We start from the raw sequence: 57,671 nt of genomic DNA, 5'->3' as shown, positions 1-57,671 counted from the left end.
CCGCGGAAGTAGTTCTGGCGAAAATCGCCTTCCGGGAAAACCGTAGCGGCACGGATCTGGCCGGTCAGGCCGCCCTCGTCGAGCGCGACGCGGACAATAACGCCGACTTTGTGGCGCTCACAGGCTGGGAACAGCTGCTCTTCGGGCGCCTGCTCGAAGATGTTGTAGATCACCTGAACAGTGTCGACCACGCCGCTATCGATCAGCTTCAGGGCATTGTGCGGTTCGTAGTCGTTGATCGAGACGCCGAAAAAGCGGATCTTGCCGTCGCGCTTCAGCCGCTCGACCGCCGCCAGCCAGTCGCCGCGGCCGACCCACTCGTCCGACCAGACATGGAACTGCTGCACGTCGATCGTCTCGATGCCGAGATTGCGCAGGCTCGTCTCGGTCGAGGCGATGACGTGATCGGCCGGAAAGCCGTCCTCGACCGGCGTGCCCGCGCGAGCCGGCCATATCCGGTTCTTCGGCGGGATCTTTGTCGCGACGTGGATGGTCTCCGACCGTGCGCGCAGCAGCTTGCCGACCAGTCTCTCGCTGTGGCCGTCGCCGTAGCCGAGCGCGGTGTCGATGAAGTTCAGACCTAGGTCGATCGCGCGGTTGAGGGCTCGCGCCGACTCCTCGTCCTTGGCGCCCTGCCAGCCGCTATTGCCGATGCCCCAGGCGCCGTAGCCGATTTCGGAGATGCGCAGGCCGGTGCGGCCAAGTGTTCGGTAGTGCATGGCGTTCTCGCTGGGTGTTGGATCGAGATGAGGAGGAACGCCGTTACCTAGGCCTCGACCTTGCGAAGTCAAATCTCCGGCTTCTCGGCCGCAACATGCAGCCAGCGTGTCGGCTTGCCGTCATAGCCGCCGCCGTCGGCTTCGGTGATTTCGACCGCCCTCCAGCCCGTCTCTTCGAACTGCCGCAGAAGCCACTCGTGCGAGGGATAGTTGTAGTAGCGGCCGAAGTCATCGCGACCCGGCCACCGCCGGCCTTGAAGCTTGCATGCAGCACGCCACCGAACTTGAGAGCCCGGAGGAGGCGGGTGAGCACGTCCGGAAGGGCCGTACGCGGCACATGCAGCAGGCAGGCCTCCGCCCAGATGCCATCGAACCGCTCCCGCCAGGAAAGCTCTTCGAAGCGGACCACGCCGACGGGCCGACCGAGCAGGCGTTCGGCCTCGGCCGCCAGTTCGGGCGAGCCATCCGTCGGTGTGACGTCGAAGCCGCGGGCGATCATATAGGCGCTGACCACCGCCGCAGCCGATCTCCAGCACGGCGGCGCCGGGGTTCAGCCGCGCCAGGAACTTATCGAGCCGCCTCGCGGGCGTCCGGCGGGCACGGCGCGCATAGGCGGCGGCGCTGTCGCGGTAAAACCGGGCGGTGCCGTCATCGATGGTCGTCATATCGTCCTCCTGCGGGCCGGGCCTTCAGCATCGTTCCGGGCATGTCGGAGGATAATGCCACGCGTTGGCGCCTTTGCGCATCCGGTGTCCTGCGGAGTCGCCGGAACAGCCTGCACTCTGTATGCTGGAGGCGAGCTGGATTCGAGTGGCGAATCGTGCAACGGGTCTACAATCTACGGGTTGTGCCTTGGCGCTGTGACCGAGCGAGGATCAAGGGCCATGTCCGAAACGCGTCGCAAGCTGACAACCATCTTCTGTGCCGACGTCCAGGACTATTCGCGCCTGATGGGGGCGGATGAAGAGGGGACGCTGGCCACCCTCAAGCAATACCGCGATGCCATGGCGCGTCTTATCGCCTCGCATGGGGGCCGGGTCGTCAACACCTGGGGCGACGGGCTTATTGCCGAGTTCCCGAGCGTGGTGGAGGCGGTGAGGTCGGCCGTCGATGTCCAGAGCGAACTGGCCGGGCTGAACGCCGGGCTGCCAAGCGCGGCGCGGATGTTCTTTCGCATCGGCATCAACCTCGGCGACGTGATTGCCGAAGGCAACGACATCTACGGCGACGGCGTCAACATCGCCGCCCGGCTTCAGGCATCCGCACCCGCCGGTGGAGTCGTCATTTCCAACACCGTCTATGATCAGGTGCGCAACAAGGTAGCGGTCGGATTCGACTTTCTCGGGCAGCTCGAGGTCAAGAACATCGAGGGCGGCGTTCCGAGCTATGCGGTTCGGATCGGCGCCGGGGAAGATCGGGCCGCGCCGACGGCCGACCCCGTCTTCGGGCGGCAGGCGCAGCCGCTGCAGCCGGCCGCGGCTGCACCCATCCGCCGACATTCTCGGGCTTATATGGTGCTCGCCATGGTTGCCGCCGGTGTCGTCGCCATAAACCTTCTTTCGTGGCGAGGCGAATTCTGGGCGGTATGGCCGCTCTTCGGGATCGGGCTCGCCGCAGCATTGCTCTGGATCAGGACCTCACGGGTGGACCGCGGATTTGCCACGCTCGCCGTGGCCGGGCTCGCCATCGTCACGATCAACCTTCTTAGCTGGAGCGGAGAATTTTGGGCGCGCTGGCCGCTGCTCGGCCTGGCGATCGCCGCCGCCATTCGATGGGTCATGCGCGGACGAGGCAGCGTCGGTCGTTGACCGATGCCAGATCGCTTTCGCGAAGCGCCGATTGGGCCCGCCGGAACACAACCTCACCTTGGTCCAGCTGGCATTTCGCGCTTCTCCGGATTTCGTATTTAAGCTACCCTTGAAACATCCTGGCCAAGTGCCGCAGGAGCGGCTCTTCTCGTGGAACGCAAGCTCGCAGTGATCCTTGCCGCTGACGTGGCCGGCTACAGCCGGCTCGTCGCTGCGAACGAGGAAGGCGTCCTCGAGCAGCTGCGGACTTATGGGTCCATCGTCGCCGACCTTGTGGGCGAGCACGGCGGGCGCATATTCGCATCCGCCGGCGACAGCGTCGTGGCAGAGTTCCAGAGCGCCGTGCAAGGGGCGCGCGCCGCCGTTGCGATCCAGCGGATATTGAGGCGCCGCAATGCCGATCTTGCGCCGGATCGGCGAATGGAGTTCCGCATCGGCCTCCATCTCGGCGACGTCGTCGTGGAAGGCACCAATCTGCTCGGCGACGGCGTCAACGTTGCGGCGCGGCTGCAGGAGGTTGCACAGCCCGGCGGTATCTGCGTTTCGGGCGCATTGCGCGATCAGATCGAGGGCAAGCTCGGCTCTCCAATGGTCCGGCTGGGCGACCGCAAGCTCAAGAACATCCCCCGGCCGATGGCGGTCTTCGGACTCGATTGGCGTCCGGAGGACTCGGCCGAGGCGGCCGTACTGGGCGGCCCGCTTACGCTACCGGACAAGCCGTCGATTGCGGTACTTCCCTTCGTCAACATGTCGGGCGACCCGGAGCAGGAATATTTCGCCGACGGTCTGACAGAAGACATCATCACGGCGCTTTCACTTTATCGCTGGTTCTTCGTGGTCGCTCGAAACTCCTCGTTCGCCTATAAGGGGCGCGCCATCGACGCAAAGCAGATCGGTCGTGAGCTCGGCGTGCGCTACATTGTGGAGGGGAGCGTGCGCAAAGCGGGTACCCGCTTGCGCGTCTCCGGCCAACTTGTCGAGACGAACACCGGCGTACACCTCTGGGCACAGCGCTATGACCGCGAGATCGGCGACATTTTTGCCATTCAGGACGAGCTCGCCCAGAGCATCGTCGGCGCCATCGAGCCCGAAATCCTAATTGGCGAAAGCCGCCGCGCGCTGTCGTGCGGAACGGACAATCTCGACGCCTACGAATGCCACATGCGCGGCACGTGGCTGCATAACGCGCAGGACACCGCCGAGCACTTCAAGGAAGCGATCGCCTGGCATCGTCGGGCGATTGCTCTCGATCCAGACTTCGGTCGAGCGCACATGATGCTTGCCCGCGCGCTATATGCACAATGTTTCCATGGTTTCAGCGCCGCCGTCGATCGCGATGGTGCCGAGCTCCGAGCCGCGGCCGAGCGCGCTGTCGCCCTGGATGATCGCGATCCCTATTCCCACTATGCAATGTGTCTTGCCCATTTTGTCGGGCAGCGGGCACACGCGGCGGTCGCCGAGGCGCAGCGCGCGGTCGACCTCAATCCGAATCTCGCGCTCGCTCATTTGGGCTTGGGATGGGCCCGGATCTACACTGGTCAATGCGCAGAAGCGCTCGATTCCCTTCACACGGCACTAAGGCTCAGCCCGCACGATCCGCTGACGTATCTGTTTCTCGATCGGCTCGCGCTCGCGCATTACCATCTCGCCAATTACGACGAGGCGTTGCGGTCTTCGGAACGAGGGGTTTCGCTCCGCCGGGGATACTTTAGCCGGGTCGTGCTGCTGGCCATCCTAGGCCAGCTTGGCCGCAACCAGGAAGCACGTGCCCTGATTCCGGACATCATGGCGAACGTGACGACCAACCTCGCACACTACTGGCGGATGCTGACTCCGTATGCAGAACCAGCCCAGTACGAGCACTTCCTCGATGGATTGCATAAGGCAGGGCTGGCCGTCGTTCGTTGAGCCAGCGGGCGGAGGTGCGGTTTTTCGCGGTCCGCGCAGGTTTGGTAAGACTGGGTGCAATGGTGCCCGAACCGTGGAGGGCGCGGCGATGAAATGGGAGTGGAGAGCGAGAAACCTGGTGGCGCCGGCTGCGGCGCTCGCGGTCCTGACATGCGCGGCAGTGGCTTCCGCAGGCTCGATGGACGAACTGGTTACCGCCGCCAGGGAGGAAGGACAGCTCAACGTCATTGCCTTGCCCCGCGACTGGTGCGGCTACGGCGGCATCATCGATGGTTTCAAGGCGAAATACGGTTTGGCGGTCAACGAACTGAAGCCTCAGGCGGGATCGGAAGAACAGATCGAGGCGATTAAGGCGGGGATCGGGGCCGGCCGAGAGAGACCGGATGTGATCGATGTCGGCATCTCCTTCGGCCCACCCGCAAAAAAAGACGGCTTGCTGCAGCCCTACAAGGTTTCCACCTGGGACACGATCCCGGACGCCGTCAAGGATGCGGACGGTCATTGGTATGGCGACTACTACGGGGCGCTCGTTTTCGAGATCAATGCGGACCGGGTCTCGACGATGCCGCGGGATTGGGCCGATCTCGCTTCGCCTGACTACAGGAACGCAGTCGCGCTTGCCGGCGACCTCGCTTCGAACCAGGCCATCCTCGGTGTTTACGCCGCGGGCCTCTCCATAACGGACCGAAACGTCGAAGAAGCTGCGAGGCTGGGGCTGAGGTTCTTCGCCGATCTCAACAGCAAAGGCAACTTCGTTCCGCTCGTCGGTAGCACCGACACACTCGTAGACGGCCGCACACCGATCCTCATCCGCTGGGAGTATCTCGCGCTCGGTGATCGCGACCGCCTCAAGGGGAAAACCAGGATCGAGGTCGTCAGACCCAAGACGGGCAACATTGCCGGTGTCTATGTCCAGGCGATCAGTGCCTCTGCTCCGCATCCGAACGCCGCCCGGCTGTGGATGGAGCACCTCTACTCCGACGAGGCGCAACTTGCCTGGCTGGCGGGCCATTGTGAGCCGATCCGCCGCGCGGACCTGATGCGCAAAGGTGCGATACCTGTTGATTGGCGCGAGAGGCTGCGGCAAATCGAGCGTGATCGCGGCGCCTCGGACCCGGCCTTTCCGAGCATCCAGGAACAGGAAAGGGCGCGAGACGTCATCATAAAAGGATGGGACGACATCGTCGGCGTGAAGATTGAGTGTGAGCCTCCGCAGCCTGATCCCGGCCCGATCGCCTTGAATACCAACCGAACCTGCCAGGCTCCCGTTCCGCAATAGTCGCCATGCCGCGGCGGCGATTTGCCCTCTTCCTCACGACGGCGGGGATCGCAATATAGGTCAGCAATATTGACATAAATCGCGCGCTGTGATCATCTCCGGCCCACGCCAAGAGGAGGGCCGCATGTTCAATTGGGAAAGTATTTTCGCAACGCGCTCCAGCCGGATGAAGGCTTCGGAAATACGCGAGCTCTTGAAACTGCTCGACCGTCCGGACATCATCTCCTTCGCCGGCGGCATTCCCGATCCCGAGCTCTTTCCGCAAGCGGAGTTCGCCCAGGCCTATGCGGAGATCTTCGGCGGGCCGGCGGTCAGTGCCGCCCTGCAATATTCCGTCAGCGAGGGATACCGGCCGCTGCGCGAATGGCTTGCCAAGCAGATGACGGCGCTCGGCATTCCCGCGACCGTCGATAACATCTTCATCACCTCCGGCTCGCAGCAGGGGCTCGACTATCTCGGCAAGCTGTTTCTCTCGCCCAAGGATACGGCGCTCGTCACCTGGCCGACCTATCTTGGCGCGCTGCAGGCCTTCAACGCCTATGAGCCGAACTACGACCAGCTGAACCCCGGCGGCAACCGCACGCCGCAAGCCTATATCCAGGCGGCAGCCGAGGCGGGCGGCCGGGTGAAGTTCGCCTATCTCTCGGCCGATTTCGCCAATCCGACCGGCGAAACGGTCGACCGCGCCGGCCGTGAGCGGGTGCTGGACCTTGCCGAGGAGCTCGATATCCCGGTGATCGAGGATGCCGCCTACCAGTCGCTGCGCTATGACAGCGAGGCGATCCCGCCGATCCTGGCGCTGGAGATCGCCCGCAGGGGCGACATCAACAATGCCCGGACGATCTATTGCGGCAGCTTTTCGAAGACGCTGGCGCCGGGGCTGCGCGTCGGCTGGGTCTGCGCGGCAGAGCCGGTGATCCGCAAGCTGGTGCTCCTGAAGCAGGCGGCCGACCTTCATTCCTCGACCATCAACCAGATGGCGATCTGCACCGTCGCCGAACGCGGCTTCGACGAGCAGGTGGCGAAGGTCCACAAGGTCTACAAGCACCGCCGCGACACGATGCTCGCGGCGCTCGAAAGATACATGCCGGCCGGCGTCACCTGGACCAAGCCGGAGGGTGGCATGTTCGTCTGGGTCACGCTGCCGAACGGCACGGACGGCGCCGAACTCCTGGCCAAGTCGATCCAGAGCGCGAAAGTGGCCTTCGTTCCCGGCCGCGCCTTCTTCGCCGACGGCTCCGGTGTGAACACTCTGCGCCTGAGCTTCTCCTGCGCCAACGACAGCATGATCGACGAAGGCATCCGCCGGCTGGGCGAGTTGATTCGCGGCGGGATGGCGAAAGCCGCCTGATCGGCAGTTTTCAACAAATCATGAAGGCCTTGGCCGGGCGTGCCACTCGTTTAGCTGCTACTTCAGTCGAGGGTTTCAGCTGAAGTCCTTGCCGAAACTCGATATTCTATGAGCGTGGCGGCCCTTGCGGCCTTCGGAATCGAAGCGCCGCGTCGCCTCTCCGAGGCCCCGCGTCAGCCGTTGCGCGAGCCTTTCAACCGCCGGCCCCTTATTGAGGCCATATTCTGAACCAGTATCTCGCCCCGTTCCGCCGCGCTGCAGCAAGATTGTTGCGGCGCATCAGGGAGCTTTGTTTTCCGGTTTGCTGATACCCTTCGGCCGGCCGGAACCGGAGCGGGATGCGTTTGCGACGCCGCTCCATCTGTTCATTGCCGCATTTGCGCGACGTCGGGTGACATGACCCGACTGCAAGTGCTCTAGGACGGGGCGTTGTGCGTATGAGTACACCAGCGACTTCAGGAAATTTTCGTCCGGATATCGAAGGCCTGCGCGCCTTGGCAGTTTCGGGTGTCATCGCCTTCCACTTCGGAATGACCAGCTTGCCGGGCGGATTCGTCGGCGTCGACATCTTCTTCGTCATTTCCGGCTTTCTGATCACCAGGCACCTGCAACAGGAGATTGCGAGAAGCGGCACTGTCGATCTCTGGCGCTTCTACGCCCGCCGCGCCCGCCGGCTGCTTCCGGCCTCGCTCTTCGCCATCCTGACCACGCTGCTCGTCGGTTATTTCATCCTCGCGCCGTCCGAGCAGCAGTTCTATTCCAAGGGATCGCTGTTCGCCTCGGCCTATATGATCAACCTCTGGCTGATTAGGTGGACGGTCGACTACTTTGCCTCGGACGCCTCGAACAATCCCTTCATCCACTTCTGGTCGCTCTCGGTCGAGGAACAGTTCTATCTCGTCTGGCCCGCGCTGCTGCTGATCCTCGCGCGGCTGCGGCCGGGGAAGGGCGGTCTTTTCTTTCTTCTCGCCCTAGTCGCCGCCGTCTCCTTCGCACTCTGCTGGCACATGACGGCCGTGTCGCAGCCTTGGGCCTTCTATTTCTCGCCCCTGCGCGCCTGGGAATTTGCCTGCGGGGGGCTTGCTTCGATGGCGCTGCCGCAGCAATGGGCGCGGCGCTCTCGCTTTGCGCCTGCCCTCGGCTGGCTCGGGCTCTTTCTGATCGTCACCGCCTATCTGGCCGTGACGGAGGAAATACCTTTTCCGGGCTCGATCGCGCTCGTGCCGGTTCTCGGCACGGTGCTTCTGCTCCTGAGCGGCGCCCATGAGGGAGCGGCAGGCCCGAAGTCCGTCCTCGCGCTTAGGCCGCTGCAGGAGATCGGAAAGCTCTCCTATTCGCTCTATCTTTGGCACTGGCCGGTCATCGTCTATGCGGGCATCATCGAACCGGAGCTTTCGCTCGTCGACCGGCTTCTGTGCCTGGCGGTTACGCTCGCCCTGTCGCTCTTCAGCTATCACTTCATCGAAAATCCGATCCGCCACAACGGCTGGCTGGCAGCGAGGACCGGACGCTCGCTGGGGCTCGCCGCGTTGCTTACAGGGGCGGGCACGACGCTCGCCTATGGCAGCGCCGCCCTGGCCGGCTACAGCCTCGATGGGGAGCAGCGACAGATCCAGCAAAGCGCCGAACGCAAATCGGCGGCGCGTGAATTCGATTCGGCCTGCGTGCTCGAAAGGGAAGCGGTGCAGCCGAAGTCATGCGAATTCGGCGCCGCCAAGCCGAAGAAGACCGTCGTCCTCCTCGGCGACTCCCATGCCGACCATTGGTCGACGCCGCTGAAGAAGATCGCCGAAAGGAACGGCTGGCGGCTCGTCACCTATCTGAAGTCGTCCTGCCCGGCGGCGGATGTGCCGACCTGGAACGGCGTGCTCATGCGGAACTATGACGAATGCGACGCCTGGAAGCGCCGGGCGTTCGGCGAGATCGCGGCGCTGAAGCCGGATGTGGTGATCCTTTCGCAATATTCGTCGAGTTATGTGAAGAACGACATCAACTTCGTATCCAGCCACCAGATGGATGTGCGGGATTGGGAGAAAGGCATCAGGCGCTCGGTCGAGACGCTAGAACGCGCCGGCAGCGACGTCGTGCTCCTGCGCGACGTGCCGGTGCACAAATCCTATCTCGACAAATGCGTGGCGCGCGCCCTGTGGCAGCAGAAGAGCCCGACCGTCTGCGACACGCCGCGCCGCGAGGCGGTGGAGGAAACCATCCCCGCCGCGGAAAGAAAGGCCGCCGTGGAGACGCATGCGTCTTATGTCGATGTGGTTGATCTGTTCTGCAACAGGACAACATGCCCCGCGGTCGTCGACGGCAAGCTCACCTTCCGCGACCGCCACCATATCGCGACGCCCTACGCTGAGTCGCTCGCGCCTCGCCTGGAGCGAGCGGTGTTCGGGGGACGCTGACAATATGGCTCGGAGGCGCACCCCCCTCTGCCCTGCCGGGCATCTCCCCCACAAGGGGGGAGATCGGCCAGAAGCGAAGACCTGCCCGAGAGTGAGCGCAATGATGCTAGGTCGGCGAATGCACCGTCAGAATTTCAGCTCTGAAAGTTGAGCGACACATTGCCGCTTGCCGATCTCCCCCTAGTGGGGGAGATGCCCGGCAGGGCAGAGGGGGGTAATCCAACACTGCTGCAGTCGAGAAGCAATCACCGCTCCCCCTCAAACATGCGGCCCGAGCAGCGACAGATCGGCGGCGCCGAGCCGGTCCTTGGCGGTCCAGAGCTGGTGCCAATAGGGATAGATGACCGGCGGCAGGCTGACGGCGTCGAGCAGTTCGCGTTCCTCGTCGGTGAGCTTGAGGCTGGCGGCGGCGAGATTGTCGCGGAACTGCGCCTCGGTGCGGCCGCCGATGATGACCGAGGTGACCGCCTTGCGGCCGATCAGCCAGGCGAGCGCCACCTGCGCAGGCGAGACGTTGCGCTCGGCGGCGATCGCCACCAGCATGTCGACGATCTTCCAGAGCCGTTCCTCGTCGCGGATCGGCGGCTCGTTCCAGCCGGCAAACTGGCGGGTGCCTTCCGGTGACTGGCCGCGGCGGTGCTTTCCGGAAAGGAGGCCGCCGGCGAGCGGGCTCCAGACGAGGATGCCGAGGCCCTGGTCGATCGAGATTGGAACCAGCTCGTATTCGGCCTCGCGGGCCTCCAGCGTATAGTGGATCTGCTGGCTGACGAAGCGCTGGCGGTGTTCCAGCGCGCTGATGCCGAGCGCCTTCATGATGTGCCAGCCGGAATAGTTGGAGCAGCCGATGTAGCGCACCTTGCCCTGGCGCACGAGCGTGTCGAGCGCTTCCATCGTTTCCTCGAGCGGCGTCTGGCCATCCCATTCGTGGACCTGGTAAAGGTCGATGACGTCGGTCTTCAGCCGCTTGAGGCTTGCCTCGCAGGCGCTGATCAGGTGCTGGCGCGACAGGCCGCCGTCATTCGGACCCGGGCCCATGGAGAAGCGCGCCTTGGTGGCGAGAAGCACGCCGTTCTTGCGCTTGCCGCCCAGTACCTCGCCTAGGATTTCCTCGCAGGTGCCGGTCGAATAGATATCGGCGGTGTCGATCAGGTTGACGCCGGCATCGAGGCAGAGGTCGACATAGCGGCGCGCCTCCTCGACCCCGACACTGCCGACCTGTGCGAATTTGCCGCCGCCGCCGATGGTCATCGTTCCCATCGTGACGGTCGAGACTTTCAGACCGGAGCGGCCGAGCAGACGATATTCCATTGTCTCGCTCCCTTGCGTGGTTGTCGCCGGAGAGGGTAGCGGGCATGGCCGCGAACGCAAGCGGCGTCCCGCCGAAAGGGTCAAAGAAAGCGTGCCGGCATCGCGTCCTTGTAGGGGAACATGTGGAAATAGGGTCTCGCCTCGGCGAGCGTGCGCTTAAAGGAGGGGCGCTCGAGCAGCCGCTCGAAATAGGCCGAAAGGTTCGGATGGGTGTCGCCGAAGGGCTGCACGATGCCAGCATAGAAGAGCGCGGGGGCGGCGGCGCAATCGGCGATGGTGAAGGCCTCCCCAATGGCGAAGCGCCGGTCCTTGAGTTGGCGCTCGGCCAGATCATAGGCGGTTGCGAGCGACCCGCGGGCGTCGGCGACACCGCGGCGGTCGTTCTCGCCGGAAGCGCGTAGCGTGTCGGTGACGATCTTCTGCATCGGCACGTGGATGTAGAGATCGAAGAAGCGGTCCCACAGCCGTGCCTCGAGCGCCAGCGCATCGTCGCGCGGGATCAGGGGTTCTTGGCCGGCATAGTGGCGATCGAGATATTCGATGATGACCGAGGTTTCCGGCACGATCCGGTTCTCAGCGCCATCGTGCAGCACCGGGATCTTGCCGACCGGCCAGACCTCGAGGTAGCGGGCATTCTCCTGCGGGTCCATGAGATCGACGATCCGCGCCTCGAAGGGCGTTCCGGCCTCATAGAGCGCGATCAGCACCTTGTGGCAGAAGGAGGCGAGCGGGTGGAGATAGAGAGTGAGAGCCATGGGCGTGCCTATAATGATTGGTTGCGTTTCGCAATCAGTATAGCGCGCCAGCGCGAAGAGAAAAGGGGAGTCTTCGCGATTCATCCGCCGTGAAGGCCATCGTCAGCTCAATGCGTTTCCCGCCCCACCGTGAAAGCCGCGACGAAGTGCTCGAGGCTTTGCTTGACGAAATCGGTGACCGGCATGCGCGGATCGAAGCTCCACCAGAGGAGCGCGCCCTGCCATTGGGCGGCCATCATCAGGCCGATGCCGGTGGGGGCGGCCGGAACACGCGCGAAACGCTCGTCGAGCGCCGCGGAGAGCACGTCGCGCCAAGCCGCGCCGCGGGCGCGCAGCAGCGGGTCGCGCAGGTCCTCGCGGAGAATCAGGAGATCGTCCGCGTAGCTTTCGATGCCGCCGTAGTCGCCGGAGAGCCCAATGAGCAGGGCGACGGCGCCCGCCGGGGTCTTCGGCGCGGCGGCTACCAGCTCCGCCGTCAGCCGGTCAAGCCGGTCCCAGGCCTGCAGCAAGGCCGCCTGGATGAGGCCCGATTTGGTTACGAAACGCTGCACCAGGGTCGAGGGGGAAAGGCCGCAGGCGGCCGAGAGGGCCGCGAAGGTGAGGGCATCCGGCCCCTCCTTGCGCATGAGGTTGAGGGCCGCGTCGAGCACCTCTTCGTTTGGCAGAGTTTTGGGGCGTGGCATTTTTGACCTTTATTTATAACCGAATAAGCGTTTATATATGTGTGTGCCGATCAAGGCCAGAGGGATTTCTCAGGGAGGATGCCATGACGCTTGAAGGCAAGGTGGCGCTGGTCGCGGGCGCAACGCGCGGTGCCGGCCGCGGCATTGCGGTGGAACTCGGCGCCGCGGGCGCGACGGTCTATGTCACGGGGCGGACGACGCGGGCGCAGCCGTCGGAATACCAGCGACCCGAGACGATCGAGGAAACGGCGGAGCTCGCGACGGCCGCGGGCGGCAAGGGGATCGCCGTCCAGGTGGACCACCTGCAGCCGACGGCGGTGCAGGCGCTCGTCGATCGCATCCGTCGCAAGGAGGGAAGGCTCGACATCCTCGTCAACGACATCTGGGGCGGCGAGAAGCTCTTCGAATGGAATAAGCCGGTCTGGGATCACAATCTCGAGAACGGCCTGAGGATCCTGCGGCTGGCGATCGACACGCATCTGATCACCGCCCATTACGCGCTGCCGCTCCTGATCGAGCGACCGGGCGGGCTGCTGGTCGAGGTGACCGACGGCACGGCGCAATACAATGCCGATCACTACCGGCTCTCGCCCTTCTACGACCTCGCCAAGATCTCGGCGAACCGCATGGCCTGGGCGCATGCCAAGGACCTCGAGCCCCACGGCGCCACGGCGGTCTCGGTCACCCCCGGCTGGCTGCGCTCGGAAATGATGCTCGAGGCCTTCAAGGTGACGGAGGAGAACTGGCACGACGCCACGGCCTATCAGCCGCATTTCGTCATTTCCGAAAGCCCGCGCTTCGTCGGCCGGGCTGTCGCGGCGCTTGCCGCCGATCCGGAGAAGTCCCGCTTCAACGGCCAGTCGCTATCAAGCGGCGGGCTCGCCCAGATCTACGGCTTCACCGACCTCGACGGCTCCCGGCCGGATTGCTGGCGCTACATGGACGAGGTGATGGAGGCCGGCAAGCCGGCCGATCCGACGGGGTATCGGTGAGGCAGCTTCCTCCTGACGCGGGGTGAGGCAATCTGTCGGACGATCGCAAGTGCTCGCAAGAGGCGGTAATCATGTTGCTATTCACCGTCTCGTTCGCACCGCTTCGGAAATGCGGCGCAAGGTTGTATCTTGCTCTTGCGAAAGCGGCGTCATCGGAGGGCGCCACTCACCGACGCGGGAGGGGAGCATGGCGGAAGCGGACAAGGTCTTTGCGGGAGCGATACCCGAGCTTTACGAGCGGCTAATGGTGCCGCTGATCTTCGAGCCCTATGCGAAAGACTTGGCCGAGCGGGTAGCGCAGCTCAAGCCCCTTGATGTACTTGAAATCGCCGCCGGCACCGGCGTTGTGACCCGGATGCTGGCGCCCAAGCTCGATGTCGAAGCGCAGTTCGTCGTGACCGATCTCAACCAGCCGATGCTGGATGTCGCGCATGCCAGGCTGGGCGATGACGAACGGATCGTCTGGCAGCAGGCGGACGCCATGGCGCTGCCCTTCGACGACGAAAGCTTCGATGTCGTGCTCTGCCAGTTCGGCGTGATGTTCTTCCCGGACCGGGTGAAAGCCTACCGAGAGGCGCGGCGCGTGCTGAAACCCGGCGGGCGCTTCCTCTTCAACGTCTGGGACAGGGTGGAGGCAAACGAGCTTGCGCATGCGGCCGTGGAGGCGCTGGCAGCGCAGTTCCAGGAGAACCCGCCGAGCTTCATGCGCCGCGTGCCGCACGGCTATGCGGACCCGAAAATCATCCGCGCCGATCTGGTGGCCGCCGGCTTTCACGACATCACGCTCGAAACGCTCGAGAAGAGGAACGGCCCCATATCCGCTTCCGATGCCGCGACCGGCTTCTGCCAGGGCACGCCCGTCCGCAGCGAGATCGAGGAACGCGACGCTTCGGCGCTGGCCGCGGTCACGGAGGAGGTGGCGGAGGCGCTGAGGAAGCGCTTCGGGAGCGGGATGATCGAACGGCGCATCCAGGCTCATGTGGTGGGCGCCGTCCGTTGAGTTGCTGCTGCAAGTTTCCTTCGTATAGGGAATGAAAACATGCAGCAATTCAAAGTGTTATTGCGGCCCCTGCGCGTCTGACTACGGTGCACGACAGCAGCCTAATGGGCTGGTCGGTTACCTTGCAAAAAGTCCATCTGCAGTCCTCATTTCCTGTGACAAGCGCAGGGATGACGGCGAGAAGCATCCAACAAGGCCCACTGGCGCTACTGTCGTGTACTATGGCGCCTGACAAGACCCGCGGCACTGTGGGGCGAAGGCGCTGTTCGACTTCGAAAGACCGTCGAGGAAGCTGTAGCCGGTGACGCTGGTGACGTCCTGCACGCCCTCGGTGCTGCTGAGGAAGGTCTCGACCTGGCGGAGCGCCGCGTCCGTGCGGTTATAGGAGGCGCCCTCCGGCAGGCGGACCTCGGTGAAGAACATGCCCTGGTCTTCGCTCGGCAGGAAGCCGGTCGGCACGACGCGGAACAGCCAGCCGCTGGCGCCGATCGCGACGACGAGCAGGACGAGGCCCATGACGGCGCGCCGGGCGATTTCTCGGCCACATAGACATAGCCGTCACGGCCATTGTCGATGCGGCGCGACAGCCAGCCGAGAATGCCGCGCTTCTCGCCGTGATGCGGCTTGAGGAGGACGGCGCAGAGGGCCGGACTGAGCGTCAGCGCATTGATCGCGGAGATCACCATCGACACGGAGACGGCGACCGCGAATTGCTGGAACAGTTGCCCGCTCAGGCCCGGGATGAAGGCGACCGGCACGAAGACCGAGAGCAGCACCAGGGTGCGAGACGCGGTTCTGCACGTCGACCGTGGCGATGTCCGGATCGGTGCCCACGGCAAAGGTCACCGTCAGCGTATAGGAGCCGTCGGCGCCGCTTGTCGACTTCATGTAGAGCATGTCGTCGACGCCGACGATCTGGCTTTCAATCGGCTGGGCGACGGTCGCCTCGACCACCTCGGCGCCGGCACCCGGGTAGCTTGCCGTGACGCTCACCTGCGTCTGCACGATATCCGGGAACTGGGCGAAGGGCAGCGCGGTGAGCGCGATCAGCCCGGTGTCAGGACGATGGAAATGACCGCGGCGAAGCGGGGCCGATCGATGAAGATCTCGGAGATCATGGCTCAGCCGCCCGCTGCCGGTGCGGCATCGACCGTCATGCCGGGACGCACCCTGCCGACGCCGTCGGTGATCACCTGCTCGCCCTCTTTCAGCCCCTTGGTGACCGCCTGGCCGCGGGTGGAGCGCTGGACGTCGACGCGGCGAAGCTCGACCTTCGAGCCCGCCCCGACCACCATCACGAAGGCGCCCTGCTGGTCGCGCTGGATCGCCTGCTGCGGCACCGCCAGAACCTCGTGCTTGTCGGTCTGCTCGAGCGTAACCCGAACAAGCGTGCCGTCGAGCAGGAGATAGTCGGGGTTTTCGAACTCGGCCCGGACGGTGATCGTGTCGGTGCGTGCCGAGACGTCGCTGGAGACGAAATTGATGGTCCCCTTCTTCGGATAGGTCGTGCCGTCCGGCAGCAGCAGCTCCACATTGGCGTCGCGGCCGATTTCGCCGCGCAGCGCCCGCTGGCGATATTCGAGGAAGAGCGCGGTCGAGACCGGGAAGGGCCGCAAAATTGGAGTGCTGACCTGAGGGACGCTCGGCGATGATATTTCACGGCTGGCATTGGAAATAGTCGAAGAGATGGCTGCTTCCGGCCGATACTGTTGAAAAACTCGTCGTTGCAGGCACTTGGGACGCGTGATTCAATCCTCTGAGTGATTTGGCAGGGGATCAGGCGATGATGGGAACGCAGGCGGCTCCGGCGCAGCTCTTTTACGATTTCAGTCTCGATGAGCACGTGCCAGCCGACCATCTTCTGCGCCGGATCGATCAACATCTGGACCTCGATGGCGTCCGCGCGCAGTTGAAGCCCTATTATAGCAGTACGGGTCGACCCTCGATCGATCCGGAGCTGATGATGCGCATGCTGATCATTGGCTACAGCATGGGCATCCGGTCGGAGCGCCGGCTGTGCGAGGAGGTTCATCTCAATCTCGCTTACCGTTTGTTTTGCCGGCTTGGACTGGATGGCAAGGTGCCGGACCATTCCAGCTTCTCGAAGAACCGCCATGGACGTTTCCGCCAGAGCGATATCCTGCGGCATCTCTTCGAGACGGTGGTTGAGCGCTGCCTGGCACAGGGTCTTGTCGGTGCTGAAGGCTTTGCCGTCGACGCCAGCTTGATTTCCGCGGATGCCAACAAGCAGCGCTCGGTATCTGGCGCAGAATGGAGCGCGCAAGCGGCGAAGGAGAATGCAGGCCGCTCCGTTCAGGAATATCTGGCGGTGCTTGATGACGCTGCTTTTGGTGCGGCTTCGCCGGTAACGCCGAAGTTTGTTTCCCCGTCAGACCCGGCAGCCCAGTGGACGGGTGCCCATAAAGGCCATGCCTTCTTCGCTTACGCCACCAACTATCTGATCGACACCGATCATGGCGTCATTCTTGACGTGGAAGCGACCCGTGCCATTCGACAGGCGGAAGTTGGCGCTTCACGCACCATGATCGACAGAACAGAGAACCGCTTTGGCCTGAAGCCGGGTTATCTGGTCGCCGACAGTGCCTACGGCTCCGCTGACAATCTGGCCTGGCTTGTGAAGGAAAAGGAGATCGCTCCGCACATTCCTGTGTTCGACAAGTCCAATCGGACAGACGGGACTTTCTCGCGTGCCGACTTCCATTGGGATGGCGAGGGAGATCGCTACATCTGCCCGGCGGGCAAGGAATTGGTTCAGTTCCGCCGCACCTACGCGACGCCCCGATCGGGCATCACCAGTGAAGGCACCCGGCTTTATCGGGCCAGCAAGAAGGACTGTGATGTGTGCGATCTGAAGCAGCGCTGCTGCCCGAATGCAGTTGCTCGCAAAGTCCCTCGTGATCTCAATGAGGATGCCCGTGACGTCGCCAGAGCCATTGCCGGCACGCCCGATTACGAGCGTTCACGGCATCGTCGCAAGAAGGTCGAGATGCTCTTCGCTCACCTCAAGCGCATCCTGCGGATGGCCAGGTTGAGACTGCGCGGTCCCTGTGGTGCACGCGATGAATTCCTGCTCGCAGCAACGGCACAAAACCTCAGAAGGCTGGCAAAGCTTAGGCCTTCACGCCTCCCATCCGCCGCCATCGCCGCATAATGGTCGGTTGCCTGGCGCCATCCCACCGCATCAGAGCGGGAGACACCTTGCCGACCCTTTGAAAAACCGCGTGCAGAGCGTCGCGGTTGCTCAAACTGCGAGTTTTTCAACGATATCGGCGCAAAGCTGACCCACGCTCGTCTACCCACTCCCCTGTCACACCCCTGTAAAACACTCGCTCTATCCCTCGGCGCCATCTTTCTCCCACCGAGGGCAATTCCCTATGAAAACGCTTGTCTCCGCCGTTGCCGCCACGCTTCTTGCCGGCCTTTTTTCTACCGCGGCCTATGCCGAAAACCTTATCCTCTACACCAGCCAGCCGAACGAGGATGCGCAGGCGACGGTGGATGCGTTCAAGGCGGTAAATCCCGGCGTCGAGGTCGAGTGGGTGCGTGAGGGGACGACGAAGATCATGGCCAAGCTGATGGCCGAGATCGAGGCGGGCAATCCGGTGGCGGACGTGCTTTTGATCGCCGATACGGTGACGATGCAGCGGCTGAAGGAGGGGGGGCATCTGCTGCCGCATAAGTCGCCGGAGGCGGCGGGCTACAATGCGGCGCTCTATGATGCGGACGGCGCCTATTATTCGACCAAGATGATCACCACCGGTATCGTCTACAACAGCTCGGCCGGGATGAAGCCGGAAGGTTGGCAGGATCTGACCAAGCCTGAAGCGAAGGGCCTCGTCACCATGCCGAGCCCGCTCACCTCTGGCGCGGCGCTGATCCATGCCGAGACGCTCGCCGCCATTCCCGGCCTCGGCTGGGACTATTACAAGGCGCTGGCCGAAAACGGCGCGACGGCCGCCGGCGGCAATGGCAGCGTGTTGAAGGCGGTCGCGACGGGCGAGAAGGCCTATGGCATGCTCGTCGATTTCATGGCGATCCGCGAGAAGGCCAAGGGGGCGCCGGTGGAATTCGTCTTCCCGGTCGAGGGCGTTTCCGCCGTCACCGAGCCGGTCGGTATTTTGAAGACCGCGAAAAACGTCGAAGCCGCGAGGAAATTCGTCGACTTCCTACTTTCCGAGGAAGGTCAGAAGGTGGCGGCGAAGATGGGCTATATCCCGGCCCGCAACGGCGCGGCGCTGCCGGAAGGCTATCCGGCCCGCGAGACGATCAAGGTGCTGCCGCTCGATGCCGCCGCGGCGGTCAAGAATTCCGAAGCGGACCTCAAAACCTTCTCCGGCATTTTCGGGACGAACTGATCGCCCGATGACGCGAGCGGACGAGACCGCCCGCGGCCGGAGCGCGCGCGCTCCGGCCGCAGCGCCGGACGCGGAAAGAGGCTCCGGGTCCAACACGCCGGATCCGTCGCGTCTTCTGTCGAAGGCGCGGCGCTTCGGCCGGTTGCGGTTTCTCTTTGGCGGCAAGGAGGCGGCGGAAAGCCGGCCTCCCCAGATGACGTCCGGCAAACTGCCGGCCGCTCTGACGCGGACCTTGCGCGGCGTCGAACTGCCCCCGATGCCTCACGCTACGGAAGACGGCATCCTCAAGGCGCGGCCGCCGCGCGGCCGGGAAGGGCTCGGCTTCCGCCCGCGAAAGCGGCGGGCGCCGTCTGGCGAGCCGGCCTGGCTGCTGCCTTTCATACTTGGTGCGGTGCTCTTGCTTTCCGTGCTGCCGCTCGCCCGCCTGGCCGGGGCGGGGGTGAGCGGACTTGTCGACGGCGAGGCGGCGCGGCTGGTCTTCGAGGCGGCGACCTTTGCGGCACTCCGCAACACGCTTCTCACCGCCGCCGGCGGCATGGTCGTCTCGCTCCTCTTCGGTTCGCTCTTCGCCTTCGCGCTGGCGCTCACCGACATTCGCGGCAAGCTGGCGTTAAGCTTCGCTTTCATGCTGCCGATGATGATCCCGCCGCAGGTGACGGCGCTCGCCTGGGTGGAGATGTCGGGGCCGGCGAGCCCGCTCCTGAAGACGCTCGGGCTGGCGCCGCCGCTCGGCAGCCCGCAGCCGCTCTATTCGCTTTCCGGCATCGCGCTGCTCTTGGGTGTTCAGCATGCGCCGCTCGTCTTCCTGGCGCTGAAGGCCGGGCTTGCGGCGAGCCCGCGCGACGGCATCGAGGCAGCGCGCCTTTCAGGTGCCGGGCCGTTCCGGGTGTTTCGCGATATCGTGGTGCCGCTAAGCGCTCCAGGGCTGATCGCCGGCGGTGCGATCGCCTTCGTCTCCGGCATCGGCAATTTCGGCATTCCGGCGATCCTCGGCATACCTGCCGGCATCGAGACCTTGCCGACGCTGATCTTCAGCCGCTTGGCGAGTTTCGGCGCCGCCACCTTCGGCGAGATCGCGCTGATCTCGACCTTAATCGCGGCGATCTCCGCCGCCGGGCTTCTCGTACAGCAGCGGGCGCTCGCCGGCCGCGACTATCGCCTGATCGGCCATTCCGGCGCCCGCGCCGCCTTTTCGCTGGGGCGCTTCCGCATCGCTGTCGAGGCGCTGCTCCTCATTGTGCTGGCGCTGGTGCTGGTCGCGCCGCTGCTGGCGCTCGTCGCAAGTTCGCTGGTGCCGGCCTATGGCGTGCCGCTCAGTTTCAACACCATGTCGCTCAGCGCCTATGCGGAAATCCTCTTCCGCCAGTCGATCACGCTGACGGCGCTCAAGAATTCGCTGTTCCTCGCCTCTGCCGCCGCCCTCGGGCTACTCCTCGTCACCGTCCCGGCCGCCTATCTCTTGACGCGGCGGAAGGGGGCGCTCGCCAATCTCGTCGCCATCCTGATCGAGATCCCTTACGCGCTGCCCGGCATCGTGCTTGCCGTCGCCTTCATCCTTACCTTCGCCGCCCCGCTGCCGGTCGTCGGCGTCTCGCTCTACGGCACGATCTGGATCATTCTCGCCGCCTATTTCTCCTCCTTCCTCGCCGTCAGCCTGAAGCCGGTCATGAGCGCGTTTGCGCAGATGGACCCGGCGCTTGAGGAGGCGGCACGGCTTGCAGGCGCCGGCTTCTTCCGCCGCATGCGCGACGTGCTGCTGCCGCTGATCGCCCCGGCCGCCGGCGCCTCGGTGATCCTCGTCTTCCTGATCGCGGCGAACGAGCTCACCGTTTCGGCGCTGCTCTGGTCGGCGGGCACGCAGACGCTCGGCGTCGCGATCTTCAATCTCGACGACAGCGGCTCCTCCGACCTCGCCTCGGCGCTCTCGGTGCTCATCGTGCTCTTGGTAATCGCGCTGATGGCGGCGCTCGAGTTTTTCGCAAAATACCTGCCGGAGGGCGTGCTGCCGTGGCGCAACTGATCCTCAACCACTTGAGCAAGGATTTCGGCAGCGGCAAGTCTCCTGGGAATGACAGGCCGGCGGTCGCCGATGTCTCGCTGACGCTGCGCCGGCAGGCCTTCCTGGCGCTCCTCGGTCCGTCGGGCTGCGGCAAGACGACGGTGCTGCGGATGATCGCCGGCTTCGAGCAGCCGAGCGACGGCTCGATCTCCTATGGCGAGCGGCGGCTTTCGGACGCCGGGGGCGCGCTGCCGCCGGAAAAGCGCAACATGGCGATGGTGTTCCAGTCCTATGCCCTCTGGCCCCATATGACGGTCGCGCAGAATGTCGGCTATCCCTTGAAGGTGCGCGGCATTTCCGGGGTTCAATGGCAGAAGCGGGTCGGCGAGGCGCTGTCGCTGGTGAAACTCACCGAGCTTGCCGAGCGGCGGCCGGCAGCACTTTCCGGCGGCCAGCGCCAGCGGGTGGCGCTCGCCCGCTGCCTCGTCACCCAGCCGGATGTCGTGCTGCTCGACGAGCCGCTCGCCAATCTCGACCAGCATCTGAGGAAGGCGATGGAGGAGACCTTCCGCACCTTTCACAAGCGCTCCGGCGCCACCATGGTCTATGTCACCCACGACCAGGCTGAGGCGATGGCGCTCGCGACCGACGTCGCGGTGATGTCGGAAGGCCGGCTTTTGCAGGTGGCGCCGCCGGCAGAGATCTATGCCCGGCCGGAGGGCCGGGTGGTCGGCGGGCTGATCGGCCGCGGCAGCATCCTGCGGCTGCCGATGGCGGAAAACGGCGAAAGGCAGCTCGGCTGGCCGGTGCTGCGGGCGGCGCTCGGGTCGCGGGATGGCGTCGCGGACGGGCCGCTTGCCGACGTGCTGGTACGGCCGGAGCATGTCCACCGCGGCACCGACGGCGTGCTGATGCGGGTGCTTTCGTCCGTCTTCGAAGGCGAGCGCTTCGCCCTCGATTTGGCGCTTCCCGACGGCCAGCGGCTGAAGGCCTTCAGCAGCGCGGCGATTGCGGAGGGTACGCTCGCGGCCTTTGTCATCGGCAGTGGCTGGCGGCTTTGAGTTGGGGTCGGATACCGCCGCGGCTTTGCCGCGCATCGGCTGCCTCGAATACCCTCATCCCTGTGCTCGTCACAGGGATCCAGCCAGGGCGCGTCGGCGCCGTGAATGACATCGCGATTGCCGCGAAACAAAGTGTCGCCGCTCTGCCTGTGGCTCACAGTATGTAGTCATCGTTTCACACGCACTAAGAGTTTCTCGCGCCGCAGACGCGGCGCTACTGGATTCCTGTGACGAGCACAGGAATGAGGGCGGGTGGTGCGGCGGCCTTACGACGCGTTGGCGCGGCTGGGGCGTGATGCGTTCCGCTAACCGACGACGTTTCGGGACGCACGGCCTCCGTCCGCTACTCGTCATCCTCGGCCTTGACCCGAGGATCCATCAATAAGCGAGTTTTTCGAAGCGTTTTGAACGGCTTTGCGCTTGGACCCTCGGGTCAAGCCCGAGGATGACGAAAGGGTGGGTGGGCCACCGAAACTTGACCGGCATGACGGAGGTCGCGGCCGGCGTTGATGAAATCAGCCCACGATGTTGGATGCGTTCCAAGAACCGGATCAATAGTATGACTGGTTGCAACATGCAATCAACTGCCTCATACTACCTCCTTGACCATACCAGGGAGACGACGATGAAACTCTATCAGGGCATAGGGCCGAACTCCTATCGGGTGCGCATCTTCCTCAAGGAGAAGCGCATCGAGGTCCCAATGGTGGAGATCGACTTTGCCAAGGGCGACCACAGGGCGCCGGAATTCCTGACACTCAATTCGCTTGGGCAGATCCCGGTGCTTGAGCTCGACGATGGCACGATCATCACCGAAAGCGTCGCGATCTGCCGCTATTTCGAGGAAGTCCACCCGGAGCCGCCGCTCTTCGGATCGGATGCCGTCAGCCGCGCCAAGGTGGAGATGTGGAATCGGCGGGCGGAATTGGTGATTTTCGCCACCATCGGCAATGTGGCCCTCCATTCCGATGCCTTGTTCAAGGATCGCCTCACCCAGTTTCCGGCCTTCGCGGAAACCGAGCGGCGGGCCGTGCCGAAGAAATGGGCCTGGCTCGACCGCGAGCTTGCGGATGGCCGGCCGTTCCTCGCCGGCGAGGCGTTCTCGGTCGCCGATATCACCGCCGGCGTCTGCGGCTGGCTTGCGGACGTCTTCTGCATGGAGATACCTCCAGAGCTCAAGAACGTGCAGCGCTGGAACGAGCGGGTGAGGAGCCGGCCGAGCTGGAATGCTTGAGGCCGGACTACGCTCCGCCGCGGGTGACATCGCAGACCTCGTGCCGCGCGCCGCGGGAACCAGCGCCGTGCCCGCACGTTCCCTGTCGGGACGGCAATCGGCGAGGCACACGGCAAGAGAGGCGGCGCGCATGTATTTCATGGCCCTTGCGACGGACTATGATGGCACATTGGCCGAGGATGGCATGGTTCGGGCGGAAACGCTGGAAGCGCTCAAGCGGCTGAAAGAGACGGGCCGCAAGCTGTTGCTCGTCACCGGGCGCGAGTTGCCGGACCTGAAGCGGGTCTTTCCCAACATGGATCTGTTCGACAAGGTGGTCGTCGAGAACGGCGCCTTGCTCTACACGCCCGAGACCGAAGAGGAAAAGCCGATCGCACCGGCGCCGCCGCCGGAATTCGTCGAACGGCTGCGGCAGAAGGGCGTCGACAATATCTCGGTGGGGCGCTCGATCGTCGCCACCTGGGAGCCGCATCAGACCGCCGCGCTCGAAGCCATCAATGAGCTCGGCCTCGAGCTCGAGATCATCTTCAATAAGGGCGCGGTGATGATCCTTCCGACCGGCGTCAACAAGGCGACGGGCCTGAAGGCGGCGCTGAAGGAGATGCAGCTTTCATTCCTGAATGTCGTGGCCGTCGGCGATGCGGAGAACGACCACGCGCTCTTGAGGATGTGCGGCTGCGGCGCGGCGGTTTCGAATGCTCTGCCGGCGCTGAAGGAGACTGCCGATCTTGCGCTCGAAGGCGCCCGCGGCGAAGGCGTCGAGGAGTTGATCGCCGAGATCGTCGAGCGCGACTATGCCTTCTGCACCAATCAGCGCCACCAGGTGCCGCTCGGCGAGGGCGACGACGGTCCGGTCGACATCGGGCCGCTCGACGTGCTGCTGATCGCCGGAAGTTCCGGCATCGGCAAGTCGACGCTGGCAACGGCGCTTTCCGAGGGTATGCGCGAGCGGCGCTTCCAGTTCTGCGTGTTCGATCCGGAAGGCGACTATGAGGACCTCGAGGGCGCCGTCAGCGTGGGCAACGGTTCGACCACGCCGACCGAGAGCCAGGTGCTCGAAATCCTCGCCAACCCAGACGACAATGTGGTCGTGAGCGCGCTCGGCTTCGAGCTCAAGGAGCGGCCTTCCTTCTTCGCCAAGCTGATGCCGGGCCTGTCGGCGCTTCGCGCCCGGACGGGCAGGCCGCATTGGCTGATCATCGACGAGGCTCATCACCTGATGCCGGCGGCCCGCGACAGTGCGTCGCTGGCGCTCTCGGACGACATCTCTGGAACGATCATGATCACCGTGCATCCGGACGCGGTCTCGCCAAGGGCGCTTTCGGCGGTGACGGCAGTGGTCGCCCTCGGCCCGAGCGCCCGCGAAGTGATCGAGACCTTCTGCACGGCCGTCGGCGAGGCGCCGCCCGCCGGCCTCGATCAACTCCATCAAGAGGACGAGGTGCTTTTCTGGCGACGCGCGACCGGCGCGCCGGTGCAGCGTATCCGGGCCGAAAAGCCGAAGCAGGTGCGCAAGCGGCACACCCGCAAATATGCCGAGGGACATCTCGGCGAGGACGCGAGCTTCTATTTCCGCGGTCCTGAGAACAAGATGAACCTGCGCGCCCACAATCTGATCATCTTCCTGCAGATTGCCGAAGGGATCGACGACGAGACCTGGGAACATCATCTGAGGGCCGGCGACTACTCGAAATGGTTCGGCGAGCGCATCGGCGATGCCGATTTGGCGCAGGAGGCGGCCGGTATCGAAGAGGACCGTTCCCTCTCACCTGCCGAGAGCCGGAAGAGGCTCGCGGAGGCCGTGCGCCGGCGCTACACCGCACCGGCGTCGGGGAAGGACTGAGGCGGCGACGGCGCTCTACCGTTTCGGCTTCTGCTTCGTCCCGGCACTTTTGCCGTCGGAGCTTTTGGAACGCTCTTCGAAGCGATCGGCGCCCTTGGCGAGATCGGATCCCTTTTGCGCTTCCACCTTCTTCTCTTCTTTCGCGGCGCTCTTGTGCAGGCCGCTTGCGGCTTTCTTGCCCTTTGCCGTCGGGGCTTGTTCGACACCCATTGCAGACACTCCTGCGCTGATCGGAACGTCATCCTCAACGTCCGGGAAAGTTTCCTGTTCCCTGGAAGACTCGTTCGGCAGGTTTGCCGCAGCCGAGGGAAGGGAGCTACAACTTCTGCTGTCACTCTGGATAATGGTTCGCCCGAGTTACACGTAACTGTGGACTCGCCTTGATTTCGCCCCTCTTGCCTTCTCCCTGGCCTTTTTGAATTCCTAGAATGAAGACGCGTGATTCGCGCCGCACCGCATTCGATCGCGTTTCCCGGGCACGGGCAGCTTTCGACGGCCGGGGAACTGCCCAAGGAGAAGAGCCATGACAGAGTACAAGAAGCCGATCATCACGGAGATGCGCCCGAAAATCACTGTCATCGGCGTCGGTGGCGGCGGCGGCAACGCGATCAACAACATGATCGCCGAAGACCTGCAGGGCGTCGACTTCATTGCCGCCAATACGGATGCGCAGGCGCTTGCGATGTCGAAGGCGGCGCGGCGGATCCAGCTCGGCGCGGCCATTACCGAGGGCCTTGGCGCCGGCTCGCTGCCGGATATCGGCAATGCGGCGGCGCAGGAATCGATCGACGAGATCATGGACCATCTCGGCGGCACGCATATGTGCTTCGTCACCGCCGGCATGGGCGGCGGCACCGGCACCGGCGCAGCGCCGGTGATCGCCGAGGCGGCGCGGCGCGCCGGCATCCTGACGGTCGCGGTCGTCACCAAGCCCTTCAGCTTCGAAGGCAAGCGGCGCATGCAGACGGCGGAATTCGGAATCGAGCGGCTGCGCGAGAGCGCCGACACGGTGATCGTCATCCCCAACCAGAACCTCTTCCGCATCGCCGATGCCAAGACTACCTTTGCCGACGCCTTCATGATCGCCGACCGGGTGCTCTATTCCGGCGTCAGCTGCATTACCGACCTCATCGTCAAGGAAGGCCTGATGAATCTCGACTTTGCCGACGTGAAGACGGTGATGAAGGGCATGGGCCGGGCGATGATGGGCACCGGCGAGGCGGCCGGCGAGGGCAGGGCGATGATGGCGGCGGAGGCGGCGATCGCCAATCCGCTGCTCGACGAGGTCTCGATGCGCGGCGCCAAGGGCGTGCTGGTGTCGATCTCCGGCGGCATGGACATGACGCTTTTCGAGGTGGACGAGGCGGCGACCCGCATCCGCGAGGAGGTCTATGACGAGGCCGACATCGTTGTAGGCGCGATCTTCGACCGCAGCCTCGACGGCACCTTCCGCGTCTCGGTCGTCGCCACCGGCCTCGACAGTGCCGCCCGCAGCGCCGATGCAGCGGCGCCAGAGGCGATGAACGGCCAGGCGGCGGCCGCACCGATTCGCACGCTGCAGTAGTTGGTTAGGGGATCGCCCCTCACCTGGGGCTTAACCCGAAGGACTAGCCCTCCCCGCATGCGGGGAGAGGGGAAGTGAACGGTGCCGCGAGTCTCCTTCGCCCCGCTTGCGGGGAGAAGGTGGCCGGCAGGCCGGATGAGGGGCGTGGCTGCGCGAAGCTAAGCCGGTAAGCCCGCCCGCCGCAGTTCTTCGACAAAACGCTCGATGAAATCCTCCGACATCGCCGGCACGCTGCCGAAATAGAATTCGGCCCGCGCCTTGTCGACGGTCATGTCCGGTCGGCGGCAGAGGAGGGCGGCGACCGCTTCGCTCGCTTCCCGGCTCCGTCCTTCGGCGCCGAGGGCAGCCGCGAGCACCATGGCCGGCCAGAAGGTGACGTTTTCCTGGCGCAGCGAGGCGCGGGCAGCGGCCGCCGATTCCGCCAGCCGGCCCGCCTGGTAGTGGGCGATCGCCAGCATGTTATAGAAAGTCCAGAGATGCGGGTCGCGCGGGCTCAATCGGAAGGCCTCGCTGATCGCGGCGATGCCTTCCTCCGGGAGATCGACATAGCAAAGCGCCTGGCCGAGCGCGAAGTGGCCCTGGGCGAAGCTCGCGTCGAGCCGGAGGGCATTGCGCAGATGGTCGATGCCGCGCTCCGGCTGGCCTCCGAGGGCCAGCGCACGGCCGAGCGCCAGGTGCGCGGCCGGCTCGCGGCTGTCGAGGGCGATCGCCCGCTCGGCGAGCCGGGTGGCATCGGCGATCCGCTCGGCCCGTTCGTCGAGCGGACCGTACCAGCCGAGCTGGATATGGACATAGGCAAGCCGCGCATGGGCCTGGGCGAAACTGGGCTCGAGTTCTACGGCCCTCTCGAAGAGCTGCTTGGCGATCTTCAGGTCGTCGAGGTTAAACTTGTAAAGGTGCCAGAGGCCCTTCAGATAGATGTTCCAGGCATCCATGTCAGCGGCGGTATGACCGCGCAGTGCCGCGAATTCGATCATCCCGAGTTCCGGCTCGATGGTGCCGGTGATCTGGCCGGCGATCTCGTCCTGGAGCACGAAGATGTCGTCGAGCGTGCGGTCGTAGCGCTCCGCCCAGAGCAGCATGCCGCTTTCCCCGCTCAGCAATTGGGCGGTTATGCGGATGCGGTCGCCGGAACGGCGAACGCTGCCCTCGATGACGTATTTGACGCCGAGATCCTCGGCCACCTTCCTGACGTCGACGGACTTGCCCTTGTAGCTGAACGATGAGTTGCGGGCGACGACCCTCAGCCAGCGGCAGCGGGCGAGCGTGGCGATCAGCTCTTCGGTGAAGCCATCGGAAAAATGCTCCTGCTCGCCGACGCTGGAGAGATTGACGAAGGGCAGGACGGCGATCGACGGGCGCTGGCGCCCTGGTACCGGCTGTTCGTCCGGCGGCGGTGCGGCGGGGGACTGTTCGGGCGCTCCGCCCGGTTGCCACCGCCAGATGCGAATGGGACCATGTGCGTCGCTGAGCTTTCGCTTGCCGCAATCGACGGCCGGGAAGTCAAGCTTAGATGCGACCTGATCATGAACCTGCCGCGAAACGCAGATGCCCCCGGGCGGAGCAATTTCCTGGAGACGCGTTGCGACGGTGACGCCATCGCCGTGAATGTCGTCGTCCTCGACAATGACATCGCCAAGATGAATGCCGATACGCAGCTCCAGACGCCGGCCATCGATCTCCTCCTTGTGCTGCAGCATCATCTCCTGGATCGCCATTGCGCAGCCGACGGCATCGACGACGCTCGCGAACTCCGCCAGCAATCCGTCGCCCGTCTGCTTCACGATCCGGCCTCTATGCGCGGCAATCGTCGGAAGGATCAGCGAACTGCGGCAGGTCTTCAGCGCCTTGAAGGTTCCGGCCTCGTCGAGCCCCATCAAACGGCTATAGCCGACGACGTCGGCGTCCAGGATCGCCGCCAGCCGCCTCATGCGGCAACCTCCCGGATGTGCTGCGGTGATGGGCCTTGACCAATCCAACTCATGGGTACGATCGATCCCGATTGGGCGGCGGGAATGGCGAACACTGCAGTCCTTATCCCGCTGGCAAAGCCTAGCAATCGCAGGTGCGGCTGTGAAGTGATATCGCAACGCTCTGAGCAGGTGTCACTTCCCGCGGCGGCTCACCCGCCAGATGACGTTGCCGACGTCGTCGGCAACGAGCAGGGCGCCCTTCCTGTCGATAACGACGCCGACGGGCCGACCCATGGCCTTGTTGTCGCGGCCGATGAAGCCGGTGAGGACGTCCCTCGGCGGACCGTTCGGCTTGCCGTTGCGGAACGGGACGAAGACGACCTTGCAACCGCTGTAGACGCTTCGATTCCAGGAACCGTGCTGGCCGACGAAAGCGCCGTTGCGGTAGCTCGGACCCAGCGAGGCGCCTTTGGAGAATGTCAGTCCGAGCGACGCCGTATGTGAACCAAGCGCGTAATCGGGCTTGATCGCCCTGGCGACAAGGTCCGGGCGCTGCGGCTTGACCCGATGATCGACGTTCTGGCCGAAATAGCTGTAGGGCCAGCCGTAAAAGCCGCCGGCGCGGACTGAGGTCATGTAGTCCGGGACGAGATCGTCGCCAATCTCGTCCCGCTCGTTGACGGCGACCCAGAGATCGCCGCTTTCGGGATTCCAGGAGAGCCCGTTCGGGTTGCGCAGCCCCGAGGCGAATACGCGGGTGCTGCGGCTCGTCCGGTCGACCTCGAGGACGGCGGCACGGTTCTTCTCCACTGCCATGCCGTTCTCCCCGACATTGCTGTTGGAGCCGACCGTGACGTAGAGCTTGCGACCGTCGGGGCTCGCAATCACATCCTTCGTCCAATGGTGGTTCAGATCGCCCGCGGGCAGGTCGACGACTTTCTCCGGCCTCGCGGTTATCCGCGTCCGGCCGCTCCTATAGGGGAAGGCGACCAGCGCGTCGGTGTTGGCGACGTAAAGCCTGCCGTTCGAGAGCGTCATGCCGAAGGGCGAATTGAGCCCCTCGAGGAAGGGCCGGCGCAGATCGGCGACACCGTCGCCGTCCGTGTCGCGCAGCAGCGTGATGCGATTGGCGCTTTTCGTCGCGGCACCGGCGCGCTTCATCGCGGCTCCCATGACCAGCTTGCGCAGGCTGAAGCCGCTGTTCTTCTTTTCCGGGGCGTTGCTTTCGGCGACCAGCACATCGCCGTTCGGCAGCACATGCAGCCAGCGCGGGTGGTCGAGGCCGGTCGCAAAGGCGTTCACCCTCAGCCCCTTCGCCGGCGTCGGCATCGTACCGCTCTGCCAGCCTTTCGCCTCGGCAATCCTGATCGTCGGGATCAGCGTCGGTCTCGGCTTCGGCAGAGTCGGGTTCGGGCCGTAGCCGATGCTGCCGGCGATTGCGCCGGTTCGCTGCGCGGAGACGCTGGTGCAGCCCGCGATGAGGCTGCCCAAGAGGATGATGATGAGTAAGTCGAGCGGGAGGCGGGTCTTCATCGCGATGTCCTCGGAACGCATGTGCCGCTTCGTCGTTAGACGCGCGGCCGCTTCGCAATATTCCTTGTCGGGGCATCAAACAGCATCGTTCCCGACTTGTTCCTGCAATCTTTGCGTGGGGCCGCATTCGGGAGTATTCTCGGAAACAGCTCGAAAATGACGGGGGCGCAACGCCTCGCAGTGGGCGTGCAGCCTCTTAGAACTTTGATTAGCCTGCGGAAAACTGTTCCCAACAAGCGCAGGCTCTGGGAGGAAGACATGAAGCAAGGAACCCGGACTCGGGGGAAAACGTCGCGCCGCCAATTCCTGAGCGGCGCTGCCATGGCCGGCGCAGCGGCAGTCGCGGCGCCCAGCGTCGTCAAGGCGCAAGGGCCGGTGAACATGCGCTGGCAAAGCACCTGGCCCTCAAAGGATATCTTTCACGAGTTCGCAATCGATTTCGCCAAGAAGGTCAACGACATGACCGGCGGCGACCTGAAGATCGAGGTGCTGCCGGCAGGCGCCGTCGTGCCGGCCTTCGGCCTGCTCGACGCGGTATCGCAAGGGACGCTTGACGGCGGCCATGGCGTCGTCGCCTACCACTACGGCAAGCAATCGGCGCTGGCGCTCTGGGGCTCCGGGCCGGGCTTTGCCATGGACGCCAACATGCTGCTCGCCTGGCACAAATATGGCGGCGGCAAGGACCTGCTCGCCAAGCTCTATGAATCGATCGGCGCCAACGTCGTTTCGTTCCTCTACGGACCGATGCCGACGCAGCCGCTCGGCTGGTTCAAGAAGCCGGTCGCCAAGGCCGAAGATATCCAGGGCCTCAAATTCCGTACCGTCGGCATTTCGATCGACGTCTTCACCGGGCTCGGCGCGGCGGTCAACGCCTTGCCGGGCGGCGAGATCGTCGCCGCGCTCGATCGCGGCCTGCTCGACGCGGCGGAGTTCAACAATGCCTCGTCCGACCGGGTGCTCGGTTTCCCGGACGTATCGAAGATCTGCATGCTGCAGAGCTATCACCAGAATGCCGAGCAGTTCGAAGTCCTGTTCAACAAGGCCCGTTACGATCAGTTGCCGGAACAGGTAAAGGCGATCATCACCAATGCGGCGGAAGCCGCTTCGCAGGACATGCACTGGAAAGCGATCGACCGCTATTCGCGCGACTATGTGGCGATGCAGACCACCGATCAGGTCAAGTTCTACAAGACACCGGAAGCGATCCTGAAGAGACAGCTCGAAGTTTATGACGAGGTGGTGAAGAAGAAGTCAGCGGAAAACCCGCTGTTCAAGGAGGTCATCCAGTCCCAGATCGCCTTTGCCGAGCGCGCGACGCGATGGGAACAGGACACCGTCGTCGGCCGGCGGCTGGCATTCGACCATTATTTCGGAAAGGACGGGGTGGCAAAGTCGCTCTGATCTTTTCACCCTTCACGCGTCCCCGGGCAGATGCCGGAGACGCGTGATCGGAGCAGGGGGCATTGGGGGAGCGCGTGGACGTCCAGCGTTTTCTGATCAGGATCGACGAGATCAGCGTGTGGGTCGGCAAGGCTGCCGCGTGGCTGATCATCGGGCTGATGGCGCTTGTCTGCGTCGAGGTGTTCAAGCGCTACATCCTGAACGCGCCGACCGCTTGGATCTTCGATGCGAGCAACATGCTCTACGGCAGCCTGTTCATGCTGGCGGGTGCCTATGCGCTGGCGCAGAACGCCCATGTGCGCGGTGACTTCATCTACAGTTCGCTGAAACCCCGCACGCAGGCCGCGCTGGATCTCGCGCTCTACATCCTGTTCTTTCTGCCGGGCGTCGCCGCCCTCGTCTATGCCGGATACGATTACGCCGCCCTTTCCTGGCGGATCCGCGAACACTCGACCGTGACGGCGGAAGGGCCGCCGATCTACTATTTTAAAACGGTCATTCCGGTGGCCGGCGCCCTCGTGATGCTGCAGGGGTTCGCCGAGATCGTGCGCTGCATCGCCTGTTTGAGGACCGGCGAATGGCCGCGCAGGATGGAGGACGTCGAGGAGATGGACGTGGTCGCCGAGCAGCTTGCCCATAGCGACCATGTCGACCTTGAGGCGCGCGAGGCGGCGATCGAGCGGGCGCAGGACATCGACAGAGCGGCGCGGCAGCGCGGCCTCAAGGGAGAGGAGGAGCCGTGAGCGATCCGTTTCTCGGATTGACCATGCTGATGCTGATCGTCGTCGTGATCCTGATGGGGTTTCCGACGGCGTTCACGCTGATGGGGCTCGGAATGGTCTTCGGCTTCTATGCCTTCTACAATCCCGCCGAGCACTGGATCGACAATCGCGTGTTCGATCTCATGGTCCAGCGCACCTATGGCGCGATGACCAACGACGTGCTGATCTGCATCCCGCTCTTTGTGCTGATGGGATACGTGATGGAGCGCGGCGCCCTCGTCGACAAGATGTTCTACAGCGTCCAGCTTTCCTTCCGGCGCGTGCCGGCCTCGCTCGCTGTGACGACGCTGATCATCTGCACATTCTGGGGCATCGCCAGCGGCCTGGTGGGTGCGGTGGTCGTGCTGATGGGCGTGATCGCCATGAACCCAATGCTGCGCGCCGGATACGACGTGAAACTCGCTTCCGGCGTCATCACCGCGGGCGGCACGCTCGGCATCCTAATCCCGCCGTCGGTGATGATCATCGTCTATGCGGCGGTTGCCGGGCAGTCGGTGGTCAAGCTCTATGCCGCGACGATGTTCCCCGGCTTCTTCCTGGCTCTTCTCTATCTTGCCTATGTTCTTGGCTGGGCGGCGCTCAATCCGAAGATCGCGCCGGCCCTGCCGGAAGAAGAAACACGTGTCCCCGTGCCGGTCTGGATGAGGCGTTTCGAGGCGCTCTATTCGCGCAACATGCTGGCCGGGCTTTTCACCGCCCTCGTCTCGCCGCGGCGGGCATTGGCGATCGAGACGGAGGAAGGGCGATTTACCTATTGGAAGCTCTTCAAGAATGCCTTTGCAGCGCTCGTCCCCTTTCTGTTGACTGCGGCCACGCTGGCGCTTGTGTGGTGGTACGTGGTTATTCATCCGCAGGCGGTCGAAACCGAAGCGCCGGAGGGGCTGGAGGAACTCGGAGCACCTGCGGCCGATGCCGGGCCGGCCGCCGCCGACGGACCGGCCACGAGCTTCTACCTGTGGTTCGGCTTGGCGGCAGCGGTGGCGCTGATCCTCATCGTCCGCTATTACCGCAACATGACCGCGGAGCGGCTACAGGTGGTGAAACTCCTGGTCTCCTCGGTCATGCCGCTCGCCATCCTCACCATCGTCGTGCTCGCCGTCATCCTCTTCGGCATCACGACAGCGACGGAGTCCGCTGCGGTCGGGGCGGCCGGGGCGTTTCTGCTCGCCTTGCAGGCAGGAACGCTCAATTGGAAGCGAACCAAGGAGGCGGTGTTCCTGACGGCGAAAACGACGGCGATGGTCTGCTGGCTCTTCGTCGGTTCGGCGCTGTTCTCCGCAGTCTTCGCGATCCTCGGCGGCCAGGCGCTGGTCGAGCAATGGGTGCTTGCGCTCGATCTCACGCCGCTGCAATTCATGATCCTGTCGCAGGCGATCATCTTCATTCTGGGGTGGCCGCTGGAATGGACGGAGATCATCATCATCTTCGTGCCGATCTTCCTGCCGATGCTCCGGCACTTCGACATTGATCCGATCGTCTGGGGCGTTCTCGTCTTCGTCAATCTCCAGGCGGCCTTCCTGTCGCCGCCGGTCGCCATGTCCGCCTACTATCTCAAAGGCGTGTCCCCGCCGCATGTTACGCTCAGGCAGATCTTCGCGGGCATGATGCCCTACATGCTGATAGTCATCCTCTGCATGATCATCATGTATGTCTGGCCTGGCATGACGCTGTGGTTGCCGAACTACCTCTACGGTTGAGGGAAGTCGCAAGCGCTGTTTACCGATGCCTTGAAGAAGGGAAGGGCCCGCCGTCAGCAAGCGAGCCCTTCAAGAATGCGGTGAAATGTCCCACCTATGGCGCAGTTGTTTTGGCGGCAATGTCGCGCCCGCCCGTGAGTGCGTGGGCTACCGATCAGCACGTTTCCCCGAGAGCCGCCGCGAGCTCAACCGGTTCCCTTCTCCAATCAGAGCTCGCTTTCCCAGCGAGCTCTGATCTAAATTGCTACTGAAATCAATTCCCTGATTTGCAGGTTCATATTCGCCAGATCAGGAGATTCGGTCCAGTAACTTTTCAGGGCGAATTGTAACGATGCACGATCGAATCTTGCGCAACCTGGTGCATATATTGGCGGTGGCCATGCTATCGAAACGAGCGAGATCTGATGGTTGCGGCGCGTTGTTGCAATCACCGAAGAGCCCACCAGTTCAGCTGGCCACCACGCCCCTGTCAGAACCGATGTTCCAGCCCGACAGCCAGATAGTAGCTCTGCGTGCTCTCTGTCCCGAGCTTGCCTGACCGGTAGATCGGCATGTCCGCGAGGAAACTCGTGCCGGCTTCGAACTTCAAGGAGAAGCTTTCGCGTGACGATAGGATTATTGCGGCGCTGGCGTCGGCGAGGAAAGTACCGCCGCGCCGTCCTTGCTCGCTTGAAGAAAACGTGATGTCGGCTTCCGGGAAGATTGCCGTGGCGCGATTGTCGAGGCGAGCCCGGTAATGCGCGGCGCCGCCGCTGACATTGATCCGAAGCAGGAGGTTTTCGGTCACGGGCGTTTCTGCGCTGAAACCGGCGAGGACGCCGTAATAGTCGGCGGAGACGTTGACCCTCTCCTGATAGCCGATTGCCGGAATTGAGGCGCCCGACATGATGCTCTCGGCGATGTCGACTTCCGTTCGAAAGGTGGTGTCCTGCCTTGTCGACCGGTAGGTGGGGCCGAGCCTCGGCGTGACCGTCCAGCCGTTTCCAAGTTCAAGGGCAGCTCCGAGCCAGAGCGTCTGATCGAAATGGCGCGCCCGTTGCTCGACCGTCGATTTCACGACAGTTCCGTCGAGGTCGCCGAGCGCTTGGAAGAACAGACCTCGATCATCCGCAAAGGCTGCGTAAGCGGCGGCCGACGATGTATCGCCGCTGGTGACCAGAGCCAGGAAGGCGGCGCCCGTTTGTGTGCCGCTGGTGGCATATTGCGTGATGGCATTGTCGCCGGCCGGCGAATGGGCGAAGGCCATGATCCGGGCGGGGTCGCCCGAACTATCCTTGAAATGGATCGTGCCGGCCGCGGTCGCGCCCCCGATATCGCCAACAGTCGCCAGAGAGATGATCCCACCGGCTGGTTCGCCGGCGGCGAGGTCGAAGCCGCTGCCCGTCGGCTGCACGACCCTGCTGGAGGAGCCGCTTGCACGAGAGAGCGCTGCATCCCATTCGAGGAAAAAGGGGCCCATCCCCGCATCCTGCAGCGGCAGCCGGAATGAGAGGTTCGTTCTGAGGCCGATGGTATCGGGGGGCTCGAGTTGCCCGGACGTGCCCGGAAAGATGACATTTGAGAATAGGTCCGGCGTGTCGACGTCTTCCCACCTGGCGCCAAAATCCCAGGAGAAAGTCGGGGCGTGTCCCGAGGTTAGCATCGCTGTTGTCGACTCGTCTGCCCGCACGCCGGTTGACTGCTGCCAACAGACGACGATGACCAAGACACCGGCGAAGCGGCCCGGCAATCGAGCAAGGAATGGGGTGATATTGCCGTGCGACTCCTCGTTCGAGGGATGCCGCTCCAGATCGTCGGCGTTCAGAACGTTTCCCCTTAGCAACTGATACTCGGTACTGCTCAGTCGTGCCGCTTGGATTTTCCGCGGTTGGCGGATCCATCTCGAGGCGAACAAGGCGTTCGTCGGCAGTATTTCAGCAATTGGTAAAGAAAGAGTGGCGTTGCTTGACTTCGTCCAGCCTGAGAAGGCGCGGCCGAAGACGGCCGGGCCAAGCCTAATCCAGATTGCAAATCTCAAAGTCGATTAACGTGGTAGTTGATGAGTTGCTATGATGCCTATGGTATTGTTTCACTATATATCTGCATGATTGAGCATATTCTTCTGTTATGAAACCCGTAATGCCTGCTGGAAGTGTATCCTCCTTCTAGTCTTATGTTCATGAGTACTAAGAAGCCCAATTCTGCGACCGTTTCCTCACGCCATGATGGCGTCCATGTGGGAGACAGGTCATGCTCAAGGCACTCGCAATATCCGCACTTCTCGCATTCTCCACCGTTTCCTCGGCTTATGCCGGGAACAACGTATCGGTCACGAGCCAATCGGGCTTCGGCAATATGTCCGCTACCGGCCAGTCGGGCTGGGGCAACTTCTCCGGCACCGGACAAGTCGGCAAGGGTAACCAGTCCGTGTCGGTCCAGAAGGGCACCGGCAACATTTCCGGAACGGCGCAGTTTGGAAAGCACCACAAGTCGATCACCTTGCAGAAGGGCAAGTACAACGCCTCCGGCACGTTCCAGTTCGGCTGGGGCAACAAGTCGCTGACCCATCAAGACGGCGAGGGGAACCTCTCCATAACGGTGCAGGACTGATCGATTTTCGATCGACCGGCCGCCTACTGCATGTCTCCTTAGATCGACCTCGCTTTAAGGACAACGACAGGCAGCCTTTCAAAGGGCTACAGCGACCTTTGCGCGCCTAACGGGACGCGCGGCGCTGTAGCGCGGCCGGTCCTCCATCGTGAAATCAACGCGCGGGAGACGAGGCCATGATCAGCCTGGATACAGTTGCTTATGCCCCGATCGAATGTGTCATAGAACATTCCAGAACCAATACTCTGACCTCCTTGGTTGCGACGCTGCACAGCGACTGGACGGAGACCGGGACCTACCACTTCAAGGTAACGACGGGATCGTCCACGAATGTGCAAGCGGGCGCGTTCGCGAGCGAACAGGCGGGACGGCAGGAGCTATCGACGATCCTGGTCAGTACCGCGCCCGACGTATGGACGGCCCGCCTGTCCGTCTATGCCGCCGACGGGACGCTGCTGTGCGAAAGTTCGGTTCCGTGATGCCAGGTCCACTCCTCGGAGCGCACCGTGCCGTCACTTGGTGAAAAACGAGAGAACGGCGAGCGAACTCAGGAGCTGTGCCTGCCGGCGCACGCCGAGCCGTCCCATCGCCGAAGCGAGCTGATTATGGACGGTGTTCTTGGAAACGCCCCGGCGCTTCGCGATGTCGGACGGCGCGTCGCCGTTGGCAAGCGAGTGGACCAGGGCAGCTTCGGTCGGCGTGAGCCCGAACACCGTCTTGATGTCGTCGGGAGTGAGCAAGGTGTTCCGGCTCAATTCCCGGATCGTCAGCAGAAAGCTCGGCTCATTGCTCGAGAAAACATTGCCGAACCGGTAGGTGTCACTGCCGAACGACAGGAAATCGACGCTGACAATCCAGCTCACGCCGGTTCGCTTGCTCTTCGCCCAGCGCAGGTGGTGATCGTGCTTGTTGACGCGCGCCTGTTCGATCAGATCCTCGACCTCCGACTGAAGCTCCTCGTCCTGGAACTCGAGCACCTCGTCCCGGAACTCGATGAAGGAGCCGGAGGCATCGACGAAGCGGCCGAAGCGGCGATTGGCGAATTTGACGCGAAGATCAGCGGTGACGATGGCCGACGAGGTGGCGCAGCTTCTGAGCGCCCGTTCGGTGCGGGTCGACCTTTCCCGTTCGTTGACCATCGCTTTCTGCAAAGCGAATGCCGTCTGGAAATGCGGGAGAACCTTCATCAGCGTTTCGGCGGCGATCGCCAGATGATTGTCGGCAGCGTGCGGGAAAAAACAGGCGACGACAATTCGCCGGCTTCCTTCCTTCGACACGAGCAGAACGATGATTTTGCCATCCTCGCCGAAGCAGCGCCGCAAGGCGGATGACCAAGGCGCTCTGTTCGCCAGCGTTACCGGCAATGTCGCAATCGCTCCCAAGCCCATCGCGAGCGTCGCTTCGTCCAGCGCCGAGAGCGTATCGACGTCGAGCAGAGCCGATCTCTGCACGCCCTTGACGGCGAGGCTGATTTTCCTGTTGTCGAGCCCCTCGAAACCGAGGATGGCGCCCGATTCTGCCCGTGCCAGTTTCGTCAGATCCGCGACAATTCGATCCCAGGCGGAAGGCAGTAACACCGTTTCGTAAATTGCTTGAATGAGGCTAAGCAGTAACTTGTCTTGGTACGCATCCGACATCGTCCAGTACTCCGGTTACAAAACGCCCCTTTCAATGTCGACACACGCAATAGAAATTTGGTTCTCAATTTGTTCGAGATAAATCAGTGATGCAGCAATCGGCCTTTTATAGAAAAATGTCTGCTTTCGCAGGGCGTTAAAGAAGACTCAGAAATGTCATTCTTGCAGAATATGAGTATGCTGGCCCGAAGGCGTGAATCCGGGCTTGGTGCAGCAGATATTAGTCTTATCTCTTCGTTCAATCCGCGGGGATTTTCCCCCTCCCGGGACGATCTAGCTCGAAAGATACATGTATTTTAGCAATTCCTCCAGAATAATCTTGAAATTCCGACGGAGGAGTTGCCTTGCACTGCATCAAATGGACTCCACGGCGCCGAGGATCCTTCCTGGACTGGCGAGCAATATCAGTCAATTACCGAATGCTGCAATGCAATGCGGTCGGATATGAGATTGAAGGACTTTTTTCGGCACGAAGGCCGACTATTGGAGGCCTGCCCGTTGCAATGCTTCTATGATGCGCTGACGCGGCGCCGATGCCATTCGCCCGATCAGATTGTCGAGATTGGCGATTGACAGGTTCGGCATCAGCGCTTTTGCCTCGGCCACGGCTGCCCGTGCCTCGTCGGTCCGACCGCTCGCGACGAGTGCTGCGGCGAGCCCAAGGCGCGACCAGCTTTCGCGCGCCTGGCGACCGATCGCAGCTCGGGCTGCGGCCTCCGCACCAGTCATGTCGCCCATCAGAAAAAGACAGACCGAACGCACGGTCATGAACATGCTGAGAAGGGGATCGCGCGGACTGAAACGGATGGCGCGATCGATGTGGGGAAGGGCCTCGGCCGGCTGACCCGACCAGATATGCACCTGCGCCACCGCGTAATGGGCGTGGGCGTAGCTCGGGTTAAGCTCTGTCGCGATGCGAAGGTGGTCATGCGCAAGGCCGAGTTCGCCCCGGCAGGTGAGAAGCCTCCCCAGCATGACGTGCGGGTAGGGGTGGGCGCCATCGAGGGCTACGGCATGACGGGCATGCACGAGGCCGGACTCAAGCGTGGCGGGGATGTCGTCCGACATTTGCCAGACAACGCGAACGACCGCTGCCTGCGCCAAGCCGGCATGTCCGAGAGCAAAACGCGGATTGAGCTCTGTCGCGCGCCTGAAGTAGTGCTCCGCCGCCTCGATTTGGTCCATGGAGAAATTGTAGACATGCCAGAGGCCGCGGTGGAAAAATTCCCAAGCATCCATGGTCTCGGGCAGTTTGCGCAGAGCCCGCTCGCGCTCCGACGAACGCACTTCTGCGTCGACGGCGGTGATGATGAGGCCGACGATTTCATCCTGAACCGCGAATAGCTCTTCGAGCTTGCGTGCATAGCGTTCGGCCCAGACGGTACGGTGGGTAGCAGTGTCGATGAGCTGGACGCCGAGGCTCAGATCATCTCCCCGACGCCTAAGATTTCCGGTAAGCACATAACGAACATCAAGAGCTTGGGCGGCGTGCTCCGCAAGCCGCGGGCCGGCGCCGAAGGCGAAGGTCGATTGGCGGGCAATGACGAGGAAATCCTTGTGACGCGAAAGCTCGTTGATCAGATCCTCTGCGAGCCCTTCCGCGAGGAACGACTGATCGGCATCCTCCACCGGACGAAGAAATGGCAGGACGGCGATGGAAATGCGGAAATCGGTATCCGCACCGCGTGCTGCTTTCTGCTGGATGGGGGAGGGCGCGACCTCCAGGCGTCTGGCTTCCCGCGTGGGCGTTGCGTCCAACGATAGTTCATGGGCCAGAGCGACGGTCTGCGGCGAGGGCGCGGTTCCGAGCTCGTCGGCAAGCAGTTGGCGACAGGTCTGGAATTGCGCTGCGGCAAGCGAACGCTCCCCTTGGCGTGCATAGAGGCGCATCAGCAATCGATGGCTCTTTTCTCGAAAGGGGTCGAGTGCGACCAGTTGCTGGGCGAGCGCCACGGCTGCCGCTTCGTCGCCGTGCTCGGCAAGCTGTTCCGCAGTCTTGGAAAGCAATGCTTCCGATAGATTGCGGCATCGCGTCCGCTCGAACTCGAGCCATTCCGTCAGCTCTTCCCCCGAGACCGTCAGGCCTTCCAAAAGCTCAGCGGCCAAGCGTCGCGCCGTCTCGGCTTCCGCGGTGGCCGAGGTTCGGCCCATGAGCGACTTGAGTTCATCGACGTCGGTGCATAGGAAATTCGGGTCGAGCATGACCGCCTCGCGGTTCGCGATCAGAATGTGATCCCCCAGGACGGCGCGGATCGCCGCCAGCGCATTGCGCAGGCTTGCCCGCGCCTGCTCAGCGCCCCGGTCCTCCCAGAAAAGCGCGCACAACTTGGAGCGAGCCTGATACTGGCCCGCCGACAAAGCCAGATAGGCGGCGAGAAGCCGAGTCTTGGCGGTCGGCAGGATCAGTGCCTCACCGGTGGGGGAGCGCACAGCGAATCCTCCCAGCAGTTTGAACTCGATCTGCAACCCACGGAAGTTCTCTGAAAACCGCGGTACCTCGTTCATTTCACGCTCTTTTCACGAATGGCTGTTGTTCAATTTTCAATTGGGATGCGCACCAGTGAGACAAGCGGCCTCGAAGCGCGCGACGCCCTCGGCGCCTAGCGGTGAAATATGCATGCGGCAGCGCGGAGCAGGTTTCGGAAGGAATGTTGGGAACTGCCATTGTCGCGTCAGAGTAAAGTACAACGTGCATCACAAACGGGAAAGAAGCTCAAGTCTTTCAGCATGATCCGCTCACTCCATAGGCGGTATTTCTGACGATTGAAGTAAAGTCTTCGCCTATCGCCGGCTGTATCCATGGGAACACCGCGATAGTTTTTTCTGAACAATATGGCGGACATGGACGTAAGGCGTCCGGATTCGAGGAGAAAGATTAGCGATGAGCAAAATCCGCTAGCCAGCACATTCCAACCGCATGCCGCCATTTCCCAGCTGCGGCAGCAATTTCAAAAAGTTCAATTCGCTTCGACGCCGCACGCTGCCGGCGAACGGAGTTTCTATGTCAGAAATCCTCAGGAGATACTAATGGCAACAAATATAATGGGTACGGACGGCGCCGATACGCTGAACGGCAATTTCGGCGCTGACCAGATTATCGGCCTCGGAGGCAATGATACTCTCAGCGGCTCGTTCCAGGACGATTTTATCTTGGGCGATACGGGCAAGGACACGCTGAACGGCAACAGCGGCAATGATTTTCTCGACGGCGGCGACGAAAGCGATACCGTCAATGGCGGCTCCGGTCAGGACACGATCATGGCCGACGTGCCGCTTTCCGGCGCCGGCGACATCGCTGACGGCGGTTCGGGCACTGATCGTCTCATGGTCGATTATTCCGACCTTACCGCTGGCGTGAACATCGCGATCAAGGATTGGATCGCCCCGCAGACGCTGGTCGGCAATATCAAGACCACCAATGTCGAAGCCTTCAGCATCACCGGGACCGATTTCGCCGATACGATCACCGGCGGCAACTATAGCGACATGTTCACCGGCGGGGCCGGCGACGACAAGCTGACCGGCGGTCGCGGCGCAGACCTGCTGATGGGCGGGCTCGGCAAGGACACGCTCAAGGGTGGCTATGGCACGGATTTCATCAACGGCGATGACGATGACGATATTCTCACCGGCGACCAGGGAATGGACTTTCTTTCCGGCGACGCCGGCAATGACGATGTCCGCGGCGGCACAGGCGACGATTCCGTAGCTGGCGGTATCGGCAATGACAGCCTCTTCGGTGACGTCGGCAACGACTCGCTGGATGGCGGCGCCGGCGACGACAAGGTCGAGGGCGGGGCAGGCAACGACACGATCACCTACCGCTATGGCGAGGGCAAGGACACGATCACCGACGCCGGCGGCAATGATCGCCTCGTGCTGACGAACTTTACGGGCAATTTCACCGCGAAAGCGGCGAATGTCGTCAACACGATTGCCGGCGGAACGACCTTCATCGGCATCGAAAACTACACCATCACCGCGGCTGGAAGTGGCGCCAACACGATCACCACCAGCACCGGTGCCGATATCATCGACAGCGCGGCGGGCGACGACATCGTCAACGCCGGTGCCGGTGACGATCATGTCAAGAGCGGTCTCGGCAAGGACAGCGTCGTTGCCGGCGACGGCAGCGACCGGGTGGAACTGGGCGATGGCGGGGCAGACAAGGGCGACGGCGGTCTCGGGACAGACCACGTGACCGTCGACCGTCGCACGGCTACGGCGGATCTGAGCTTCTCTGCAACGGGTGCCAGCGCCACGCTGTCGGAGAGCACATCGATCAAGAATTTCGAGCGCTACCAGGTGCTCTTCGGCTCCGGCAATGACGTCGTCAAGTCGGTCGGCACTGCCCAAAGCGTCAATTTCTCCGGCTATGCCGGCAACGACACGCTGATCGGCACCGCCGGCTCCGACGTGCTTGATGGCGGCACCGGAAACGACAATCTTTCTTCAGGTGCTGGCCATGACCGCCTCATCGACTTTGGCGGCACCAACGTCATCAAGGCCGGCGACGGCGACGACACGGTCAGCGTCGGCGACAGCGGCAGCGTGATTGGTCACAACACGATCGATCTCGGCACCGGCAACGACTCGTTCGCGCGGAGCGCATCGACCGGCAAGCTGACGCTCGAAGGCGGCACCGGTACGGATTTCGCGTCGATCGATTTCTCCAAGTACACCGCCGGGATCACCTTCAAGCTCGCCCCCTCGGTCACCGTCAGCAATGCGCCGGTGACGGTCAAGAACATCGAGCGTGTGAAACTCGTCGGCGGCAGCGGCAACGACGTCTTTGTCGGCGGCGCGCTGAATGACGCGCTGCACGGCGGCATCGGCCACGACAGCCTGACCGGCGGCGCCGGCGACGACGTGCTTGCCGGCAATCTCGGCAACGACACGCTGACCGGCGGTCTCGGCAACGACACGCTCTCCGGCGACGGCGTCGGTTTCTACGGCGGCCGCGACAAGATCTCCGGCGAAGACGGCAACGACCGCGTCTATGCCGGGATCGGCGACACGGCCGATGGCGGTGCCGGTACCGACACGCTCGACCTTGATGCAAGCAACCAGACGAAGGACATCGCCTTCAGCTTCGCAACCGGCAGCGCCACCGTCGATGCGACCACCTCCTTCAAGGCCTTCGAGGTGCTGAACTATCTCGGCAGCGCCGGCAAGGACACGATCACCGGCGGCAAGCTCGGCGACCGGCTCGAGGGCAATGGCGGCAACGACACGCTGCGCGGCGGCGACGGCAATGACGTGCTCACCGACGGCGCCGGCAGCGACAGCCTGTTCGGCGACGCCGGCAATGACACGCTGACGCGCACCGTCTTCACCGGAACCGATGTCTTCGACGGCGGCATCGGCACCGACACGCTCTCGTTCAAGGACACCAGCGACATCTCGGTCGTGCTTGACCTTCAGAGCCAGGCCTCGAACAGGGGCATGGCGCAGGGCCTGACGGTGAAAAATTTCGAGATCATCAACGGCAGCGCCAATGACGATGTCATCCGCGGCGATGCCCTTGCGAATACCTTCAACGGCGGCGGGGCCGACGACGTTCTCGACGGTCGCGCTGGTGTCGACCGACTGAACGGCGGCGCCGGCGACGACTGGCTGACCGGCGGTGCCGGCAACGACCTGTTCGTCTTCGACCGCTCCGGCCGGGACGGCGAGGGCGACGTCATCACCGACTTCACCCGCGGCCAGGACAAGCTGGTGATCGACAAAAGCGACTACGGCATTGCCGCCGCCGACGCGACCGTCACGCTCGTCGTCGGCGCCGATCCGGTGGCGACGAGCAGCAAGGGTACCTTCCTGTTCGAAAGCGACAACGGCCGGCTGTGGTTCGACGCCGACGGCAAGGGCACCGAGGCGGACCTCGAACTGGTGGCGATCCTCAAGGGTGTCACGACGCTTTCGACCAGCGACTTCTCGCTGTTCTAAGCGGCTTCGCTTACCCGGGCTGATCACGAAAGGGGCGGGATGGATGCATCCCGCCCCTCATTCGTCGTGTCGCAAGCGAATGAGCTTGGCATTTGCTGAGACGCAATGGCGGCGCTCATTTCAGCGCCGGCCGCGCGCAACGCCGGTGGCCCCGGGCAATTGCACGTGCACAAAATCCCGGTGCTTCGCGATGAGGACGCGCCATTTTTGGGGCAATCCCGCGATTCGGATAAAGAAATGCGCGCCTCTCGCATCTTGGGCGCGATCTCTGCCACAATTTCGCTGCACCTCACCGGCAAAGTCCTGCCCGCTGACCAACGGCTGGCAGGGGAATTTCATCTCTCGTTGAGCGACCGCCATCAGGTTGGGGCACGGCCATTGCAGTTCGCAGGCCGGCTGCAACTTCAAGCTGGAACCGGCAACCGGGCTTCCGGCGACAGAAGACGTGCAGCCTCAAAGCGCTAGAGAGTCTTTCGTACGTCGTAGCGAAGGCGTGGTGTAGTTTGCGTGGTTGCTGCTGCATGTCTCCTTAAATCGACTCGATAGGGACAAAGACATGCAGGAATTCAAAGTGCTACGGCGACCTTTGCGCGTCTGACAAGACGCGGCGCCGTAGTGCGGTACCGCTCTCGGGCGGAGCCATGCAAAGTTTCGACCTCCCAGGCTTGGCCGGGGTTTGTCGCGCGCCTCGATTAAGGACGCTCTAGCCCTTTGATACCGGAGCTTTCGTTCGCGCGCCAGGGACGCTTCCCGAGCGCGGGTGGCTCTTTGCGCGCAGAAATTTGCGTGCCGGAGGAAGGCGAACCCGGTGCGATGGTCGGAGACGCAGAGCGGCGCAAGCCGGCATGAGGCCGGTCCGCGCACAAAGGAGACCCGAATCATGAAGGTTGTGGCGTTTCTGACTGCGGCATTTGTCGCGCTTACATCACCGGAGACCGCGTCCGCAGGCATGCTGGCCCAGGCCCAGCAATATGCAGGACTGCACGAGGTCAAGAACAACAAGCGGCTGCGTGCCGCCCTCGGCATCAATCCGGCACGCACGCCCTGGTGCGGACACTTCATGGGCATGATCGCCCGGAAAGCCGGTCGTCAACCACCGCAGAGCTATAGTTTTGCGCGGTCGTGGCTGAGGTTCGGTGCACCGATCAAACTTTCCTATGCCCGCCCGGGCGACGTCATCGTGGTCAGAACCGGCCGGAACTACCATGTCGGTATCCTGTCCGCGCTGTCGAAATCGACGGCCCGGGTGATCGGCGGCAATCAATCGGGGAGGGTGCAACTGTCCTATTTCAGCCGCGGCCAGGTGGTCGCCGTGAGACGTTAGGACGGACGTCGGTTGATATCGGACGCCGATGGGCGGGTTGCCTTCTTGCTCATCCCGCATGAGGAGCGGGATGCGCTTGCACGTTCGCTGCCGCTCTATCTGTTTGTTTTTGCCGCATTTGTGCGACGTCAGGTGTTTCCACCTGACTGCAAAATGCTCTAATCTCCGCGGCGTCTCCAACTGCGGATGGCCCGATGTCGCTTCGCCTCGCCACGTTCAATATCGAGAACCTTCTGAGCCGGTTCGACTTTTCCGGCTTCCGCAACCAACTCAAGCAGGACCGGGTGCTGAGGCTTTTCGATGTGCGGAGCGAGGCGGAGTATCAGCGGCTGGAGGAGGCGCGCACGATCGCCCACACCGACGACACGCGACAGATGTCGGCGCTTGCCATCGCCGACTGCGATGCCGACATTCTCTGCCTGCAGGAGGCGGACAACATGGCGGCCTTGCAGGCCTTCGAATATGGCTACCTCTTCCGCATGGTCGGCAACGGATACCGGCAGAAGCATCTGATCGAGGGCAACGATTCGCGCGGCATCGACGTGGCGGTTCTGATGCGCGAGGAGACGCGCGACGGGCAGAAAATCGAATGCCTCGAGGTCAAGAGCCATGCGGCGCTGACCTATGAGGATGTCGGCCTCTTCAACGACGAACTGGCTTTGACCAACCGCCCGCGCGATCGCATCTTCAAGCGCGACTGCCTGGAAGTGGATCTGAGGATCGGCGGCCGGCCGTTGACGCTCTATGTGGTGCATTTCAAATCGATGGGACCGGCGCGCGACGGCCTCGACGGCCGACGGGCAACCATGGCCATTCGCGAAGCCGAGGCGAAGGCGGTGCGCCATATCATCGAAAGCCGCTTCGGCCGCGGCCATGCGGCGGACAAGATGTTCGCCATTTGTGGGGACATGAATGATTATCAGGAGAAGGTCGTCATCCTCGGCGACCGCCGCAACGGCTACGAATTCGTGCCGAGCCAGGAAGAGGCGAGCGCCCTCGATATTCTCAGCCGTGACGGCTTCGTCGAGAATCCCATGTCGAGACGACCGGTGCTCGACCGCTGGACACTCTTCCACAGCCGCGGTCCGGAGGAACGGCACCTCTGCCAGCTCGACTATATCTGGCTGTCGCCGGCGCTTGCGCGGCGCAATGCCGGCCGTATTCCGGAGATCGTCCGCGCCGGCCAGCCTTTCCGGACGATCTTTCCCGCGGGGCAGGAGGTGAAGCGTTATCCGCGCACCGGCTGGGACCGGCCGAAGGCCTCCGACCATTGCCCGGTCGTCATGACGCTGGACATCTGACGATGACCCTTCTCGAGAGCAATCGGACCGGCTGGCCCCCGGAAGGTAAGGTTTTCCCGGTGTCGGAGATCGACATAGAGGTTTCCGCCGAACCGCACCCGTTCCACCTTGCCGAGTCGGAGCGCGCGCGGGAGAGCTGGCAGCGCGAGATCGCCGCCAATCCGCACCTGTTCGACGGCAGGATGGTACTGCAGCGGTCGATCCGCATCGCCGAAGGGCGCATCGCCGCACGGGCGCATATCGTTCCGTACTCGACCTTTCTCTGGTGGCGAAAGACGCGGGGACCGGGGGCCTACCACATCTTCGGCATGCCGATGCTGCTTTCCTCGGACGGTGCCCTGATCGCCATCCGCATGGGCGCCCACACGGCCAATGCCGGCCGAGTCTACAGCCCCGGCGGCTCGCTGGAACCGGAAGACGTCGTCGACGGGCGTTGCGACGTCGCCGGCAATATTGCCCGCGAAGTGAAGGAGGAAACGGGCATTTCACTCTCCGAGGCCTCCGCCGAACCGGGCTGGCACGCCATTCACATGGCCGGCACGATCACCGTGTTTCGCGTTTTCCGGCTCCCCGCTACAGCGGACGAGGTCATCGCGCGGGTGGCGGTGCATATCGCAGCCGATCCGCATCCGGAGGTCGACGAGGCGCTGGCGATCCGTGGGCCCGAACCGCATGCGCACAACTATCCGGAGTTTATCCCGCCGATCCTCGATTGGCTCTTTGCGCGGCGAGAAATCAAGTAGCCTTTGTCAATGCGCCCCCCGCGCGGCTTCTCTATCGAAGCGGGATTGTCGCACTCATGCTCTGTCCCGCCGGGGGAGCCGGGAGCTGACCGGAACCAGCCCCAAAATAGTCAAGAGAGTGAAGGCAGCACCGGCGACGAAGGTTGCCTGCGGCCCGGCGATGTCCCAGAGAGCGCCGGCGGTGATGCTGGCAAGCAGCAGGGCGATGCCGGTCACCAAGTTGAACATGCCGAAGGCGGTGCCACGCAGTTCCGCCGGCGCCGCGTCGGCGATCAAGGTCGCCAGCAATCCTTGCGTGAGGCCCATATGCAGCCCCCAAAGCGCGACGCCAATGCCGAGCGTTACGATACCCGTCGTGAAGGCGAGGACCAGGTCGGCCAAGACCAGGAGGACAAGGCCGAGCACGAGAAGGGGCAAGCGGTTCAGACGGTCGGAGAGCACGCCGGCAGGATAGGCCGAGAGCGCGTAGGCGAAGCTCATGATCACGAGGACGACCGGCGCCAGCGCCGGAGACAGGCCGATCGACTGGGCGCGCAGGATGAGGAAGGCCTCGCTGAAGCGGGCCAGCGTGAAGACCGCGGCGACGGCCACGACCCACCAATAGGCCGATCCGAGCCGACTGAGTTCATCACGGCGCAGCGGCATGCGCACCCGGCGCAATTCCTTCGGTCGCTCTGGCTCTTTAACCCAAACGACAAGGACGCCAACGGAAAGAAAGGCGGGAATCACCGCGAACCAGAACACGGCCTGAAAGTGATCCGCCGTCAGCCACATCAGGCCGATGGCGAGGAGGGGGCCGGTGAATGCGCCGACCGTATCGAGCGACTGGCGCAGGCCGAAGCTGGCGCCACGCAGGTGCGGTGGGGCGAGGTCGGCGACGAGCGCGTCGCGCGGCGCCCCGCGGATGCCTTTGCCGACGCGATCGATGAAACGCGCCCCCACCAGCCATTCCACGGAGGTGGCGAGCGGAAAGATCGGTTTGGTGAGCGCCGCCAGGCCATAGCCGAGAACGGCCAGGAACTTGCGCTTTCCCAGCCAATCGCTGAGTGCGCCTGAGAAAACCTTGGTGATCGAGGCCGTCGCCTCGGCTATGCCCTCGATAAGTCCGACCACGAGCGTCGATGTGCCGAGCACGGTGACCATGTAGAGGGGCAACAGCGCGTGGATCATCTCCGAGGAGATGTCCATGAACATCGAGACGAAGCCGAGGGCCCACACGCCGGCCGGAATAGTTCTGCGTGACATAACTTCGCTTGTCATGTTCCCGCCGCGTCCTTTCCTGCCAGCATCCGTGTATGCCGCTTCTGGCGTTCCCGTTCGGGAGGGCTTGCAGCAACGTCTCATAACGGTTGTCGTGAACGGCAGAAAGGTCGTCCTCGCGACAAAGGGTGTTTAAATTTCCAGGTGCTATCGAGTTGATGATTTCCGATCGACGACGTGTCCGCAAAGCGGCCGCATCTCGCGTCGGAAAGTCATGGCCATCCGAGGAAATTTCGCCTTGCCGCGCGGACGAGGGCGTTGCAAGCTTCCTGCCAGTCCGGATCTCGGACTAAGGGCATCGGGTAACGTGCCGGCGACGGGGGGATGCATGGGACGACGCTACGCGATCTACGACGTTTTCACCGAGAAGCGTCTCGAGGGCAATCCGCTTGCGGTGGTGTTCGATGCCGAAGACCTGAGCGACGCGGCGATGCAGTCGATCGCCCAGGAATTCAATCTTTCGGAGACGGTGTTCATTCAGCGGCGGGGGAGCGCAACGCATGCGGTGCAGCTCAGGATCTACACGCCCTGGCACGAACTGCCCTTCGCCGGCCATCCGACCGTCGGCGCGGCCGTGGCAATAGCAGAGGCGCTCTACGGCGATACTGAGAAGCCGCTCGATCTCATGCAGATATTGGAACAGAAGGTCGGGCCGGTGCGGACGGCGGTGCGGCTGCGGCCCGGAGCCGCGACCTTCGCCGAGTTCGACCTGCCGCGCAAGCCGAGCCGGCTGGACGCGCGCTTCGACAAGCAGGCGATTGCCGATGCGCTGAGCCTCAAGGCGACGCAGATCGGCTTCGAGAACCATGTCATTTCCTTCTGGAGTGCCGGCGTTCCCTTCGTCATGGTGCCGTTGCACGATATCGCTGCCGTGGCGGCTGTGGAGTTCGACCCGCAGCGCTGGGAGCGACTGGCACCGCTGGCGGAAGGGCGGCTCGCCGCCGCCTATCTCTACTGCCGCGGCGGGATCAACCACATGGCCCGCTTCCACGCCCGCATGTTTGCCCCGGAGATGGGAATCGCCGAAGACCCGGCAACCGGCGCGGCCGTGGCGGCGCTATCCGGCGCGATTCACCTCTTCGACGAACTCGTCGACGGGCATCACGCCATCCTGGTGGAGCAAGGGGTCGAGATGGCGCGCCCTTCCTTCATCCACCTGCACCTCGACATTGCCGGCGGCAAGATTGCAACCGCCCGCATCGGCGGCCACGCGGTGAAGATGGCCGAGGGCGACCTGACGGTTTAGGCGGATTGGGGGCTTTTTGCGTCAGCAGGAAGCGGGAAGCGTTCCTTTCGCTTCGAGCAGGGACCGGCTCGCCTCGTTCAATGTCGCAGACAACCCGATTGCCGCTCTTCAATCGATGATGTGGTAGCCGCCGTCGACGTAGAGCACCTGACCCGTAATGAGCCGCGCGGCGTCGTGCGCAAGAAAGGCCGTCGCGACGCCGACGTCGTCGATGTCGACCAGTTCGCGCGTCGGCGATTTCACTTTCGTCTTCTCCAGAAGCGTATCGAACTCGGGAATGCCGGAGGCGGCACGGGTGGCAAGGGCGCCGGGAGAGATCGCGTGCACGCGGATGCCTTTGGGGCCGAGCTCCGCAGCAATGTACCGCACGGCGCTTTCGAGTGCGGCCTTGGCGACGCCCATGATGTTGTAGTTCTCCACCACCACCTGCGAGCCGTGATAGGTCATGGTGAAGAGCGTTCCGCCGCGCTTCATCAGCGGTTCGGCCAGATGCGCCATGCGGATGAAGGACCAGCAGGAGATCTCCATTGTCGTCAGGAAGCCCTCGCGGGGGACGTCGGTCACCCGCCCGCCGAGCGCATCCTTCGGCGAAAAGGCGATCGAGTGGACGAGGAAGTCGAGCTCTCCCCAGGTCTCCGCGATGCGCTCGAAGACAGCCTCGATCTGGCCGGGCACGGCGACGTCCAGCGGCAGAAAGAGCGGCGCGTCGAGCTCGCGCGCCAGGGGCTCCACATGGGGCCTGGCTTTGTCGTTAAGATAGGTCACCGCGACTTCCGCCCCGAACGCATGGAATGCGCGCGCACAGCCCCAGGCAATCGAGCGGTCGTTGGCGATGCCGACGATGAGGCCCTTGCGGCCTTCGAGAAGCTTGGCCTTTACGGCGGGAATGGACATCTCGGCTTTCCTCCGGGATCAGGCGTTGGGGGCACTGATCAGCGCGAGCGTGTGGCGTGCGATCATCAGTTCCTCGTCGGTCGGAATGACATGAAGCGCGACGCGGCTCGCAGCAGTCGATATCAGCGCGGCGCCCCCCTCGTTTGCGGCTGGCTCGAGTTCGGCGCCAAGCCAGGCGAGGCGCTCGGCGATCCGTGCGCGGATCGGCGCCGAGTTCTCCCCGACACCCGCTGTGAAGACGAAAGCATCGACACCGCCGAGCGCCGCGGCGAGCATGCCGGCGCTGAGGCTGCAGCGGTGCACGAAATGGTCGATCGCGAAGGAGGCGCGCTTGTCGTCGCTCTCCAGAAGTTCGCGCATGTCGTTCGAAATGCCGGAAAGACCTTTTAGGCCGGCATCGTGATAGAGGAGGTCAGACACGGCCTCGGCACTCATGCCCTTTTGCGAGATGAGGTAGAGCACGACGCCCGGGTCGAGTTGGCCTGGACGTGTTCCCATCGGCAATCCGTCGAGGGCAGTGAAGCCCATCGTACTCTCGATGCTGTGGCCGTCGCGTAGCGCGCACATCGAAGCGCCGCTGCCGAGATGCGCGACGATGACTTTGCCGCGCGCTGCGTCCGGCGCGATTTCGCGCATCCGCTCGGCGACGTATTCGTAGGAAAGGCCATGGAAGCCGTAACGCCGCACGCCCTGGTCGTAAAACGCCCGTGGCAACGCGTAACAATCGGCATCCTTTGGGTGCCCGCGGTGGAAGGCCGTATCGAAACAGGCGACCTGTGGCACGTCCGGGTTAATCTCCATGGCAAGCCGAATGGGCGCGAGATTGTTGGGCTGGTGCAGCGGCGCCAAATTCTGATAGCTGGCAAGGCGGTCGAGCACTGTCGCGTCGATCAGTACGGGCTGCGCGTAGTCGGGGCCGCCATGGACGACGCGATGGCCGATTGCGCAAAGTTCGACACCCTCAAGCGTCAGCAGCCATTCGCGTGCGGACGCGATGGCGGCCGGAAGGTCGCGAACGGCCTCCGCGGGGTAGTTCTGATCGATCAGGATTGCCCCATCGGCGCCTTTGGCATAGAGGCGCGGTCGCGAGCCGATGCCGCCGATCTGGCCGCGCACCTGCCGCGTCAGGCTCGCCCCGCCGACGCTGAAGACCTGGAACTTCAGGCTCGATGAACCGGCATTGACGACGAGGATCGCGTCCATGGCGCTAGACCGCCGCGACTTGTGCTGCACGCCGCCGGGCCGCGAAAAGCGCGGCGACGGCGCAGGAAGCGAGGCGGGTTCTGATCGAATCCGCCCGCGACGTCAGCACGATCGGCACGCGGGCGCCGAGGACGATGCCGGCTGCATCCGCATGGGAAAGGAAGGTCAGGTTCTTTGCGAGCATGTTGCCGGCCTCCAGATCCGGCACGACGATGATCTGGGCGTGGCCGGCAACCGGCGACCTGATGCCCTTGATGCGGGCCGCTTCGGGATCGATTGCGTTGTCGAAGGCGAGCGGCCCGTCGAGCAGGCCGCCGGTGATCTGGCCGCGCTCGGCCATCTTGCAGAGCGCCGCCGCTTCGATCGTCGATGGGATCTTGGCGGTGACCGTCTCCACCGCCGAAACGATCGCGACCCGCGGCTCGCCGAGGCCGATCGTCACCCAGAGATCGATCGCGTTCTGAACGATGTCGCGCTTGGCTTCGAGGTCCGGGAAGATATTGATCGCTGCGTCGGTGATGAACAGCGTCTCTGGATGACCGGGGACGTCCATGACGAAGACGTGACTGATCCGCCGATCGGTCCTGAGGCCGGTGGCGGAGGCGGCGACCTCATGCATCAGCTCGTCGGTATGCAGGCTGCCCTTCATCAGAAGTTCGCCCTTGCCCTCGCGAACGAGCGCAACCGACTTGGCGGCGGCGGCATGGCTGTGCGGCGCATCGACGATTTCCCAGCCGCCGATTTCGAGCCCATGCTCGGCCGCCACAGAACGGATCTTCACTTCCGGCCCCACGAGAACAGGTTTGATGAGCCCCGTTTCCGCCGCTTGAAGCGCACCGCGCAGCGAAGTCTCGTCGCAGGGATGAACGACAATCGTCACCGCCGACGTTTCGGCCTGTGCGGCTGCGATCAGGCGGTCGTACTTGGACGGCTCGGCCGTCAGTGCAGTGACCTCGGACACTTCGAAACCTCCAAATGGTCGATCAGGACGTCTTACGCTCGCGTGCGCTCTTGCGCGCCGCGAACGGCACCGTTTCGCTGCCGAGGCCAAAAAGCCTCTCGACGCGTTCCATACGCTCTGCGGCTGCCCCGGCAATGGCTCCGGATGCCTCCAGCACCTCACGCAGGACATTGAAGGCGGAGTGGCGTTCATCGAGGTCTTCCGGGAGCAATTTGGGGATCGCTGCGAGTGCCGCTTCCTCGTCGATCAGCAAGATGAAGTACTGCTTGCGCAACAGCGCCTTGAACTGCGGAAGCGTCAACTGGCTTGCTGTCGGGTGGGCGCGGCGCAACCGGCGGATTGCCTCGAAGCCGCGCTCGTCGGCGCCGTCGCGCGCTTTCCCGACGAACAGCAGGGCCCTGGCAAGGGCCTCGCGCAGCCCGCCCTCGGCGATCTCGGCTCTGAGCGAAGCGATCCGGGTTTTGACAAGTTCCTGGTGCAGAGGGCTCTTCGCCGGCCTGCGCGGGCGATCGGATGTGCTGTCGATGCCGAGCGCGGTCTGCAGGACCGGGGAGCCGTAGATGGCGCGGAAGGTCTCCTCCGAAAGTTGCTCTACCGTCCTTCGCCAAGCCTCAAGACCACTGACGATCTGTTGCGACATGTTTTCCTGCAGGGCGAGGAACGGGTTCTCGGCGACCGCCGGCTTGCGGTTTTCGCGGGCATGCTCCGCGGCCGCCTGGATCCAGGCCATGAAGGGATTGCTCGGCCCGAAGAGCTCGTATTGCAGGCGTAGCGGATGCGTGCGGCGCATCGCCTCGGCAAAGGTCGGCGTGACCATGGCTCGGACCGCGGGCTGCAGGAAGGTGCGGTAGAGGGCGAGATTGACCTCCGAGAGCTTCGCCGCCGCGGCAAAGCGATGTTCGTCTTCGATGTCATTTCCACCGAGGGCACGGATATCGTCCAGCGTTCGCGCTTCGCAACGCATCACCCATTCTCCGGCAACCAAGGCCCGGCCCTCGGCGACCTCGCTCGCCGGCTCAAGGACTGCCTCGTAGAGGCCGGGCGGCAGCACGTCGATCAGATCGATGTTGGACGCGAACTCGTCGTGTTCCTTCCGGGCGACCCCGGCCGAGACAAAGATGCCGAGGTGGCCGATCTTGTCGTGCACGGCGTAGACGATTGTCTGGCCGTAGGCACGGATCTCGTCGACGCTGTCGTAAAGATCGAGGACCCAATCGAGCGCCTGCTGTGGCGGCGTGATGTTGTCGCCTTTCGAGCAGAAGACGACGATGGGCGAGCGGATGTTGCGCAAGTCGATGGCGGTGCCGTCGGAGGTGCGGATTTCGCCCGCGGCGAGCTTGTTGCCGACGAAGAGTTCATCGACGATGAACTGCATCTCCTCGGCATTCAGCGTCACATGGCCACCCCACCAACGCTCGAAGCCGAGGTAGCGCTCGGGCTCCGTGTCTATTTTCGAGTAGAGATTGTACTGCTTGCTCCAGAGGGTATTGGCGGGATTCTGGTTCTCGAAATTCTGGACGAGCCAGGCGCCGTCGAACAGGCCGCCGCCGAGATCGCCGGTGAGCGCCGTCAGCCAACTGCCGCCAAGCAGTCCACCCGAATAGCGCATCGGATACTGCCCCCTGACACCGGCCCAATAGGAAAGCGGCGTACCCGCAATGATGATCGGACCGAACAGTTCCGGGCGCAGGGATGCGAGGATCATCACCGCCCAGCCGGCCTGGCAGTTGCCGATCACGCAAGGCTTGCCGTCGGCGTTCGGATGGCGGGCAATGACCGTCTCGAGGAAAACCGCTTCGGCGCGGGCGATGTCCTCGATCGTCTGGCCGGGGACCGGTTCGGGAAGGAAGCCGATGAAATAGCAGGGGTGGCCGGCCTTCATCGCCACGCCGATCTCGCTGTCGGCCTTGAACCCGCCGATGCCGGGCCCGTGGCCGGCGCGCGGGTCGACGACGACGAACGGTCGTTTCAGTGTGTCGACAACGATGCCTTCGGGCGGGACTATCCGGACGAGCGCGTAGTTGACCGGCCTATCAAGCGTCCGTCCGTCGACGACAAGTTCCGCGTCGTAGTTCAGCACGTGCGGAGCGGTTTGCGCAGCATGTTCCTCGTACTGTTCACCACGCTGGCGCATGACGTCGAGAAACAGGATGGAACGCTGCCAGGCATCGAACGAATAGGCGAATGCGTCTGCAAATGACGGGATGGTCGGCTGAGCCATTCGGTCTACTCCTCGGCTTGAACGGAGGGCGGTCCCAGTCTCTGAACGCACATACAGCAACACTGCCTTTCGAGCATTGATCTCCGTCAAATCCAGGCGGACCGGTGCGCTTCCGGGGCGCCGAGCGCGATGAACTGCACTGCGGCATCATACTATGCGATCCCGCTGCGACGCTGTCGGGAAGCGCCCGCAATGCGGCAATATGACGGAATCGGCACGGCGAGAGCGTCCCGATTCGCCGGAGCCGAGGTCGTTATTGATTGCGGTCAATGCCGGCCCGTCTTTTTTGGCCTATCGTTCCTTTCGAGCGGCATCTTTCCGCGGTAGTTCGCTTCATGCCGGATTTGTCGAATGGGAGCGCAGGAACGGAGGGAGTCGGGTTCAGGCGGGGAATGACGGAAGTGATTCTTACCGGAGTTGGATCGATATGCTTGTCAAGGATGTGATGACGACAAAGGTCGTCAAACTGTCGCCAGACAACAGTGTCAGACAGGCAGCCAAGCTGATGTTCGAGCATCACGTTAGCGGCATTCCCGTCGTTGACGACGAAGGGCACTTGCTCGGCGTCATCAGCGAAGGCGACCTGATCCGCCGGACGGAACTCTGCAGTGAAGCATCCGCCTTGATGGCCGACATGAGCCTTGCCCCCGATGACAGAGCCAACGCCTTTATGAGGCGGTGCTCGTGGAGAGTCGGCGACGTCATGACAGCCGATCCCGTGACCATCAACGAAGATGCGCCCCTTGCGCGTGTCGCAAGGCTCATGCAGGAACGCGCCATCAAGCGCATCCCCGTCATGCGGAATGGAGAACTGGTCGGCATCGTCAGCCGCGCCGACCTGTTGGAGGCGATTTTTGCGGCAAAGCAGGACGAAACAGCAGCCGGCGATGACGCCATTCGACGCAGCATCCTTGTTCGCCTCGGCGAGAACACCGGCCTGGAAGGATTGGATGTGACGGTCACGGTGACCGAGGGGATCGTGCACTTTTGGGGCGAGGTCGAGCCAGCCGCTTGCCGGAAGGCCGCGCACGTCCTGGCTGAGAGCGTTCACGGCGTTCGGGGCGTGGTGGAGCATTTCCCAGATCCTTATACTCAATAGCTTGCCCGCCTGATCATGCCGACCCCGCGAAGCGTCTCTGTACTCATGCGAGATGAAGGGGAATGGAAATGGCACAGATGATGAAGGCGGCTGTCGTTCGGCAGTTCCGCACCCCGCTCACGATCGAGGACGTGGAGGTCCCAGCTCCTCGATCGGGGCAGATACTCGTGAAATATGAAGCAACCGGCGTGTGTCACACCGACCTGCACGCGGCGAACGGCGATTGGCCGGTAAAGCCAAGCCCGCCCTTCATTCCGGGGCATGAGGGTGTCGGCTTCGTCGCTGCTGCGGGCGCCGGCGTGAAAAGAGTAAAGGAGGGTGACCGGGTTGGCGTGCCCTGGCTCCACACCGCCTGCGGCTATTGCCCCTATTGCCGGACCGGTTGGGAAACCTTGTGCGCGTCGCAGTCGAACACCGGGTACTCGGTGAATGGCACATTCGCGGAATTCGGGCTGGCGGACCCCGACTTCGTCGGCAGCCTTCCGGATGGGTTGGAATTCGGAGCCGCTGCCCCCGTGCTCTGTGCGGGGGTGACAGTTTACAAGGGGCTGAAGGAAACGGAAGTCCGTCCGGGTGAATGGGTGGCCATTTCGGGTGTCGGCGGTCTGGGCCACATGGCGGTGCAATATGCCAAGGCGATGGGCATGCACGTCGTAGCCGCCGACATATTCGAGGACAAACTGGCCCTGGCGAGGCAACTCGGCGCCGACATCACGGTCAACGGCAAGGCAGCCGATGCCATTGAGCAGGTAGCAAAGGCCACCAACGGCGGCGTTCATGGAGCGCTCGTGACCGCGGTCTCGCCCGCCGCGATGGAACAGGCCTTCGGATTCATGCGCTCGAAGGGCACGATGGTCCTTGTCGGCCTTCCGCCCGGGATGGTTTCCCTGCCTGTGTTCGAAACAGTCCTGAAGCGCATAACCGTGCGCGGATCGATCGTCGGCACCCGCCAGGACCTGGAAGAATCGCTCCTCTTCGCGGCGGAGGGCAAGGTGACGCCGCATTACTCCTGGGAAAACCTGGAGAACATCAACGACATCTTCCATCGCATGGAAGCAGGCAAGATCGACGGCCGCATAGTCATGAGACTGCAATAGCCTTGCATGACGGATTTGGATGGGGAGGCTCAGATGGCTGAAACGGCAGTGATGAACGAAACAGCATCAGGCAAGTCACAGGCAGCGACCGCGCTGTCATCGGAGGAGCTTCGCCTGATGGACGCCTACTGGCGGGCTTCGAACTACCTCTCGGTCGGCCAGATCTACCTGCTCGACAACCCCCTGCTGCGAGAGCCGTTGAAACGCGAGCACGTAAAGCCACGTCTGCTCGGCCATTGGGGAACGTCGCCGGGCCTGAACATGCTCTACGTGCACCTCAACCGGATCATCAAGCGCGACGATCTCAACATGATCTACGTCATCGGTCCGGGGCATGGTGGGCCGTCGCTGGTGGCGCATGCCTATCTGGAGGGGACATACAGCGAATTTTATCCGGACATCGGCCAAACCACCGAGGGAATGCAGCGGCTCTTCAAGCAGTTCAGCTTTCCCGGCGGCATTCCCAGCCATGTCGCCCCGGAAACTCCCGGCAGCATTCACGAGGGCGGCGAACTCGGATATGCGCTCAGCCACGCCTA

Annotated in this window: 43 protein-coding genes and 3 pseudogenes (2 of these 46 cut by a window edge); 28 read left to right on the top strand and 18 right to left on the bottom strand. The window is 63.5% G+C overall.

The window, feature by feature from the left end; all coding sequences use genetic code 11:
* Positions 1 to 719, bottom strand: partial view of an aldo/keto reductase gene (locus NXT3_RS11780; protein WP_104839378.1) — the 5' portion only. Its footprint begins 253 nt before the window's first position; the window shows 719 of its 972 coding nt (coding positions 1-719); it begins with the start codon at positions 717 to 719; the stop codon falls past the left edge of the window.
* A 68-nt stretch (positions 720 to 787) separates the two neighbouring features.
* Positions 788 to 1,384 (bottom strand): annotated as a pseudogene (locus NXT3_RS11775) (class I SAM-dependent methyltransferase).
* Positions 1,385 to 1,603: 219 nt separating this feature from the next.
* Between NXT3_RS11775 and NXT3_RS11770 the strand changes: the two are divergent.
* From NXT3_RS11770 to NXT3_RS11750, 5 genes are all read left to right on the top strand, one after another.
* Entirely contained in the window at positions 1,604 to 2,527 is a 924-nt protein-coding gene (locus NXT3_RS11770) for an adenylate/guanylate cyclase domain-containing protein (RefSeq protein ID WP_104839377.1), read from the top strand.
* A 150-nt stretch (positions 2,528 to 2,677) separates the two neighbouring features.
* Positions 2,678 to 4,435 carry an adenylate/guanylate cyclase domain-containing protein gene (locus tag NXT3_RS11765; RefSeq protein WP_104839376.1) on the top strand — a complete coding sequence of 586 codons (1,758 nt, stop codon included), beginning with the start codon at positions 2,678 to 2,680 and terminating at the stop codon, positions 4,433 to 4,435.
* Between the two features lie 88 nt (positions 4,436 to 4,523).
* Complete coding sequence (locus NXT3_RS11760) at positions 4,524 to 5,714, top strand: ABC transporter substrate-binding protein (protein WP_104839375.1); 1,191 nt, start codon at positions 4,524 to 4,526, stop codon at positions 5,712 to 5,714.
* A 124-nt stretch (positions 5,715 to 5,838) separates the two neighbouring features.
* The gene (locus NXT3_RS11755; protein ID WP_097525031.1) at positions 5,839 to 7,065 is read left to right on the top strand and encodes an aminotransferase-like domain-containing protein; all 1,227 of its coding nucleotides are present in this window, start codon (positions 5,839 to 5,841) and stop codon (positions 7,063 to 7,065) included.
* A 437-nt stretch (positions 7,066 to 7,502) separates the two neighbouring features.
* The gene (locus tag NXT3_RS11750; protein ID WP_104839374.1) at positions 7,503 to 9,470 is read left to right on the top strand and encodes an acyltransferase family protein; all 1,968 of its coding nucleotides are present in this window, start codon (positions 7,503 to 7,505) and stop codon (positions 9,468 to 9,470) included.
* 258 nt (positions 9,471 to 9,728) lie between these two features.
* Here the strand turns inward: NXT3_RS11750 and NXT3_RS11740 are convergent, their stop codons facing one another.
* The 3 genes from NXT3_RS11740 to NXT3_RS11730 all read right to left on the bottom strand — a co-directional run bounded on the left by NXT3_RS11740 (position 9,729) and on the right by NXT3_RS11730 (position 12,216).
* Positions 9,729 to 10,778, bottom strand: a complete 1,050-nt coding sequence (locus NXT3_RS11740; protein WP_037423320.1) for an aldo/keto reductase — start codon at positions 10,776 to 10,778, stop codon at positions 9,729 to 9,731.
* Positions 10,779 to 10,858: 80 nt separating this feature from the next.
* Positions 10,859 to 11,533 (bottom strand): glutathione S-transferase family protein, encoded by a 675-nt coding sequence (locus NXT3_RS11735; protein ID WP_104839991.1) that lies wholly within the window; start codon positions 11,531 to 11,533, stop codon positions 10,859 to 10,861.
* A 107-nt stretch (positions 11,534 to 11,640) separates the two neighbouring features.
* On the bottom strand, positions 11,641 to 12,216 hold the full coding sequence (locus NXT3_RS11730) for a TetR/AcrR family transcriptional regulator (protein ID WP_104839373.1): 576 nt from the start codon (positions 12,214 to 12,216) through the stop codon (positions 11,641 to 11,643).
* 83 nt (positions 12,217 to 12,299) lie between these two features.
* Between NXT3_RS11730 and NXT3_RS11725 the strand changes: the two genes are divergently transcribed.
* Together NXT3_RS11725 and NXT3_RS11720 are read left to right on the top strand one after the other, a co-directional pair.
* On the top strand, positions 12,300 to 13,208 hold the full coding sequence (locus NXT3_RS11725; protein WP_104839372.1) for an SDR family oxidoreductase: 909 nt from the start codon (positions 12,300 to 12,302) through the stop codon (positions 13,206 to 13,208).
* A 187-nt stretch (positions 13,209 to 13,395) separates the two neighbouring features.
* Positions 13,396 to 14,208, top strand: a complete 813-nt coding sequence (locus NXT3_RS11720) for a class I SAM-dependent methyltransferase (protein WP_104839371.1) — start codon at positions 13,396 to 13,398, stop codon at positions 14,206 to 14,208.
* A 252-nt stretch (positions 14,209 to 14,460) separates the two neighbouring features.
* Here the strand turns inward: NXT3_RS11720 and NXT3_RS11715 are convergent.
* Both NXT3_RS11715 and NXT3_RS11710 read right to left on the bottom strand, forming a co-directional pair.
* Positions 14,461 to 15,326: pseudogene (locus NXT3_RS11715) on the bottom strand (efflux RND transporter permease subunit); the annotation flags it as partial.
* A gap of 3 nt (positions 15,327 to 15,329) precedes the next feature.
* Positions 15,330 to 15,830: pseudogene (locus NXT3_RS11710) on the bottom strand (efflux RND transporter periplasmic adaptor subunit); the annotation flags it as partial.
* 161 nt (positions 15,831 to 15,991) lie between these two features.
* Between NXT3_RS11710 and NXT3_RS11705 the strand changes: the two are divergent.
* From NXT3_RS11705 to NXT3_RS11680, 6 genes are all read left to right on the top strand, one after another.
* A complete protein-coding gene (locus NXT3_RS11705) occupies positions 15,992 to 17,380 on the top strand; it encodes a transposase (protein ID WP_104839370.1) in 1,389 nt (462 codons plus the stop codon).
* 223 nt (positions 17,381 to 17,603) lie between these two features.
* Positions 17,604 to 18,584 carry an ABC transporter substrate-binding protein gene (locus NXT3_RS11700; protein ID WP_104839369.1) on the top strand — a complete coding sequence of 327 codons (981 nt, stop codon included), beginning with the start codon at positions 17,604 to 17,606 and terminating at the stop codon, positions 18,582 to 18,584.
* Between the two features lie 7 nt (positions 18,585 to 18,591).
* The gene (locus tag NXT3_RS11695) at positions 18,592 to 20,604 is read left to right on the top strand and encodes an ABC transporter permease (RefSeq protein ID WP_104839368.1); all 2,013 of its coding nucleotides are present in this window, start codon (positions 18,592 to 18,594) and stop codon (positions 20,602 to 20,604) included.
* Positions 20,592 to 21,644, top strand: coding sequence for an ABC transporter ATP-binding protein (locus tag NXT3_RS11690; RefSeq protein ID WP_104839367.1), 1,053 nt, complete (start codon positions 20,592 to 20,594; stop codon positions 21,642 to 21,644). Before NXT3_RS11695 ends, NXT3_RS11690 begins: the two co-directional genes overlap by 13 nt.
* Positions 21,645 to 22,269: 625 nt before the next feature.
* Positions 22,270 to 22,878, top strand: coding sequence for a glutathione S-transferase family protein (locus NXT3_RS11685; RefSeq protein ID WP_104839366.1), 609 nt, complete (start codon positions 22,270 to 22,272; stop codon positions 22,876 to 22,878).
* 130 nt (positions 22,879 to 23,008) lie between these two features.
* Positions 23,009 to 24,721 (top strand): HAD family hydrolase, encoded by a 1,713-nt coding sequence (locus NXT3_RS11680; protein WP_097538151.1) that lies wholly within the window; start codon positions 23,009 to 23,011, stop codon positions 24,719 to 24,721.
* 15 nt (positions 24,722 to 24,736) lie between these two features.
* Here the strand turns inward: NXT3_RS11680 and NXT3_RS11675 are convergent, their stop codons facing one another.
* Positions 24,737 to 24,931: a hypothetical protein gene (locus NXT3_RS11675; protein ID WP_037386619.1), complete on the bottom strand. Its 195-nt coding sequence runs from the start codon at positions 24,929 to 24,931 to the stop codon at positions 24,737 to 24,739.
* Positions 24,932 to 25,244: 313 nt separating this feature from the next.
* Here NXT3_RS11675 and ftsZ point away from each other — a divergent pair, with 313 nt between their 5' ends.
* On the top strand, positions 25,245 to 26,285 hold the full coding sequence (gene ftsZ, locus NXT3_RS11665; protein WP_037423384.1) for a cell division protein FtsZ: 1,041 nt from the start codon (positions 25,245 to 25,247) through the stop codon (positions 26,283 to 26,285).
* Between the two features lie 158 nt (positions 26,286 to 26,443).
* On the opposite strand, the gene NXT3_RS11660 is transcribed toward ftsZ, so the two are convergent.
* Both NXT3_RS11660 and NXT3_RS11655 read right to left on the bottom strand, forming a co-directional pair.
* Positions 26,444 to 28,216, bottom strand: coding sequence for a tetratricopeptide repeat protein (locus NXT3_RS11660; RefSeq protein WP_104839365.1), 1,773 nt, complete (start codon positions 28,214 to 28,216; stop codon positions 26,444 to 26,446).
* Positions 28,217 to 28,390: 174 nt separating this feature from the next.
* Positions 28,391 to 29,731, bottom strand: a complete 1,341-nt coding sequence (locus NXT3_RS11655) for a PQQ-dependent sugar dehydrogenase (protein ID WP_104839990.1) — start codon at positions 29,729 to 29,731, stop codon at positions 28,391 to 28,393.
* Between the two features lie 258 nt (positions 29,732 to 29,989).
* Here NXT3_RS11655 and NXT3_RS11650 point away from each other — a divergent pair, with 258 nt between their 5' ends.
* The 3 genes from NXT3_RS11650 (at position 29,990) to NXT3_RS11640 (ending at position 33,611) form a co-directional block, all read left to right on the top strand.
* On the top strand, positions 29,990 to 31,132 hold the full coding sequence (locus tag NXT3_RS11650; RefSeq protein ID WP_097525014.1) for a TRAP transporter substrate-binding protein: 1,143 nt from the start codon (positions 29,990 to 29,992) through the stop codon (positions 31,130 to 31,132).
* A gap of 74 nt (positions 31,133 to 31,206) precedes the next feature.
* Positions 31,207 to 31,875, top strand: a complete 669-nt coding sequence (locus tag NXT3_RS11645) for a TRAP transporter small permease subunit (RefSeq protein WP_104839364.1) — start codon at positions 31,207 to 31,209, stop codon at positions 31,873 to 31,875.
* Entirely contained in the window at positions 31,872 to 33,611 is a 1,740-nt protein-coding gene (locus tag NXT3_RS11640; protein ID WP_097525013.1) for a TRAP transporter large permease, read from the top strand. Before NXT3_RS11645 ends, NXT3_RS11640 begins: the two co-directional genes overlap by 4 nt.
* A 469-nt stretch (positions 33,612 to 34,080) precedes the next feature.
* Here NXT3_RS11640 and NXT3_RS11635 read toward each other — a convergent pair whose 3' ends face one another.
* Positions 34,081 to 35,433 (bottom strand): hypothetical protein, encoded by a 1,353-nt coding sequence (locus tag NXT3_RS11635; protein WP_234828038.1) that lies wholly within the window; start codon positions 35,431 to 35,433, stop codon positions 34,081 to 34,083.
* Between the two features lie 407 nt (positions 35,434 to 35,840).
* On the opposite strand from NXT3_RS11635, the gene NXT3_RS11630 reads away from it, so the two are divergent.
* Together NXT3_RS11630 and csgH are read left to right on the top strand one after the other, a co-directional pair.
* Positions 35,841 to 36,200, top strand: coding sequence for a hypothetical protein (locus tag NXT3_RS11630; protein WP_037423405.1), 360 nt, complete (start codon positions 35,841 to 35,843; stop codon positions 36,198 to 36,200).
* A gap of 176 nt (positions 36,201 to 36,376) precedes the next feature.
* Positions 36,377 to 36,679: a curli-like amyloid fiber formation chaperone CsgH gene (gene csgH, locus NXT3_RS11625; RefSeq protein WP_037423407.1), complete on the top strand. Its 303-nt coding sequence runs from the start codon at positions 36,377 to 36,379 to the stop codon at positions 36,677 to 36,679.
* A 33-nt stretch (positions 36,680 to 36,712) separates the two neighbouring features.
* Here csgH and NXT3_RS11620 read toward each other — a convergent pair whose 3' ends face one another.
* Positions 36,713 to 37,777 (bottom strand): helix-turn-helix transcriptional regulator, encoded by a 1,065-nt coding sequence (locus NXT3_RS11620; protein ID WP_234819698.1) that lies wholly within the window; start codon positions 37,775 to 37,777, stop codon positions 36,713 to 36,715.
* Positions 37,778 to 38,317: 540 nt separating this feature from the next.
* The gene (locus tag NXT3_RS11615) at positions 38,318 to 40,342 is read right to left on the bottom strand and encodes a BTAD domain-containing putative transcriptional regulator (protein WP_104839363.1); all 2,025 of its coding nucleotides are present in this window, start codon (positions 40,340 to 40,342) and stop codon (positions 38,318 to 38,320) included.
* Positions 40,343 to 40,864: 522 nt separating this feature from the next.
* Between NXT3_RS11615 and NXT3_RS11610 the strand changes: the two genes are divergently transcribed.
* The 5 genes from NXT3_RS11610 to NXT3_RS11585 all read left to right on the top strand — a co-directional run bounded on the left by NXT3_RS11610 (position 40,865) and on the right by NXT3_RS11585 (position 47,151).
* Positions 40,865 to 43,783 carry a beta strand repeat-containing protein gene (locus NXT3_RS11610; RefSeq protein ID WP_199773282.1) on the top strand — a complete coding sequence of 973 codons (2,919 nt, stop codon included), beginning with the start codon at positions 40,865 to 40,867 and terminating at the stop codon, positions 43,781 to 43,783.
* A 105-nt stretch (positions 43,784 to 43,888) separates the two neighbouring features.
* Positions 43,889 to 44,248, top strand: coding sequence for a hypothetical protein (locus NXT3_RS31650; RefSeq protein ID WP_158665339.1), 360 nt, complete (start codon positions 43,889 to 43,891; stop codon positions 44,246 to 44,248).
* 415 nt (positions 44,249 to 44,663) lie between these two features.
* Positions 44,664 to 45,107 (top strand): NlpC/P60 family protein, encoded by a 444-nt coding sequence (locus tag NXT3_RS11595; RefSeq protein ID WP_037423483.1) that lies wholly within the window; start codon positions 44,664 to 44,666, stop codon positions 45,105 to 45,107.
* Positions 45,108 to 45,301: 194 nt separating this feature from the next.
* Entirely contained in the window at positions 45,302 to 46,408 is a 1,107-nt protein-coding gene (locus tag NXT3_RS11590) for an endonuclease/exonuclease/phosphatase family protein (protein ID WP_097525009.1), read from the top strand.
* 2 nt (positions 46,409 to 46,410) lie between these two features.
* Complete coding sequence (locus NXT3_RS11585) at positions 46,411 to 47,151, top strand: NUDIX hydrolase (RefSeq protein ID WP_104839360.1); 741 nt, start codon at positions 46,411 to 46,413, stop codon at positions 47,149 to 47,151.
* Between the two features lie 54 nt (positions 47,152 to 47,205).
* Here NXT3_RS11585 and NXT3_RS11580 read toward each other — a convergent pair whose 3' ends face one another.
* Positions 47,206 to 48,411: an MFS transporter gene (locus NXT3_RS11580; protein WP_104839359.1), complete on the bottom strand. Its 1,206-nt coding sequence runs from the start codon at positions 48,409 to 48,411 to the stop codon at positions 47,206 to 47,208.
* Positions 48,412 to 48,739: 328 nt separating this feature from the next.
* Between NXT3_RS11580 and NXT3_RS11575 the strand changes: the two genes are divergently transcribed.
* Positions 48,740 to 49,657 (top strand): PhzF family protein, encoded by a 918-nt coding sequence (locus NXT3_RS11575; protein ID WP_037423426.1) that lies wholly within the window; start codon positions 48,740 to 48,742, stop codon positions 49,655 to 49,657.
* 108 nt (positions 49,658 to 49,765) lie between these two features.
* Here the strand turns inward: NXT3_RS11575 and fabI are convergent, their stop codons facing one another.
* From fabI to NXT3_RS11555, 4 genes are read right to left on the bottom strand one after another with little or no spacing between them, the layout of a single operon-like run.
* Positions 49,766 to 50,551: an enoyl-ACP reductase FabI gene (fabI, locus tag NXT3_RS11570; RefSeq protein ID WP_097538161.1), complete on the bottom strand. Its 786-nt coding sequence runs from the start codon at positions 50,549 to 50,551 to the stop codon at positions 49,766 to 49,768.
* Positions 50,552 to 50,569: 18 nt separating this feature from the next.
* Complete coding sequence (locus tag NXT3_RS11565) at positions 50,570 to 51,754, bottom strand: acetate/propionate family kinase (protein ID WP_097538162.1); 1,185 nt, start codon at positions 51,752 to 51,754, stop codon at positions 50,570 to 50,572.
* Positions 51,755 to 51,758: 4 nt separating this feature from the next.
* On the bottom strand, positions 51,759 to 52,715 hold the full coding sequence (locus tag NXT3_RS11560; RefSeq protein WP_097525004.1) for a phosphate acetyltransferase: 957 nt from the start codon (positions 52,713 to 52,715) through the stop codon (positions 51,759 to 51,761).
* Between the two features lie 22 nt (positions 52,716 to 52,737).
* Complete coding sequence (locus tag NXT3_RS11555) at positions 52,738 to 54,936, bottom strand: DUF3141 domain-containing protein (protein ID WP_104839358.1); 2,199 nt, start codon at positions 54,934 to 54,936, stop codon at positions 52,738 to 52,740.
* 427 nt (positions 54,937 to 55,363) lie between these two features.
* On the opposite strand from NXT3_RS11555, the gene NXT3_RS11550 reads away from it, so the two are divergent.
* The 3 genes from NXT3_RS11550 to NXT3_RS11540 all read left to right on the top strand — a co-directional run.
* Positions 55,364 to 56,035: a CBS domain-containing protein gene (locus tag NXT3_RS11550; protein ID WP_097538164.1), complete on the top strand. Its 672-nt coding sequence runs from the start codon at positions 55,364 to 55,366 to the stop codon at positions 56,033 to 56,035.
* Between the two features lie 68 nt (positions 56,036 to 56,103).
* A complete protein-coding gene (adhP, locus tag NXT3_RS11545) occupies positions 56,104 to 57,132 on the top strand; it encodes an alcohol dehydrogenase AdhP (RefSeq protein WP_037423488.1) in 1,029 nt (342 codons plus the stop codon).
* 33 nt (positions 57,133 to 57,165) lie between these two features.
* On the top strand, positions 57,166 to 57,671 hold the 5' end (the start) of the coding sequence (locus NXT3_RS11540) for a phosphoketolase family protein (RefSeq protein ID WP_104839357.1). Its footprint extends 1,951 nt past the window's final position; 506 of the gene's 2,457 nt are visible here — the first part of the coding sequence; the start codon lies at positions 57,166 to 57,168; the stop codon falls past the right edge of the window.

Source organism: Sinorhizobium fredii (assembly GCF_002944405.1).
Classification (GTDB): domain Bacteria; phylum Pseudomonadota; class Alphaproteobacteria; order Rhizobiales; family Rhizobiaceae; genus Sinorhizobium; species Sinorhizobium fredii_C.
Note: the sequence above shows the minus strand (reverse complement) of the source record. Positions and strands in the feature narration are given on the sequence as shown.

What these genes read in the sequence shown, in the direction of transcription:
- NXT3_RS11770 (WP_104839377.1), top strand. Translation starts at nt 1,604, where the DNA reads ATGTCCGAAACGCGTCGCAAGCTGACAACCATCTTCTGTGCCGACGTC.
- NXT3_RS11630 (WP_037423405.1), top strand. Translation starts at nt 35,841, where the DNA reads ATGCTCAAGGCACTCGCAATATCCGCACTTCTCGCATTCTCCACCGTT.
- NXT3_RS11730 (WP_104839373.1), bottom strand. Translation starts at nt 12,216, where the DNA reads ATGCCACGCCCCAAAACTCTGCCAAACGAAGAGGTGCTCGACGCGGCC.
- NXT3_RS11595 (WP_037423483.1), top strand. Translation starts at nt 44,664, where the DNA reads ATGAAGGTTGTGGCGTTTCTGACTGCGGCATTTGTCGCGCTTACATCA.
- NXT3_RS11655 (WP_104839990.1), bottom strand. Translation starts at nt 29,731, where the DNA reads ATGAAGACCCGCCTCCCGCTCGACTTACTCATCATCATCCTCTTGGGC.
- ftsZ (WP_037423384.1), top strand. Translation starts at nt 25,245, where the DNA reads ATGACAGAGTACAAGAAGCCGATCATCACGGAGATGCGCCCGAAAATC.
- NXT3_RS11725 (WP_104839372.1), top strand. Translation starts at nt 12,300, where the DNA reads ATGACGCTTGAAGGCAAGGTGGCGCTGGTCGCGGGCGCAACGCGCGGT.
- NXT3_RS11575 (WP_037423426.1), top strand. Translation starts at nt 48,740, where the DNA reads ATGGGACGACGCTACGCGATCTACGACGTTTTCACCGAGAAGCGTCTC.
- NXT3_RS11555 (WP_104839358.1), bottom strand. Translation starts at nt 54,936, where the DNA reads ATGGCTCAGCCGACCATCCCGTCATTTGCAGACGCATTCGCCTATTCG.
- NXT3_RS11680 (WP_097538151.1), top strand. Translation starts at nt 23,009, where the DNA reads ATGTATTTCATGGCCCTTGCGACGGACTATGATGGCACATTGGCCGAG.
- NXT3_RS11550 (WP_097538164.1), top strand. Translation starts at nt 55,364, where the DNA reads ATGCTTGTCAAGGATGTGATGACGACAAAGGTCGTCAAACTGTCGCCA.
- NXT3_RS11695 (WP_104839368.1), top strand. Translation starts at nt 18,592, where the DNA reads ATGACGCGAGCGGACGAGACCGCCCGCGGCCGGAGCGCGCGCGCTCCG.
- NXT3_RS11735 (WP_104839991.1), bottom strand. Translation starts at nt 11,533, where the DNA reads ATGGCTCTCACTCTCTATCTCCACCCGCTCGCCTCCTTCTGCCACAAG.
- csgH (WP_037423407.1), top strand. Translation starts at nt 36,377, where the DNA reads ATGATCAGCCTGGATACAGTTGCTTATGCCCCGATCGAATGTGTCATA.
- adhP (WP_037423488.1), top strand. Translation starts at nt 56,104, where the DNA reads ATGGCACAGATGATGAAGGCGGCTGTCGTTCGGCAGTTCCGCACCCCG.
- NXT3_RS11685 (WP_104839366.1), top strand. Translation starts at nt 22,270, where the DNA reads ATGAAACTCTATCAGGGCATAGGGCCGAACTCCTATCGGGTGCGCATC.
- NXT3_RS11580 (WP_104839359.1), bottom strand. Translation starts at nt 48,411, where the DNA reads ATGACAAGCGAAGTTATGTCACGCAGAACTATTCCGGCCGGCGTGTGG.
- NXT3_RS11590 (WP_097525009.1), top strand. Translation starts at nt 45,302, where the DNA reads ATGTCGCTTCGCCTCGCCACGTTCAATATCGAGAACCTTCTGAGCCGG.
- NXT3_RS11755 (WP_097525031.1), top strand. Translation starts at nt 5,839, where the DNA reads ATGTTCAATTGGGAAAGTATTTTCGCAACGCGCTCCAGCCGGATGAAG.
- NXT3_RS11700 (WP_104839369.1), top strand. Translation starts at nt 17,604, where the DNA reads ATGAAAACGCTTGTCTCCGCCGTTGCCGCCACGCTTCTTGCCGGCCTT.
- NXT3_RS11610 (WP_199773282.1), top strand. Translation starts at nt 40,865, where the DNA reads ATGGCAACAAATATAATGGGTACGGACGGCGCCGATACGCTGAACGGC.
- NXT3_RS11565 (WP_097538162.1), bottom strand. Translation starts at nt 51,754, where the DNA reads ATGGACGCGATCCTCGTCGTCAATGCCGGTTCATCGAGCCTGAAGTTC.
- NXT3_RS11675 (WP_037386619.1), bottom strand. Translation starts at nt 24,931, where the DNA reads ATGGGTGTCGAACAAGCCCCGACGGCAAAGGGCAAGAAAGCCGCAAGC.
- NXT3_RS31650 (WP_158665339.1), top strand. Translation starts at nt 43,889, where the DNA reads ATGGCGGCGCTCATTTCAGCGCCGGCCGCGCGCAACGCCGGTGGCCCC.
- NXT3_RS11585 (WP_104839360.1), top strand. Translation starts at nt 46,411, where the DNA reads ATGACCCTTCTCGAGAGCAATCGGACCGGCTGGCCCCCGGAAGGTAAG.
- NXT3_RS11750 (WP_104839374.1), top strand. Translation starts at nt 7,503, where the DNA reads ATGAGTACACCAGCGACTTCAGGAAATTTTCGTCCGGATATCGAAGGC.
- NXT3_RS11615 (WP_104839363.1), bottom strand. Translation starts at nt 40,342, where the DNA reads ATGAACGAGGTACCGCGGTTTTCAGAGAACTTCCGTGGGTTGCAGATC.
- NXT3_RS11650 (WP_097525014.1), top strand. Translation starts at nt 29,990, where the DNA reads ATGAAGCAAGGAACCCGGACTCGGGGGAAAACGTCGCGCCGCCAATTC.
- NXT3_RS11760 (WP_104839375.1), top strand. Translation starts at nt 4,524, where the DNA reads ATGAAATGGGAGTGGAGAGCGAGAAACCTGGTGGCGCCGGCTGCGGCG.
- NXT3_RS11705 (WP_104839370.1), top strand. Translation starts at nt 15,992, where the DNA reads ATGATGGGAACGCAGGCGGCTCCGGCGCAGCTCTTTTACGATTTCAGT.
- NXT3_RS11720 (WP_104839371.1), top strand. Translation starts at nt 13,396, where the DNA reads ATGGCGGAAGCGGACAAGGTCTTTGCGGGAGCGATACCCGAGCTTTAC.
- fabI (WP_097538161.1), bottom strand. Translation starts at nt 50,551, where the DNA reads ATGTCCATTCCCGCCGTAAAGGCCAAGCTTCTCGAAGGCCGCAAGGGC.
- NXT3_RS11660 (WP_104839365.1), bottom strand. Translation starts at nt 28,216, where the DNA reads ATGAGGCGGCTGGCGGCGATCCTGGACGCCGACGTCGTCGGCTATAGC.
- NXT3_RS11740 (WP_037423320.1), bottom strand. Translation starts at nt 10,778, where the DNA reads ATGGAATATCGTCTGCTCGGCCGCTCCGGTCTGAAAGTCTCGACCGTC.